At 66.4% G+C, this 57,671-nt stretch carries 50 protein-coding genes and 1 riboswitch (1 of these 51 running past the window's edge); of the genes, 34 read left to right on the forward strand and 16 right to left on the reverse strand.

Annotated features, from left to right (window positions below):
• The first annotated feature begins 373 nt into the window (after positions 1-373).
• The 6 genes from LK540_RS18185 (at position 374) to cysM (ending at position 6,219) form a co-directional block, all read left to right on the forward strand.
• A complete protein-coding gene (locus LK540_RS18185; protein ID WP_229438723.1) occupies positions 374-682 on the forward strand; it encodes a lipopolysaccharide assembly LapA domain-containing protein in 309 nt (102 codons plus the stop codon).
• Positions 683-750: 68 nt separating this feature from the next.
• On the forward strand, positions 751-1,926 hold the full coding sequence (gene lapB, locus LK540_RS18190; protein WP_229438724.1) for a lipopolysaccharide assembly protein LapB: 1,176 nt from the start codon (positions 751-753) through the stop codon (positions 1,924-1,926).
• Between the two features lie 2 nt (positions 1,927-1,928).
• Entirely contained in the window at positions 1,929-2,906 is a 978-nt protein-coding gene (gene rfaE1, locus LK540_RS18195) for a D-glycero-beta-D-manno-heptose-7-phosphate kinase (protein ID WP_267498836.1), read from the forward strand.
• A 266-nt stretch (positions 2,907-3,172) separates the two neighbouring features.
• A complete protein-coding gene (locus tag LK540_RS18200; protein WP_229438725.1) occupies positions 3,173-3,526 on the forward strand; it encodes a helix-hairpin-helix domain-containing protein in 354 nt (117 codons plus the stop codon).
• A 159-nt stretch (positions 3,527-3,685) separates the two neighbouring features.
• Positions 3,686-5,056, forward strand: a complete 1,371-nt coding sequence (locus LK540_RS18205) for a M20/M25/M40 family metallo-hydrolase (protein WP_229438726.1) — start codon at positions 3,686-3,688, stop codon at positions 5,054-5,056.
• A gap of 260 nt (positions 5,057-5,316) precedes the next feature.
• A complete protein-coding gene (gene cysM / locus LK540_RS18210) occupies positions 5,317-6,219 on the forward strand; it encodes a cysteine synthase CysM (protein WP_229438727.1) in 903 nt (300 codons plus the stop codon).
• A 117-nt stretch (positions 6,220-6,336) separates the two neighbouring features.
• Here cysM and LK540_RS18215 read toward each other — a convergent pair whose 3' ends face one another.
• From LK540_RS18215 to LK540_RS18235, 5 genes are all read right to left on the reverse strand, one after another.
• Complete coding sequence (locus LK540_RS18215; protein ID WP_229438728.1) at positions 6,337-6,684, reverse strand: hypothetical protein; 348 nt, start codon at positions 6,682-6,684, stop codon at positions 6,337-6,339.
• 440 nt (positions 6,685-7,124) lie between these two features.
• The gene (gene mltB, locus LK540_RS18220) at positions 7,125-8,330 is read right to left on the reverse strand and encodes a lytic murein transglycosylase B (protein ID WP_229438729.1); all 1,206 of its coding nucleotides are present in this window, start codon (positions 8,328-8,330) and stop codon (positions 7,125-7,127) included.
• Entirely contained in the window at positions 8,327-10,348 is a 2,022-nt protein-coding gene (locus LK540_RS18225; protein ID WP_229438730.1) for a DUF3488 and transglutaminase-like domain-containing protein, read from the reverse strand. Before LK540_RS18225 ends, mltB begins: the two co-directional genes overlap by 4 nt.
• Positions 10,345-11,382 carry a DUF58 domain-containing protein gene (locus LK540_RS18230; protein ID WP_229438731.1) on the reverse strand — a complete coding sequence of 346 codons (1,038 nt, stop codon included), beginning with the start codon at positions 11,380-11,382 and terminating at the stop codon, positions 10,345-10,347. Before LK540_RS18230 ends, LK540_RS18225 begins: the two co-directional genes overlap by 4 nt.
• Before the next feature lie 5 nt (positions 11,383-11,387).
• Complete coding sequence (locus LK540_RS18235) at positions 11,388-12,308, reverse strand: MoxR family ATPase (RefSeq protein WP_229438732.1); 921 nt, start codon at positions 12,306-12,308, stop codon at positions 11,388-11,390.
• A gap of 170 nt (positions 12,309-12,478) precedes the next feature.
• On the opposite strand from LK540_RS18235, the gene LK540_RS18240 reads away from it, so the two are divergent.
• The 4 genes from LK540_RS18240 (at position 12,479) to LK540_RS18255 (ending at position 17,061) form a co-directional block, all read left to right on the forward strand.
• Positions 12,479-13,408, forward strand: a complete 930-nt coding sequence (locus LK540_RS18240; RefSeq protein WP_229438733.1) for a histone deacetylase family protein — start codon at positions 12,479-12,481, stop codon at positions 13,406-13,408.
• A gap of 455 nt (positions 13,409-13,863) precedes the next feature.
• Positions 13,864-14,742 (forward strand): hypothetical protein, encoded by an 879-nt coding sequence (locus tag LK540_RS18245; protein WP_229438734.1) that lies wholly within the window; start codon positions 13,864-13,866, stop codon positions 14,740-14,742.
• A complete protein-coding gene (locus LK540_RS18250; RefSeq protein ID WP_229438735.1) occupies positions 14,732-16,006 on the forward strand; it encodes a choice-of-anchor X domain-containing protein in 1,275 nt (424 codons plus the stop codon). The genes LK540_RS18245 and LK540_RS18250 overlap by 11 nt, the downstream gene beginning before the upstream one ends.
• 161 nt (positions 16,007-16,167) lie before the next feature.
• Positions 16,168-17,061 (forward strand): hypothetical protein, encoded by an 894-nt coding sequence (locus LK540_RS18255; protein ID WP_229438736.1) that lies wholly within the window; start codon positions 16,168-16,170, stop codon positions 17,059-17,061.
• A gap of 295 nt (positions 17,062-17,356) precedes the next feature.
• On the opposite strand, the gene LK540_RS18260 is transcribed toward LK540_RS18255, so the two are convergent.
• Complete coding sequence (locus tag LK540_RS18260; RefSeq protein ID WP_229438737.1) at positions 17,357-17,638, reverse strand: hypothetical protein; 282 nt, start codon at positions 17,636-17,638, stop codon at positions 17,357-17,359.
• 170 nt (positions 17,639-17,808) lie between these two features.
• On the opposite strand from LK540_RS18260, the gene ylqF reads away from it, so the two are divergent.
• On the forward strand, positions 17,809-18,729 hold the full coding sequence (gene ylqF, locus LK540_RS18265; protein WP_229438858.1) for a ribosome biogenesis GTPase YlqF: 921 nt from the start codon (positions 17,809-17,811) through the stop codon (positions 18,727-18,729).
• A 152-nt stretch (positions 18,730-18,881) separates the two neighbouring features.
• On the opposite strand, the gene LK540_RS18270 is transcribed toward ylqF, so the two are convergent.
• Positions 18,882-19,697, reverse strand: a complete 816-nt coding sequence (locus LK540_RS18270; protein WP_229438738.1) for a class III extradiol ring-cleavage dioxygenase — start codon at positions 19,695-19,697, stop codon at positions 18,882-18,884.
• Positions 19,698-19,950: 253 nt separating this feature from the next.
• Positions 19,951-20,178: riboswitch (cobalamin riboswitch) on the forward strand.
• Positions 20,179-20,247: 69 nt separating this feature from the next.
• Here LK540_RS18270 and LK540_RS18275 point away from each other — a divergent pair.
• From LK540_RS18275 to LK540_RS18300, 6 genes are all read left to right on the forward strand, one after another.
• On the forward strand, positions 20,248-22,194 hold the full coding sequence (locus LK540_RS18275; RefSeq protein ID WP_229438739.1) for a TonB-dependent receptor: 1,947 nt from the start codon (positions 20,248-20,250) through the stop codon (positions 22,192-22,194).
• Between the two features lie 12 nt (positions 22,195-22,206).
• On the forward strand, positions 22,207-23,244 hold the full coding sequence (locus tag LK540_RS18280) for an iron ABC transporter permease (RefSeq protein WP_229438740.1): 1,038 nt from the start codon (positions 22,207-22,209) through the stop codon (positions 23,242-23,244).
• A 20-nt stretch (positions 23,245-23,264) separates the two neighbouring features.
• Complete coding sequence (locus LK540_RS18285; protein ID WP_229438741.1) at positions 23,265-24,068, forward strand: ABC transporter ATP-binding protein; 804 nt, start codon at positions 23,265-23,267, stop codon at positions 24,066-24,068.
• The gene (locus LK540_RS18290; protein WP_229438742.1) at positions 24,065-24,940 is read left to right on the forward strand and encodes a cobalamin-binding protein; all 876 of its coding nucleotides are present in this window, start codon (positions 24,065-24,067) and stop codon (positions 24,938-24,940) included. Before LK540_RS18285 ends, LK540_RS18290 begins: the two co-directional genes overlap by 4 nt.
• A 349-nt stretch (positions 24,941-25,289) precedes the next feature.
• Positions 25,290-25,955, forward strand: coding sequence for a thiol:disulfide interchange protein DsbA/DsbL (locus tag LK540_RS18295; RefSeq protein WP_229438743.1), 666 nt, complete (start codon positions 25,290-25,292; stop codon positions 25,953-25,955).
• A complete protein-coding gene (locus LK540_RS18300) occupies positions 25,952-26,266 on the forward strand; it encodes a hypothetical protein (protein WP_229438744.1) in 315 nt (104 codons plus the stop codon). The genes LK540_RS18295 and LK540_RS18300 overlap by 4 nt, the downstream gene beginning before the upstream one ends.
• Positions 26,267-26,318: 52 nt before the next feature.
• On the opposite strand, the gene LK540_RS18305 is transcribed toward LK540_RS18300, so the two are convergent.
• A complete protein-coding gene (locus LK540_RS18305) occupies positions 26,319-27,614 on the reverse strand; it encodes an ATP-binding protein (RefSeq protein WP_229438745.1) in 1,296 nt (431 codons plus the stop codon).
• Between the two features lie 434 nt (positions 27,615-28,048).
• Here LK540_RS18305 and LK540_RS18310 point away from each other — a divergent pair, with 434 nt between their 5' ends.
• Together LK540_RS18310 and LK540_RS18315 are read left to right on the forward strand one after the other, a co-directional pair.
• On the forward strand, positions 28,049-28,891 hold the full coding sequence (locus LK540_RS18310; protein ID WP_229438746.1) for a MipA/OmpV family protein: 843 nt from the start codon (positions 28,049-28,051) through the stop codon (positions 28,889-28,891).
• A 2-nt stretch (positions 28,892-28,893) separates the two neighbouring features.
• Positions 28,894-29,592, forward strand: a complete 699-nt coding sequence (locus LK540_RS18315) for a hypothetical protein (RefSeq protein ID WP_229438747.1) — start codon at positions 28,894-28,896, stop codon at positions 29,590-29,592.
• Positions 29,593-29,598: 6 nt separating this feature from the next.
• Here LK540_RS18315 and LK540_RS18320 read toward each other — a convergent pair whose 3' ends face one another.
• The 5 genes from LK540_RS18320 to xseA all read right to left on the reverse strand — a co-directional run bounded on the left by LK540_RS18320 (position 29,599) and on the right by xseA (position 34,714).
• Positions 29,599-30,285 carry a response regulator transcription factor gene (locus tag LK540_RS18320; RefSeq protein WP_229438748.1) on the reverse strand — a complete coding sequence of 229 codons (687 nt, stop codon included), beginning with the start codon at positions 30,283-30,285 and terminating at the stop codon, positions 29,599-29,601.
• A 166-nt stretch (positions 30,286-30,451) separates the two neighbouring features.
• Positions 30,452-31,912: an aminotransferase class V-fold PLP-dependent enzyme gene (locus LK540_RS18325; protein WP_229438749.1), complete on the reverse strand. Its 1,461-nt coding sequence runs from the start codon at positions 31,910-31,912 to the stop codon at positions 30,452-30,454.
• A 23-nt stretch (positions 31,913-31,935) separates the two neighbouring features.
• Entirely contained in the window at positions 31,936-32,400 is a 465-nt protein-coding gene (locus LK540_RS18330; protein ID WP_229438750.1) for a Rid family detoxifying hydrolase, read from the reverse strand.
• Between the two features lie 280 nt (positions 32,401-32,680).
• Positions 32,681-33,259, reverse strand: a complete 579-nt coding sequence (locus tag LK540_RS18335) for a superoxide dismutase (RefSeq protein ID WP_229438751.1) — start codon at positions 33,257-33,259, stop codon at positions 32,681-32,683.
• A 93-nt stretch (positions 33,260-33,352) separates the two neighbouring features.
• Positions 33,353-34,714 carry an exodeoxyribonuclease VII large subunit gene (xseA, locus tag LK540_RS18340; RefSeq protein WP_229438752.1) on the reverse strand — a complete coding sequence of 454 codons (1,362 nt, stop codon included), beginning with the start codon at positions 34,712-34,714 and terminating at the stop codon, positions 33,353-33,355.
• Between the two features lie 1,293 nt (positions 34,715-36,007).
• Here xseA and LK540_RS18345 point away from each other — a divergent pair.
• The 7 genes from LK540_RS18345 (at position 36,008) to LK540_RS18375 (ending at position 42,271) form a co-directional block, all read left to right on the forward strand.
• The gene (locus LK540_RS18345) at positions 36,008-36,613 is read left to right on the forward strand and encodes a MotA/TolQ/ExbB proton channel family protein (protein WP_229438753.1); all 606 of its coding nucleotides are present in this window, start codon (positions 36,008-36,010) and stop codon (positions 36,611-36,613) included.
• Positions 36,613-37,053 (forward strand): biopolymer transporter ExbD, encoded by a 441-nt coding sequence (locus LK540_RS18350; RefSeq protein ID WP_229438859.1) that lies wholly within the window; start codon positions 36,613-36,615, stop codon positions 37,051-37,053. Before LK540_RS18345 ends, LK540_RS18350 begins: the two co-directional genes overlap by 1 nt.
• 60 nt (positions 37,054-37,113) lie before the next feature.
• Positions 37,114-38,148 carry a tetraacyldisaccharide 4'-kinase gene (gene lpxK / locus LK540_RS18355; RefSeq protein WP_229438754.1) on the forward strand — a complete coding sequence of 345 codons (1,035 nt, stop codon included), beginning with the start codon at positions 37,114-37,116 and terminating at the stop codon, positions 38,146-38,148.
• Complete coding sequence (locus LK540_RS18360; protein ID WP_229438755.1) at positions 38,129-38,299, forward strand: Trm112 family protein; 171 nt, start codon at positions 38,129-38,131, stop codon at positions 38,297-38,299. The genes lpxK and LK540_RS18360 overlap by 20 nt, the downstream gene beginning before the upstream one ends.
• A gap of 5 nt (positions 38,300-38,304) precedes the next feature.
• On the forward strand, positions 38,305-39,057 hold the full coding sequence (kdsB, locus tag LK540_RS18365) for a 3-deoxy-manno-octulosonate cytidylyltransferase (RefSeq protein WP_229438756.1): 753 nt from the start codon (positions 38,305-38,307) through the stop codon (positions 39,055-39,057).
• 220 nt (positions 39,058-39,277) lie between these two features.
• Complete coding sequence (gene adk / locus LK540_RS18370; protein ID WP_229438757.1) at positions 39,278-39,934, forward strand: adenylate kinase; 657 nt, start codon at positions 39,278-39,280, stop codon at positions 39,932-39,934.
• 186 nt (positions 39,935-40,120) lie between these two features.
• A complete protein-coding gene (locus LK540_RS18375; protein WP_229438758.1) occupies positions 40,121-42,271 on the forward strand; it encodes a sodium-translocating pyrophosphatase in 2,151 nt (716 codons plus the stop codon).
• A gap of 312 nt (positions 42,272-42,583) precedes the next feature.
• Here LK540_RS18375 and LK540_RS18380 read toward each other — a convergent pair whose 3' ends face one another.
• Positions 42,584-43,111 carry a thioredoxin domain-containing protein gene (locus LK540_RS18380; protein WP_229438759.1) on the reverse strand — a complete coding sequence of 176 codons (528 nt, stop codon included), beginning with the start codon at positions 43,109-43,111 and terminating at the stop codon, positions 42,584-42,586.
• Between the two features lie 82 nt (positions 43,112-43,193).
• Positions 43,194-44,492, reverse strand: coding sequence for an acetyl-CoA hydrolase/transferase family protein (locus LK540_RS18385; protein ID WP_229438760.1), 1,299 nt, complete (start codon positions 44,490-44,492; stop codon positions 43,194-43,196).
• Positions 44,493-44,671: 179 nt separating this feature from the next.
• On the opposite strand from LK540_RS18385, the gene LK540_RS18390 reads away from it, so the two are divergent.
• From LK540_RS18390 to LK540_RS18420, 7 genes are all read left to right on the forward strand, one after another.
• A complete protein-coding gene (locus LK540_RS18390; RefSeq protein WP_229438761.1) occupies positions 44,672-45,355 on the forward strand; it encodes a hypothetical protein in 684 nt (227 codons plus the stop codon).
• A 113-nt stretch (positions 45,356-45,468) separates the two neighbouring features.
• On the forward strand, positions 45,469-46,227 hold the full coding sequence (locus LK540_RS18395; RefSeq protein WP_229438762.1) for a 3-hydroxyacyl-CoA dehydrogenase: 759 nt from the start codon (positions 45,469-45,471) through the stop codon (positions 46,225-46,227).
• A gap of 126 nt (positions 46,228-46,353) precedes the next feature.
• Positions 46,354-48,195, forward strand: coding sequence for a gamma-glutamyltransferase (gene ggt / locus LK540_RS18400; protein ID WP_229438763.1), 1,842 nt, complete (start codon positions 46,354-46,356; stop codon positions 48,193-48,195).
• A gap of 197 nt (positions 48,196-48,392) precedes the next feature.
• Entirely contained in the window at positions 48,393-52,682 is a 4,290-nt protein-coding gene (locus tag LK540_RS18405) for a hybrid sensor histidine kinase/response regulator (protein ID WP_229438764.1), read from the forward strand.
• A gap of 12 nt (positions 52,683-52,694) precedes the next feature.
• Positions 52,695-53,411, forward strand: coding sequence for a response regulator (locus LK540_RS18410; protein WP_229438765.1), 717 nt, complete (start codon positions 52,695-52,697; stop codon positions 53,409-53,411).
• 123 nt (positions 53,412-53,534) lie between these two features.
• A complete protein-coding gene (locus LK540_RS18415; protein ID WP_229438766.1) occupies positions 53,535-55,211 on the forward strand; it encodes an AMP-binding protein in 1,677 nt (558 codons plus the stop codon).
• A complete protein-coding gene (locus tag LK540_RS18420) occupies positions 55,201-55,713 on the forward strand; it encodes a MarR family winged helix-turn-helix transcriptional regulator (protein ID WP_229438767.1) in 513 nt (170 codons plus the stop codon). Before LK540_RS18415 ends, LK540_RS18420 begins: the two co-directional genes overlap by 11 nt.
• A gap of 59 nt (positions 55,714-55,772) precedes the next feature.
• Here LK540_RS18420 and LK540_RS18425 read toward each other — a convergent pair whose 3' ends face one another.
• Positions 55,773-56,411, reverse strand: a complete 639-nt coding sequence (locus LK540_RS18425) for a DedA family protein (protein WP_229438768.1) — start codon at positions 56,409-56,411, stop codon at positions 55,773-55,775.
• Positions 56,412-56,671: 260 nt separating this feature from the next.
• Between LK540_RS18425 and LK540_RS18430 the strand changes: the two genes are divergently transcribed.
• Positions 56,672-57,671, forward strand: the 5' portion of a protein-coding gene (locus tag LK540_RS18430) for a sugar-transfer associated ATP-grasp domain-containing protein (protein WP_229438769.1). Its footprint extends 50 nt past the window's final position; the window shows 1,000 of its 1,050 coding nt (coding positions 1-1,000); it begins with the start codon at positions 56,672-56,674; its stop codon lies off the right edge, out of view.

Genomic DNA, 57,671 nt, shown 5'->3' on the forward strand with positions numbered 1-57,671 from the left:
AGACGGGAAGACATCAGGGAACTCTCCTTCCAAGGCATCGCAAGCTCCAAATTGTTGGCTTGCAACGATCATAAAAGGTGTTACCTATGTCTCTAGCAATGTGTTACCTATGTCCCTGTATCAAACAGGCACTCTGTGCCCACGCGGAACGGTGAACATTGTTGGCCTCGATTCGTGCGAACCCGTTGCGCCCGAAATTGGCGTCGCGGCTGGGCGTTTGTGCGGCCAACATGACGCAGGCTTCCGCGTGGGCACGGGGTGCCCACCCTACGTCCCTCCGATAACCGGTGCGGAAACGCGGCCCGCGTCTTTGAAAGAAACGCTCAGATATGCGACACTGCGCCTTTGCAGACCGCTCCAGGCAACCCATCCGATGAAATTCGTCTCCACCATCGCAGGATTCATCCTGTTCGTCCTGTTCTTCGGCTTCGCGCTGAAGAATACGCAGGCAGTCGACCTTCACTTTTTCCTCGGTTACGAACTGCGCGGCCCGCTGGTGCTGATGCTGCTCGCCTTTTTCGTGGCCGGCGCCGCCCTCGGCATCCTGGCCGTCACGCCCACCGTGTTCCGTCACCGCCGCGAAACCTCGCAGCACAAGAACACTATCCAGGCCCTGCAAAGCGCCGCCGGCACCGGCGCCGCCCAGCCGGCCTCGGACGCGGTCGCGCCGACGCCGCGCTGACCCTCTCCGCGCAGCCCGCTACACTGCGCTACACTGCGCACTCGGTAACACAACATAAAAAGAAACTCATGGAAGCTGAAATCTGGTGGCTGCTGGCCATTCCCTTCTTCTTTGGCCTGGGCTGGATCGCCGCCCGCGTCGACATCCGGCAACTCGTCTCCGAATCGCGTACCCTGCCGCGCGCCTACTTCAAGGGCCTGAACCACCTGCTGAACGACCAGCCCGACAAGGCCATCGACGCCTTTATCGAGATCGTCACGCTCGACCCGGAAACGGCCGACATGCACTTTGCGCTCGGTAATTTGTTCCGCCGCCGCGGCGAGATCGAGCGCGCCATCCGCGTCCACCAGAATTTGCTGGCGCGCCCGGACCTGCCGCTCGAACAGCGCACCCACGCCCAGTACGAACTCGGCATGGACTACCTGAAGGCCGGCCTGCTCGACCGCGCCGAGGAAACCTTCAACGGCCTGGTCGAAGGCAGCTACAGCGTCCAGGCACGCAAAGCCTTGCTCGAGATTTACCAGCGCGAAAAGGAATGGAGCCGCGCCATCGACGCCGCCAGCGGCCTGCAATCCTCGGGCGCCGGCGCGCGCCAGAAGGAAATCGCCCAGTTCTATTGCGAGCTGGCCCAGGACGCCCTGGTGCGCAGCGATCTGCCGGATGCGCTCTCGCTGCTGGACAAGGCCCTGCACGCCGACCGCAACAGCGTACGCGCCACCATGCTGCTGGGTGATGCGCTCCTGGCCCAGGGCGAGGTGGAAAGCGCGCTCACGGTCTGGAAGCGTGTCGAGCAGCAAAGCGTGCCGCACGTGGCCCTGGTCGCCGGCCGCCTGATGGACGGCTACCGCCGCGTCGGCCGTCCGCAGGAGGGCGTGAACCTGCTGCGCTCCTACCTGGCCGAAGCCTCGTCGATCGACCTGATCGACGTCATCTTCAAGGCCGTGATCGAGCTCGACGGCGTGGAGGCGGCCAAGGCCCTGGTGGTCGACGAGTTGCGCCGCAATCCGACCCTGCTCGGCCTGGACAAGCTGTTGGAGGCGCGCCTCATGGATGCGCCGGCCCATATCTGGGAAGAGCTGTCGATGGTGAAGAACCTGATCCACGGCTACACGGCGAAGCTGGCGCGCTACCAGTGCAGCCATTGCGGCTTCAAGGCGCGCCAGTACTACTGGCAATGCCCGGGCTGCAGCAACTGGGAAACCTATCCGCCACGCCGCACCGAAGAACTGAACGTGATGAACTGACCATGGACATCGTCATTCCATCCCGCCTGCTGGCGGCAGAAGATTACCTCGGCCCGGCGCCAGAGAAGCTCGACACGGTACGCATGCTGGTGGTCGGCGACGTCATGCTCGACCGTTACTGGTTCGGCGAGGTCTCGCGCATTTCGCCGGAAGCACCAGTGCCGGTGGTGCGCATCGAACGGCGCGAAGAGCGTCTTGGCGGCGCCGCCAACGTGGCGCGCAACGCCGCCGCGCTGGGCGCGCACAGCGGTCTGCTGGGCGTGGTCGGCAAGGACGAAGCGGGCACCCAGGTGGAAACCCTGCTGCGCGACTCCAGCATCCATAGCTACCTGCAGCGCGACGAGGCGATCTCCACCATCATCAAGCTGCGCGTGATCGGGCGCCAGCAGCAGATGGTGCGCATCGACTTCGAGGACGCGCCGACCGAGACCGCGTTGCGCGACAAGTTCACCCAGTTCAAGGCGCTGCTGCCGAGCTACGACGTCCTGATCTTCTCGGACTACAACAAAGGCAGCCTGGTGAACGTGGCCGAGATGATCCGCGCCGCGCGCGAAGCCGGCAAGTTCGTGATGGTCGACCCGAAGGGCGATGATTTCTCGCCGTATGCGGGCGCCAGCATCCTGACGCCGAACAAGTCGGAACTGAAGCGGATTGTCGGCAACTGGAAGACCGAGGAACAGCTGACGCAAAAGGCGCAGGCGCTGCGCGAAGAACTGGGCCTGGAAGCCTTATTGCTGACGCGCTCGGAAGAGGGCATGAGTTTGTACACGGCGCAGGAAGTGCTGCACGTGCACGCCGATGCGCGCGAAGTGTTCGACGTGTCGGGCGCCGGGGATACCGTGATCGCGACCATGGCGGCGATGCTGGGCGCGGGCGCGCAGATGGATGTGGCGCTGGCGACCGCCAACCGGGCGGGCGGGATCGTGGTTGGCAAGCTTGGCACCGCGACGGTCACGCGCGAGGAATTGTTTGGCGCTTGAGGTGTCGGTGCTAATCCCGCTCGGGTAGGCCTAGGCGCGACCGCGTGGACTCGGGAGTCCACCCTACGAGCATCACCGTTGTAGGGTGGACACCTATGTCCACGCGGTACCACTCCTGCACCTCGAAACGCCCGCAACCATACCGTCGCCGCCTTCCCTCCCACCCCTCTGATCTACCTCAAACTCCACACGTCAACAGCCTCGCCGCTCAGCCGTTAAGCGCGCTGGACGGCAACCGCCGTTCCTGTCACGACTATGGAGACCACATGATCAAGCAACTGATGCTCGCATTCGCCGCGCTGGCCGCCTCGGCCAGCTTCGCCTTCGCCCAGGTCGACGTCAACAAGGCCGATGCCGCCGCCCTCGACGGCGTGAAGGGCGTGGGCCCGAGCATGTCGAAAGCCATCCTGGACGAGCGCGCCAAGGGCGAGTTCAAGGACTGGGCCGATCTGCAGAAACGGGTGAAGGGCATGGGCGACAAGAAGGCAGCCAAGCTGTCCGAAGCCGGCCTGCAGGTGAACGGCAAGGCGAAAGAAGGCGCGGCCATGGCGGCGAAGACCGACAAGCCGGCCAAGGGTGCCAAGGAAGCCAAGCCGGCCGACGCCAAGGCCAGCATGTAATGGAAGAGGGTGAGCCGGCGTGGCTGCAGGCAGCTACGCTGGCTTGCCTTCCTTCTTCACTCGACCAGACAGCTTTTTCGCCTGTAAAGACTGCAAGACCGGGCGTGTGCGTGAGAAGATACGTTGCTTGATTGAAGCGCAACGATAAGAAGGAAACGCATGCCTCACGTCCGCCGCATTACTCTCCTCGTCGCCGGCCTGTTCGCCGCCGGCGCCGCCGTCGCCGCACCGGCCACCTCGGGCCCCGACACCACCCGTCACCAGGCGCAGATCGACAAGATCGTCGCCGAGATCTCGCCGAAGCGCATCGAGAATTACATCAATAAATTGGTCAGCTTCGAGACCCGCCACACGATGTCCGATACCGTGTCCGAGACGCGCGGCATCGGCGCCGCCCGGCGCTGGATCAAGAGCGAGCTCGAGCGCTGCGGCGCCGGCAAGCTGCAGGTGAGCTTCGACAGCCATGTCGCGCCGGTGTCGGCCCGCATCTCGCGTCCGACCGAGATCGTCAACGTGGTCGCCACGCTGCCGGGCACGCAGGACGCCTCGAAGGAGCGCCTGTACGTGGTCAGCGGCCACTACGACTCGCGCAACACCGACGTGATGGATGCCGAAGGCAAGGCGCCGGGCGCCAACGACGACGCCTCGGGCACCGCCGCGGTCATGGAAATGGCCTGCGTGATGGCCAAGTACAAGTTCGACGCGACGTTGGTCTTCATGGCCGTGGCCGCGGAAGAGCAGGGCCTGCTGGGCGCCGGCCACTGGGCCAAGCAGGCGCGCGCCAACAACCTGAACGTGGCCGGCATGTTTACCAACGACATCATCGGCAGCTCGCGCGCCGACGATGGCCGTGTCGACAACAAGCAGGTGCGCCTGTTCGCCCAGAGCATCCCGGCAACCAAGGAGATGAGCGACGCCGTGCGCCAGCTGGTCGCCACCGGCGGCGAGAACGATTCGATCTCGCGCCAGCTCGCGCGCCACGTGAAGGAGCAGGGCGAGCGCTACGTGAAGGGCTTCAAGGTCAGCGTGATCCAGCGCCACGACCGCTACCTGCGTGGCGGCGACCACATGCCTTTCCTGGAGCAAGGCTACGCCGCGCTGCGCTTCACCGAACCGAACGAGGACTTCTCGCACCAGCACCAGAACCTGCGCACCGAAGGCGGCAAGGTGTATGGCGACCTGATCGAGTTCGTCGACTTCGACTACACGGCCAAGGTGGCGAAGGTGAATGCCGCGGCCCTGGCCTCGCTGGCCCTGGCCCCGAGCGCGCCAAGAGACGTCAAGGTGCGCACCGACAAGCTGGTGAACGATTCGACCCTGGTCTGGGCGGCGAATCCGGAACCGGATGTCGCGGGTTACCGTATCGTGTGGCGCGATACGACCGCGGCGCAGTGGGAAGGTTCGCAGTACGTGGGTAACGTGACCGAAGCCACGGTCAAGCTGTCGAAGGACAATGTGTTCTTCGGCGTGCAGGCGATCGATAAGGACGGCAACGTCAGCCCGGCGACCTACCCGGCACCGCTGCGCTGATCGTGCACGGCGCTTGCGCCGTGTGATTTTCGTAGGGTGGGCCGGGCCGCGCCAGGCTCTCGAGCCCACGCGGTATGGTACCGATGCGTTCCGCAACATCAAACATAACGCGAACGTCGGCGGTCCTCGGTCAGTGTGTCACCATGCAGACGATGAGACCGCGTGGGCACAGGTGCCCACCCTACGAAACCATCGCCTCTCGAACGCTCCCATGCTTCCCGGTTTAAAATGGTGTTTTAAGGAACCGCAAGAGAGCGAACATGGCCTACAAGACCATCGAAGATACGATCGGTAACACCCCGCTGGTGCAGCTCGTGCGCCTGCCGGGCGCTGAGATTGCCGCCCGCAACAACATCATCCTCGGCAAACTGGAAGGCAACAACCCGGCGGGTTCCGTGAAGGACCGCGCTGCCATGTCGATGCTCAGGCACGCCGAGGCGCGCGGCCAGATCAAGCCGGGCGACACCATCATCGAGGCCACTTCGGGCAACACCGGCATCGCGCTGGCGATGGCCGCCTCGATCCGCGGCTACAAGATGGTCCTGCTCATGCCCGACAATCTGTCGATCGAGCGCCGCCAGAGTATGGCGGCCTACGGCGCCGAAATCATCCTGACCCCGAAGACCGGCGGCATGGAATACGCGCGCGACATGGCCGAGCAGATGCAAAAGGACGGCAAGGGCATCATCCTCGACCAGTTCGCCAACCAGGACAATCCGCTGGCCCACTATGAAACCACGGGTCCGGAAATCTGGCGCGACACCGAAGGCCGCATCACCCATTTCGTCAGCGCCATGGGCACCACCGGCACCATCATGGGCGTGTCGCGCTACCTGAAGGAACAAAACGAGAACGTGCGCATCGTCGGCGCCCAGCCGGAAGAAGGCTCGTCGATCCCCGGCATCCGCAAGTGGCCGCAAGCCTACCTGCCGAAGATCTTCGACAAGAGCCGCGTCGACCAGGTGGAAAACGTGAGCCAGGCCGCAGCCGAGCAGATGGCGCGCCGGCTGGCGGCGGAAGAGGGCATCTTCTGCGGCATCTCGGCCGCCGGCGCCTGCGAAGTGGCGCTGCGCATCGCGCAGACCGTCGAGAACGCGACCATCGTGTTCATCGTCTGCGACCGCGGCGACCGCTATCTGTCGACCGGCGTGTTCCCTGCCTGAGCAGGGCGGCCAGCCTGCCGTGGCAGGCGGTGTACAAACGACAAAGGAGCCACAAGGCTCCTTTTGTTTTTCTCGCAAGATTAACGCAAGATCGGGCGCTCAGCCCGAAACAGCCGATTACGACTGGTCGCTGCCGCTCGACGGCGCTGCGCCTTCTTTCGGCTTGAACTGCTTGTCGCTGATGCGGAATTTGTTGCGGCGGTCGCCCATCAGGTAACGCAGGTCGCGGATCGACAGGTCGCTGACTTCGTGCATGCGGATCAGCAGCGAAGCGCCGACCGGCAGGCGGTGGTGGCGGATTTTCGAGATCACCGGCGGCGCCACTTCCAGGGCGCGCGACAGGGCGGCGTCGTTCTTCAGGCGCAGGTTCTCGATCAGGGTGTCCAGCAGGCGGTTCGGGTTGTATTGCAGCAGTTCGTCCGATTCCGCATCGCTGTTCATATCAATGCCGACTTGGTTTGTCATGATTTGAATAATTCCTATATGGGTTTACGGAAAGTCGCTAGCGGCGGTTCGATTCCGGAAGGTCTTTCGAAAAAATCTACTCAATTGTACAACTATTTTTGAGTCTAGTACTTATGAGCAATAGAATTCGGTAGTAAAGTCTCTGTTTGTTGTCTAGTCGCAACAATAGCCGCAATGCAATTCTCTCACAAACTCACGGAAAAAATAATTGTTTTTTCGTTAAACTTGAGTGTAAAGGAAACAGGTTTTACCTGCCGCACGTTTCAAATTGATATGCTCGATTGACAAGACTTTGGGGGGTATGCAGCTCCATGGAAAGTTTCCATAGAGTATAGAAAAGAAAACACGAGGGGTACACCGGGGGAGTACCCGGTGTCAAAAAGAGTTTATTAGAACAAACTTAAGCGAAAGGCGTTACAGGCTGTTACAACTTTCGCGCTTTATAAGAGTGCATCCGAACGCGCTTCGCGCACCGCCCGGCCCAAATCGAGCACCGACATCGCATAAAAGTAACTGCGGTTGTAGCGGGTGATGGCAAAGAAGTTCTCGCTGGCCGCCCAGTATTCGGTCGCCTCGGCGCCGTTCTGCAAGTCGACCAGGCCGTACAGGCGCTCGCCCGGCAGCGGCACGTCGGGCGTGATGCCGGCGCCCAGCAATTCCTCGGCGCGCAGGGTGGCGCTCAGGCCACGCTCCAGCAAGGGTTCCCAAGCGCGGCTCGGCGCCACCGATACCTGGAGCACGGTCGGGGCCTTGTCGAGCGGGTTCCAGCCGTGCTGGATCAGGAAGTTGGCCACGCTGCCGATGGCGTCGGCGGTCGAGCCGCGCAGATCGATATGGCCGTCGCCATCGAAGTCGACGCCATATTTGAGGATATTCCCTGGCATGAACTGGGGCAGGCCGACGGCGCCGGCAAACGAACCCAGCAGCGAGAACGGGTCGATCTTTTCGTGGCGCGCCAGCAGCAGGGCCTGTTCCAGCTCGCTGCGGAAGAAAGCGGCGCGCGCCGCCCGGTTCGGTGCTTCCGGATAGGCAAAGGCAAGGGTGGTCAGGGTGTCGATCACGCGGAAGCGTCCGGTATCGCGGCCGTACACGGTTTCCACGCCGATGATGCCGACCAGGATCTCCGCCGGCACGCCATAGGTCGCCTCGGCACGGGCCAGCGCTTCGGCGTTCTCGTTCCAGAAGCGCACCCCCGCGTTGATGCGGATCGGTTCGATGAAGCGCTCGCTGTAGGCCTGCCAGTTCTTCGGTTTGCCCGGCGGCGCCGGTTTCACCAGTTGCACCGCCGACTCGACGAAGCGCACCTGGCGCAGCAGCGCATCCATCTCGCCGCGCTCGAAACCGTGCTTGGCCACCATCTCGTCGCCGAAGTCGCGCACTGCCTGCCACTCGGCGAAATTCACCTGCTCGCCGTCGTAGTCGATGGTTTTGGCTGCGGCCGCGGCCGCCACGGCCGGCGCTTTCCTGGCGGGTTTGGCTTTCGGCTTGGCGACCTTGGCCTTCGCCGGCTTGCTCGCCTTGGCCGTTTTGGTGGCCTTGGCCGCCTTGGCATGATGGGGCTCGGCGGCGCCAGCCTGGTGGAGCGGTGCTGCCGAGAGGACGAACGCTGCGAACAGGGATGCAAATGCGGGTACGAACTGTTTCATCTGACTTGGGAAAGTAAGCGCTTCAGGGTCGCGGCGAGATCGGCATCGGCGCGGCGCGGTGCATAGCGCCAGGCACTGTAGCGGCGCAGGAAGTCCTGCGCGGCGGCCTGCGCGCCCGGCGCCAGCCGGCCCGCCGCGCCGATCCGCTCGGCGTAGGCATGCGGGCCTTCGTCCGGCGCGCGTGCCAGCCCCAGCCGGGACAGGCGCGTGCACAGGGCCGAGTATAGCGCATCGATCGGATCGATCCCGCGCCGGCGGCGCCAGGTGCGTACCAGCAACAACAGAATTGCCAGCGAGGCAAGCCAGGCCGGCAGGCGCCAGTCCAGCAGCGACGACTGCAGCTGCTCGACCATGCCGCGCTGGCGCTGCGGCGTGTAGTTCAGCACCCACTGGTTCCAGCCATTGTTCATGGCGCCGGCCGCGTAGCGCATCTGCACCAGCCAGGGGTTGGCTTCGCCGTCGATACTCATGAAGCGGCCCAGGCCTTCGATGCCGAAGGGCGGGCGCGGCGGCACCGCGCCCTCCAGCCCGCGCTGCACCCGTTCCGGCGCCACCGCCGCGGTCGGGTCGATGCGCACCCAGCCGCGCCGCGCCAGCCACACCTCGGCCCAGGCGTGGGCATCGGACTGGCGCACGGTGAGGTAGCCGTCGAGCGGATTCATGTCGCCGCCCTGGTAGCCGGTGACCACGCGCGCGGGCACGCCGGCGGCGCGCATCAGGAACACAAAGGCGCCGGCGTAATGCTCGCAAAAGCCGGCGCGGCTGCCATACAAAAAACCGTCGACGGCGTCCTTGCCGAGCAGCGGCGGGTTCAGGGTGTAGACGTAGTTCTCGGTGCGGAAGCCGCGCAGCACCGATTCGACGCGCCGGCCCGGGTCGGGGATGGCGCGCAGCTGCAGGCCGGCCATCAGCGCACGCGGATTGCTGTCGGCCGGCAGCTGCAGCCACTGGTCGGCATCCTGCGGCAAGCCGTCGGCCTGCAGGCGGTAATGGATGAAGGAAGAGACCTGGTAGCGCAGCCGGCTGTCGATCGGCGCCAGGGTCGTCATCTCGACTTCGCCCGACAGCTGGGCGGCGTTCCCGGTGATCGCCGGCAGGCGTTCGGGCATCTCGAGCGCGAACAGCCAGCGGTTGTTGGCCGGCTCCAGCGTGACTTCGTAGCGCAGCGGCTCGCCCGCCACCGACAGCGGCAGGCGCCGGTTCACGAGCGCCTGGCGCTGCGCCGGGCCGCGCTGTGCAGGACTGAGCCTGGTCCAGGTGCGGCCGTCGTAGTCGCCGAGCACCGGGCCGCGCCAGTACAGCTGCTCGCGCTCCGGCGGCGCGCCCTCGAACTTCACGCGGAAGGCGGTTTCCGGCGACTGCGCCAGGTTCGCCAGCATGCCCGGCGCCATGGTCTCGGACAGGCCCGAACGCGCGCCGTTGGCATCGCCCGGCAGGCCCCAGAGCGGCCCCTGGATGCGCGGGAACAGGAAGAACAAAGCCAGGGCCACGGGCGCGGCCAGGCCCAGCATGCGCGCGCTCATCCGGAAGCGTTCGCGCAGCGGCGGCACGCTGCCGGTGAACTGGAAGCTCATCTGGGTGGTGAACAGCAGCAGCACCGAGGCCGACATCAGGAGCGCGGTGGCGATGCCCTGCTCGTAGAAGAAGTTGGTCAGCACCAGGAAGAAGCACAGGAAGACCACCACGAACAAGTCGCGCCGCGCATGCATCTCCAGCATCTTGAAGGCCACCAGCAGCACCAGCATGGCAACCCCGGCATCGCGCCCGAGCAGGGTCTGGTAGGTGTGCATCACGCCGAGCATGGCGCCGGCCGCCAGCGGAATCAGGATCAGGCTGGGCGGCATGCGCTTGCCGCGCAGGGTGATCGCGGCGCGCCAAGCCAGGGTGGCGCCGCACAGCAGCGAGACCCAGAGCGGCAGGTGCAGGGTATGCGGGACCAGTACCAGCAGCGCGCTGGCGAGCAGCAGCAGGGTGTCGGCTTTATCGCGCGGCAGGGTAGACAGGCGCGCCAGGTTCATGGTGCGCCTCCCTGTCCCGGGTTGCCGGGGTTGCCGGGGTTTCCATACAGGGCCAGGGCGCGCAGGCAGGCCGCCTGGTGCGCCGCGCCATTGCCGGCGTCGTAGCGGTCGGCGCCGACGCGGAAGGCATAGGGCAGGGCGCGGCTTTCCGCTTCCAGCACCCAGCGCGTCAAGCGCGACAGGCGCGCCTCCAGATCGAGCTGGGCCGGCAGCGCGGCCAGGTCGAGCACCAGTTCGTCGCGCGCGCCGCCTTCGAAATGCTTGGTGGCGAGCTGGCCGCCCTCGGCCGGGTCGAGGCGCGCGATCTGGCGCCAGGCCAGGCGCCGCATCGAGTCGCCCGGCTGGTAGGGGCGCACGCCGGCGAAATCGTCGCTGCCGGCCTGGCCCGTGCCGTCGCTGCGCCCGCCCGCCACCTGGGGCAGGGGCGGCGCGCCTTCCTCGGGGAAGGGATACACCAGCCCGTGCAGGTCCGGATGCCAGTAGGCCCAGGCGCGGAACAGGCCGAGCGGAAAGCGCGTGCTGAGGGTCAGGCGCGGCGCCGCCAGCCAGCCCCGGTGTTCGGTCGGCACGGCGATGCGCACGCTCGCGCTGGAGCCGGCCGGCACGTCGGCCACGTGGCGCGGCTCGGCCACGCCGGCGAGGTCGACCCACACCGCGTAGCGCGTGCGCGGGCCGGGGTTGGCCAGTTGCAGTTCGAACGGCGCCTCCTGGCCGGAGAACACGTTCGGGGCGCGGCCCGGCGTGAGCACCAGGTGGGCCAGGTTGCGCCAGGTGAGCACCATGTCGACCAGGGCGCAGGACAGGGCCATGAAGGTGAGGGCATAGCCCAGGCCCAGGTTGTAGTTGATCGAGCCGATCAGCAGCACCAGGATCAGGGCGCCGAAGCCCAGCCCTGGCCCGGTCGGCAGGATATAGATGCGGCGCTGGCCGAGCAGCAGCGATCCCGTATCGCGTTCGCGCACCAGGCGGCTGCCCGCCTTGCGGCGCAGCCGGCCAAGGAAGGAGCCCGCGGTGTCTGCCTGTGCCTGCGCCATGGCGCTTATACCGGCACCGATTTCTGCAGCTGCAGCACCAGGTCGCGGCTGGCCAGGGCCATGCCTTGCGCCGAGCGCAGCGGACGCAGGCGGTGCGCGCAGACCGGCACCAGCACCGCCTGGATATCTTCCGGCAGCACGTGGTCGCGGCCTTCGAGCGCGGCCCAGGCGCGCCCGGCCTGGAGCAGGGCCAGGGTGGCGCGTGGCGACAGGCCTTCGGCGAACAGCGTGCCCTGGCGCGAAGCCTGGGCCAGAGCCTGCACGTAATCCACCAGCGAGGGCGAGGCGTGGATGCGCCGCAGCGCGGCCTGCGCCTCCATCAGTTCGGCCGGGCTGGTGGCCGCCTGCAGGGTGCGCAGCATGGCGCGCCGGTCTTCGCCCAGCAGGAGGGCGCGTTCGGCGGCCGGGTCGGGATAGCCGAGCGAGAGGCACATCAGGAAGCGGTCGAGCTGGGACTCGGGCAGCGGGAAGGTGCCGACCTGGTGCGCCGGGTTTTGCGTGGCGATGACAAAAAAGGGTTCCGGCAGATCGCGCGTGACGCCGTCGAAGGTGACCTGGCGTTCTTCCATCGCCTCCAGCAGGCCCGATTGCGTTTTCGGCGTAGCGCGGTTGATTTCGTCGGCCAGCAGCACTTGGGTGAAGATCGGGCCGGGGTGGAACACGAAGCCGTTCTTTTCGCGCTCGTAGACCGAGATGCCGGCCACGTCGGCCGGCAGCAGGTCGCTGGTGAACTGGACACGGTTGAATTTCAGGCCGAGCGAGAGGGCCAGCGCGTGCGCCAGCGTGGTCTTGCCGACGCCGGGGACGTCCTCGATCAGCAGGTGGCCGCCGGCCAGCAGGCAGGTAAAGGCCAGCCGCACCTGCTGGTCCTTGCCGACGACGATCTGGCCGACCTGGCGGGCGGCGGCGTGCAATTTGTTGAACATGCTTGGGTTCCCATGGTCGAATGGTGCGACGGCCCGGGCGGCATGGTAGATTAGCGATATTGGCAACTATTCTTCCACGCGGGGAGGGCCGTCCGGATGATTCTATGCGAGAACGGATATTTCCGGTGTATGGATGAGCAGGGCAGTCACCCACGCTTGACGAGCGCACCATGAGCACAGCTATTTTCAGCCACCCCGATTGCCTGAAGCACGACATGGGCGACTGGCACCCGGAGTCGCCCGACCGGCTCCAGGCCATCGAGGACCAACTCATCCTGGCTCGGCTCGACGGCCTGGTCGAACGGCGCCTGGCGCCGCTGGCCGAGGAAATGTCCATCCTGCGCAACCACACGCCGGGCGCGCTGGCGCTGGTGCGCGACCATGTGCCGGTGGAAGGCGAGTTCTATCCGCTCGACGCCGACACGATTTTGTGCCACGCCAGCTACGGGGCCGCACTGCGCGCTGCCGGCGCGGCCGTGGCGGCGACCGACGCCGTGATCGCCGGCAGCATCGCCAACGCCTTCTGCTCGGTGCGCCCGCCGGGGCACCACGCCACGCCGAAGGAGCCGATGGGCTTTTGCCTGTTCAATAATGTGGCGATCGCGGCGCGCCACGCGCTCGAGGTGCATGGCCTGGCGCGGGTGGCGATCGTCGACTTCGACGTCCACCATGGCAACGGCACGGCCGACGCTTTCCGGGGCGACCCGCGGGTGCTGATGGCGAGCTTTTTCCAGCATCCTTTCTATCCGTATTCCGAACCGGAGCCGATCACGGCCACCAGCGTGAATGTACCGGTGGCGGCGCGCAGCGGCGGCGATGTGGTGCGCGACGTGGTCCGCGACCAGTGGCTGCCGGCCCTGCACGCGTTCCGGCCGCAGATGATCTTCATCTCCGCCGGCTTCGACGCCCACCGCGACGACGACATGGGCGGCATGGACCTGGTCGAGGCGGATTATGCGTGGATCACGCGCGAGGTGATGGCGGTGGCCAGGGAGCATGCGCAGGGAAGGATCGTCAGTTGCCTGGAGGGGGGGTATGACTTGTCGTCGCTGGGGCGCAGCGTGGTGGCGCATCTGAAGGTGCTGGCCGAGCTGGACTAGCACCAATCCTAGCCGCTGATGCCGCATTGGTGACGGCTTCGACCGTACGGTGGGCACTCCGTGCCCACGCGGTTACGTGCGTGTCCTTGAACCGTTGGCCGTTAATGCTCGCTCCGCGGCTTTTATCCTCGACGATACGTTAGCGAGATGCTTTTGATACGCCGGCGTGGTGCATCGTTATCGAATAGAGGATGCCAACATTGATCGTCGTTCCGCGTGGGCACAGGGTGCCCACCTTACGATCGCGCCTGCCAACATTATCGGTAGCCGCACGACTCATCTTGCACTGGCGTTAACACCACACATCCACAAACCATCCTCGTCCTTTCACGTGTGCAATTGACACTCATACATACGCGGCATACAGTCAGCCCAGCCGTAACAAGCGGCTGCGCCTGCGTCAGCCGGCAGCGATGGCGACCGAAACAGGCGTCCACTCAGACAAGGAGGAGATTGTGAAGAAAGCACTTCAAATGGCCATGGCGCTCTGCCTGATGGCCGCATCCGGCATTGCGGCGGCGGCCAACTACACGCTGTGGATCAACGGCCGCACCGGCGGCGGGGTGGTCGGCAACTACAACAGCTTCACCTACTGGGGCCCCGGCACCACGGCGGCCGGCGTCAACAAGAAGTCGGTCAACTGGGACGGCCGCAGCAGCATCGCTTCGCAAAGCGGCAAGATCCGCGACGCGCTCGACTGCTTCTGCACCGGCGGCAACTGGTGCTACATCGCCACCCACAGCGCCGGCGATTTGATCCTCGGCTATACCCTGGCCAACTACGGCGGCTCGGCGCGCGTCAAGAAGAACGCCAGCGCCAACGCATCCGGCGTGTGCGGCAATACCGACGGCAGCTCGCAGACCGGCTGGAACATCAAGTGGGTGCGCGCGGCATCGGGCGCGGGCGGCGGCTCGGAACTGTCGGACGTCGGCTCCTGGGCCGTGTCGGAACCTCTGGTCAAGGACCTGAAGACCACCACCGCGCGCGCCATGTACAACCACAACACCACCCACAACATCTGGTTCTACATGTACGCCGGCGCCAAGGGCACCGCCTATTCCGGCATCCTGCCGGGCCAGGACGACGAAGCCGTGGCCTACCACAGCACCGGCGGCGTGGCCGGCACCTCGGGCGGCTCCTACTGCAACCCGAGCGACTGGCTGTGCAACGACCTGACCCTGGGCACGGCGGCCAACGAAGGCGGCTCGGCCAAGTGGAACTTCCACTCGGTCAGCTTCCGCGACGATGCCGAGGCCTATAACCACTACGCGAACGGCAACTGGGGCGGCATCGTCGGTGTCGTGCGCAATGCCGTGGTGAACAGTGCCCTCTGAGCGTCCACAGGGCCGCCCGGGCGGCGGCCCGTCTTTCCTGCGCCGCTGGCTGCCGTTGGCGCTGCTGGCGGTGCTGGTCGCGGCCGTCGCCTGGCTGGCCTGGCGCGGGCCGGGCGAGGCTGCGGCGCCGGCCGCCGTTACGCAGGGGGCGCCTTCTCCGCAAGGGCCGCAGTTCTTCGGCCAGGTCGAGGGCCAGCCGGCGCAGCCGTCCGCCGCCGAGCGCGCCCGGCGCCGCCAGCAACTGATCGAGCACGTGCAACTGACGGATCACACCTATTGCAGCTACCTCGAAGGCAGCAAGTACCCGGCCGGCTCCCGGCCGATGTCGCAGAATCCCGATCAGGCCTACCCGAACAAGCCGGTTACCGAAATGACGCCAATGCGGACAAGCGATCGCAACAGCGACCCCAACATCCTGCTGCAGACCTCGCAGTCGCGCGTCTACATGGCGGCCAACGAGTCGGTCGCCTTTTCGCTGCGCGCGGTGGCGCCCGACGGCACGCTGGTGCCGCTGGTGGTCACGCGCGCCGTGGCCGCCGGATTGATGACGACCGGCGCGCGCCCGACCGCCCAGGTGGCGCTGGCCTTTGCCGACGATGGCGGCGGCGCCGACCCGGTGGCCGGCGACGGCGCCTTTGCCGCCGTGCTCACGCCGGCCCAGACCGGACTGGCCGGCTTCCACGGCACCATCCGCACCGAGGTGCGCTATACGGCCGGCGGGAAGAACGGCGCGCTGATCTTCGACGTCATCTATTCGCCCAAGCTGCCGGCGGTATGGGCCGGGCCGCCGCGCGAAGTCGTGGCCGACGGCTCGCTCGCCTTTGTGCTGCGCGCCGACGTGCGCACGCCGGGACGCTATGTGGTGACCGGGCGCATCGACGATGCCAAAGGGCGTCCGTTCGCGCTGGCCACCTTCAACGAGGTGCTGGGGCCGGGACCGAACGACATCAAGCTGGCCGTGTTCGGCAAGCTGATGCACGACGGCGCGCCGGCCCTGCCGCTCACGCTGCGCGACGTCGACGGCTACCTGCTGAAGGAAAACACCGACCCCGACCGCGAGCTGATGCCGCGCCTGGAAGGGCCGGTGCTGAAGAGCCGGACGCAGTCGCTGGACGGCATCTCGGATGCCGAGGCCGGCGGCGAGGAACGCGAGCGCTACCTGGCCGAGTTCGGCAAGGACCGCAAGCTGGCGCGCGACAGCCTGGCCGCCTTCGATCCGTCGCAACCGCTGCCGCCGAGCGAGTGCGGGACGCCGGCGCGCTAGTGCAAACCTGAGCCATGCCTGCGCCAGGGTGGAGGCGTTTCGATGCCGCCACCCGTTGCTGCGCGCTGTTCGGTATCCTTCCCACGACGCCCACGCTGCGCGCGATTGACGCAGCGCCTCCCACGTTGTTCGATGGCCGTTACAACAACACGGAGGAAGACATGGGACGTCCTGCACGCGGTTCGCGTCAACTCGCACTTGCGCTGTGCCTGCCCGGCATGCTTGCCGCCGGCGTGGCCAGCGCCACCAACTACACCCTGTGGGTCCACGGCCGCACCGGCGGCGGCGCCATCGGCAACTACAATGATTTCGCCTACTTCGGCCCGAACGCCACGCCGGCCGGCGTCAACAAGAAGTCGGTCAACTGGGACGGCAGGAGCGGCATCGCCTCGCAAAGCGGCTACGTCCGCAATGCGCTGGACTGCTTCTGCACCGGGCAGAACTGGTGCTACATCGCCGTCCACAGCGCCGGCGACATGCTGGTCGGCTATACCCTGGCCAACTACGGCGGCTCGGCGCGGCCGGTGACCAACGGCCAGGCGAATGGCGCCGGCGTGTGCACCGGGACCGGCGGCAGCCAGGCCGGCTGGAACATCCGCTGGGTACGCGTGGCGGCCGGTTCCGCCGGCGGCAGCGAGCTGGCCGACATCGGCGCCTGGGTCACGAGCGAACCGCTGGCCCAGCAGCACAAGGTGGCCACCGCGCGTGCGCTCTACAACCACAACGATACGCGCAACATCTGGTTCTACATGTACGCGGGCGCAAACGGCACCCTGTACTCGTTCGCGCTGCCGGGGCAGGACGACGAGGTGGTGGCTTACCATAGTTCGGGAGGTGCGTCGGGGAGCTCGGGCAGTTCGCTGTGCAATCCGGGCGACTGGTTCTGCAACGACCTGAGCCTGGGCGCCGGCAACAACCAGGGCGGGCGGCCGAAGTGGGCGTATCACTCGGTGGTGCTCCGCGACGATGGGGAGGATTACGGGCACTACACGGGGCGGAACTGGGGCGGGATCACGTCGGTGCTGCGGCGGGATATGGAGAATCTGGCGCGGTGAAGCAAGCACGAGCAACGATGTGATCTGGCTGCAGCGGCAACCGTACGGTGGGGTCATTGATGCCGGGGGCATCAGTGACAAAGTGCCCACGCGGAAGCCTGCGCGGTGTTAGCGCTCATCGCTGTCGAAACGTGCGAATGATGCCGGCGTATCGGAAGCGCATTGTTAGCGCCTCGATTCGTCGCAAGCGTATCGAGCGACGCCTCGCTGCAGCGGACTGCGGACGGGCACGTAACCGCGTGGGCACGGAGTGCCTAGCGCGGCCCGGCCCACCCTACGATTGGCGCCCCGGGTTTTAACCCGCGCTGCCTTTGCGCATCTGCGCCTTCTCCGCCGCCGTCGGCCGCTTCCCGACCACATACACCGTGTACATCGGCTGGCGCGGGTCGATCGGCAGCGCCATCTCGCCTTCGACCGCGGCATTCGCTACCGGCGCGGGCGCCGCGCGTTCGGCCGGGCCGCTCAGGCAGGCCACCAGGCCCAGTACTAGGAATGCCCCGAAAATCCACACTTCCACGTTGCGACCGATCCCCATGATCTTCTCCTCGACCCGGCCACCGGCGGCCGGTCTCGTCATGGTGCCGGGCTGGCGCTGCGTCGCTATTGCAACAGATCAAACGATTTCGTTCCTTGTGGAAACATTCCGACATGCAGGAGGCGACGCGGCAGGGACAAGCCGCGTAGAATACCGCCTCGTCAGAAAGAATTGGAAAGCACAGCATGTCGATACAATGGTTCCCGGGCCACATGAACTCCGCCAAGAAGCAGGCGGAGGAGCAGATGGAAAACATCGATCTCGTGATCGAGGTGCTCGACGCACGCCTGCCCGAAGCGAGCTGCAACCCGCTGGTCGACAAGATGCGCAAGTTCCGCCAGCGTCCCGTCCTGAAGATCCTGAACAAGATCGACCTGGCCGATCCGGTGGCCACCGCCGCCTGGAAAGCCTATTACGATGCCCAGGACGGCGTGACCGCCTATCCGATGACGACCAAGAAGCCGCTCGACGTGGCGCGCATCCCGCAACTGGCGCTGTCGCTGGCGCCGCACCGCGGCGTACCGACCAAACCGCTGCGCATCATGATCATGGGGATTCCTAACGTCGGCAAGTCGACGCTGATGAACGCGCTGTTGAAAAAGCGCGTGGCCAAGGTCGGCGACGAGCCGGCGGTGACCAAGACCCAGCAAAAGCTGTACCTCGACAAGCACACGGTGCTGGTCGACACCCCGGGCCTGATGTGGCCGAAGATCGAGATGGACAGCGACGGCATGATGCTGGCCGCCAGCCACGCGATCGGCACCAATGCGCTGATCGAGGAGGAGGTCGCCTTCTTCCTGGGCGACCTGCTGCTGGAGCGTTACCCGCAGCTGCTCACCGCGCGCTACGGCTTCAAGACCGAGGGCATGGACGGCATCGCGGTGGTGGAAAACGTCGCGGCGCGCCGTGGTTTCCGCGTGCGCGGCGGCGAGTTCGACGTCGAAAAGGCGGCGCACGTGCTGCTGCACGACTACCGCAGCGGCGCCCTGGGCCGCATTAGCCTGGAAACCCCGGAAACCCGCGCCGCCCGCATCGCCGCCCATGAAATCGCCATGGCCGAAAAGGCGCGCATCGCCGCCGAAAAGGCCGCCGCCAAGGCCGAAGAAGCCGCCCGCGGCAAGCGCGGCACGTAAGTCTCGACGCCGGCATTCCACCGGCGTCACCGCAGTCCGTGACTTAAATCGTAGGGTGGGCACTCTGTGCCCACGCGGAAGCATGCGTCGCGGCTGCGGTTTTCCCTATCGTATCGGTGGCATACCGCTATGGCGTCCAAGTGATCAGCCACCTACGCTTCCACCTCCCCAAACCTGAAACTCGACACCGCCAGGCTGCCAAAGAACGCATCCTCGTGATACACGTTCTCAGCCCGTTCCTGCTCCGCCGCCCCCAGCGCCACCATCAACGGAATCAAATGCTCCTCCCTCGGATGCGCCGCCCTGGCTGACGGCGCCTCATCCCAGCGCAGCAGCGCCGCCGTCCGCTCGGCCGGCGCCAGGTCCAGCAAGGTCCGGTTCAGCCACCCATCGAACCCGTGCGACGCCTCGCGCCCGCTCGCCCCGAACTGGCGTAGGTTATGGAAGGACAGCCCGCTGCCGATGATCAGCACCCCTTCGTCGCGCAGCGGCGCCAGCGCGCGCCCGGCCCCGACGTGGGCCAGCGGATCGAGATCGCGCCGCAGCGACAGCTGCACCACCGGCATGTCGGCCTGCGGATACACCGGATACAGCATCGAGAAGGTGCCGTGGTCGAAGCCGCGTTCGGCGTCCAGCGCGGCCGGGTGGCCGGCTTCGTTCAGCAGGGCCGCCACGCGCGCCGCCAGCTGCGGGTCGCCCGGGGCGGGGTAGCTTACCTGGTAGGTATGCGGCGGGAAGCCGCCGTAGTCGTAGATCATGCCAGGTGCGTTCGATGACGAGACCATGAAGCGTGGTGCTTCCCAGTGGCTGGTCACCACCAGCACGGCCTTCGGACGCACCTTCAACTGGCGCGGGATGTCGACCAGGGAGGCTTCCAGCTTGTCGTAGGCGTTGCCGAATTCCTTTTTCAGCCAGGGCCAGGGGCCGCCGCCGTGGGAGACGAAATAGGTGGGCAGGCGGGTGGGCATGGCGGAACTCCTTCATGTGGCGACAGAGTTTGATGGTAGCCGATCCGGCGTGCGGGCGTTGCCAGTGGAGGCGCCGATGATCATGCGATGAGACCGCGTGGGCACAGGTGCCCACCCTACAAAAGCATCGCTGACGCAGACGACACCGCAAAAATGGGTTTTGTAGGGTGGACACCTGTGTCCACGCGGTGTCACCATTCGCACCAACGCGGCGCGATAACAATCACGAAACGCTGCGATCCCTTGCCCGTTATATAATCCGCCCCGTTCTGGTGCCCGCGCGCGCAATCCGCGTGCGCAGTTAAACGGGAAACACGATGCTCCTGCGCCCCCGGCGCACGGCCCAGGTGTGCTGCCCCCGCAACGGTAAACAAGCGTCGCCCCGGCGACAGGCCGCCTCGAACACCACTGTGCACGGCGCAGGAAGGTGAGGCGGTCCGACTTGCTAGCCCGGATACCGGCCAGGACAGGTGGACATTCCCAGGGAATGTCCGTTGAATCCGGCCTGCGGGGACGCAGGCCGGATGCACACTTATCGAATAACGACATCATGACTTTTGCTGTTCCGACCAGCGCGCCGGCGATCAAGCCGCTCGTGCTTGCCTGTGCCTTTTCCCTGTTCGCCAATGCCGCCAGCGCCGAGCAGGCCATCGCCACCGTCAACGTCACCGGCGCCCGCTTCGCCAGCGACGCGGCCCTGATGCCGATCGGCGCCACCGTGATCACCGCCGACGACATCCGCCGCGCCGGCGCCAACGACGTGAACGCCGCGATCCGCAAGATCGGCGGCGTGTTCGGCCGCCAGAGCCTGGACGGCTCGCCCGACTTCGGCCTCGACCTGCGCGGCTTCGGCTCGAACAGCAGCCAGAACATGGTGATCCTGGTCGACGGCGTGCGCCTCAACGAGAACGAACTGGCCGGCCCGATCCTGTCCTCGATCCCGGTCGACACCGTCGAGCGCATCGAGATCACGCGCGGCGGCAGCAGCGTGCTGTACGGCGAAGGCGCCACCGGCGGCGTCATCAACATCATCACCAAACGCGGCGCCGACGACGGCTACCACGGCTCGCTGAGCCTGGAAGGCGGCCGCTTCGACCAGTACGATGCGCGCGCTTCGGTACGCCACGGCGAAGGCCCGCTGTCGTTCGACCTGGCCGCCGACAAGCAGGGGACCGACAACTACCGCAATAACAACGCCTTCCGCCAGAAGAGCATCAGCGGCGGCTTCCAGTGGGCCGACGACGGTTCGCGCCTCGGCCTGCGCGTGGAAAGCGCGCGCCAGCACGGCCGCCTGCCGGGTTCGCTGACCCAGGAAGAGTTCGACGCCAACCCGCGCCAGACCAACACCCCGAACGACTTCGGCTCGCTCGACAGCGACCGCGTCACCCTGTTCGGCGAACACCGCATCGGCAGCGTCGAACTGGCGGCCGAACTGTCGCACCGCGAACGCGAAGTGAAATCGGCCTACGACTTCGGCAACGGCCTGTCCGAGTCCACTTACCACAGCCGCCAGACCCAGTTCTCGCCGCGCCTGCGCCAGATCAGCCGCCGCGACAGCATGCTGAACGAGTTCGTGGCCGGCGTCGACCTGACGCGCTGGGAGCGCAGCACCAGCTTCGGTTCGGAGTCGAGCCAGGACGCGAAGGCGATCTACGTGCGCGACGAAATGCGCTTCGCCAGCGTCTACAACGCACGCCTGGCCGTCGGCGCCCGCCACGAGCGCTTCGACAAGGAAGACGATAGCGGTTTCGGAAGCCCGGAGAAGGGCGAGCAGTCGCAGAACGGCTGGAGCGTCGAGGGCAGCATCGACCCAATCGCCGGCATCACCGTGCATGCCAAGGCGGGCGAAAGCTACCGCATCCCGAACGCCGACGAGAACGGCTACCGTTCCTCCATCGGCCTGCTCGACGTGCAGACCTCGCGCGACCTGGAACTGGGCGTCACCGCCGGCAGCGATGCACGCCGCATCAGCGCGCGCGTGTTCCGTCACCGCCTGACGAACGAGATCTTCTTCGACCCGACCCTGAACGGCTTCGGCGCCAACACCAACCTCGACCCGACCCGCCGCCAGGGCACCGAAGTCGAAGGCCACCTGACGTTCGCATCCGACTGGCGCGTGACCGGCCAGTGGCAACACGTGAAGGCGAAGTTCACCGATGGCCCGAACGCCGGCCGCGAAATGGTACTGGTGCCGAAGAACGTGCTGACCGCGCGCCTGGCATGGATGCCAAGCACCGGCCAGACCGCCGACATCGGCGCCCAGTACGTGTCGAGCCAGCGCTACGGCAACGACTTCGGCAACACCTGCAACGCGCGCATTCCGTCGTACACGACGATCGACGCCCGCTTTGCGCAGAAGGTTGGTAACTGGGAGTTCGCGGTGAATGGCCTGAACCTGGCCGACCGCCAGTACTACAGCAACGCCTTCGGCTGCCGCAGCGGCATCTACCCGAGCGACGGCCGCCAGCTGAAGCTCTCGGCGCGCTACGACTTCTGATGTCGTAAGCGGATGAGCGTCCTGCCGGCAGCGTCGAGGACCCGCCAGCGTGCCATCGTGGGGGTGCTGCTTGCGCTCGCGCTGCTGGTGTTGATTGCCGCCGGCCTGGCCGGCTCGGTGCCGGTGCCGCTCGTCGATGTGCCGCAGGCCTTGAGCAGCCTGGTTGTGGGAGACCCAAGCGGCATGTCCGCCACCTTGCTCGACCTGCGCCTGGGCCGTGCCAGCGCCGCCTTTGTCACCGGCGCCGCGCTGGCGCTGGCCGGCGTCATGATGCAGGCCCTGGTGCGCAATCCGCTGGCCGACCCTTATGTGCTGGGCGTCTCGGCCGGCGCCGCCGTCGGCGCCCTGGCCGCGCTGCTGTTCGGCGCGGCTCTGTGGATCGTCGATCTCGGCGCGCTCGCGGGCGCGGTCGGGATCTCCTTGCTTCTGTATCTGCTGGCCCGGCGTGACCTGGGCGGCGGGCGCGGGGCGGTGCGCACCGGCGAGTCCGGCGTGCTGCTGCTCACCGGCGTGGTGCTGGCCTCGGCCTGCATGGCGCTGGTCACCCTGATGCTGTCGGTGGCGCCCGAATCGCGCTTGCGCGGCATGGTGTTCTGGATGATCGGCGATCTGGCAGGGTCCAGCTGGCGCCTGCTGCCCTGGCTCGTGCTGGCGGCCGCCGTGCTGCTGGCCTTGCGCCGCGCACGATCGCTGAACGTGATGGCCCTGCATGCCGACGCCGCCGTGGCGCTCGGCGTCGACGTCGCCGCCCAGCGCCGTTTTCTGTTCCTGTGTTCGGGCCTGCTGACCGCCTGCGCCGTCACCACCGGCGGCAGCATCGGCTTCGTCGGCCTGGTGGTGCCGCATGCCTGCCGTTATGCCTTCGGCCCCGACCACCGAATTTTGCTGCCCGCTGCCACACTGGTGGGCGGTAGTTTCCTTGTTCTCGCCGACACGCTGGCGCGCACGGTACTCGCGCCGCAGCAGCTGCCGGTGGGCGTGCTGACCTCGCTGATCGGCGTGCCCGTGTTCCTGTTCCAGCTTCACCAACTTCACCTGCGCCGCCGATGACTCTGCCGATGACTCCGCCGATGATTTCCACCCAAGACCTGACCCTGCGCGTCGATGGGCGCCTGCTCGTCGAGCGCCTGGACTGGCGCGTGCACGCCGGCGAGAGCTGGTGCGTGATCGGCCCGAACGGCGCCGGCAAGAGCACGCTGCTGCGCACCGTGGCCGGCCTGCGCGCGCCCGACGGCGGCAGCGTGGCGCTGGCCGGCAAGCCGGTCGGCGACTGGGCCTTGCCGGCGCTGGCGCGCGAACGCGCCTACCTCGCGCAGTCGCGCGGCGACGCCTTTGCCTACCGCGTCATCGAAACCGTGCTGATGGCGCGTCACCCCTATCACGCCGACCGCTACTGGGAAGGCAGCGACGACCACGCCGCCGCCGAGGCGGCGCTGCGCACGCTCGACGTGGCGCACCTGGCCGAGCGCGACGTGCGCACCCTGTCCGGCGGCGAGCGCCAGCGCGTGGCGATTGCCGCGCTGCTGGCCCAGGACACGCCGCTGCTGCTGCTCGACGAGCCGGCAAATGCCCTCGACCTGGCGCACCAGGTGGCCGTGACCGACCTGATGGCGCGCCTGTGCCGCGAGGACAGGGCGGTGGTCAGCGTCGGCCACGATTTGAACTTGGCCTGGAGCGGCGCCACCCATGCGCTGCTCCTGAATGGCGACGGCAGCTGGCACGCCGGCGCCACCCGCGACGTGATGCGCCCGGAGCTGCTGAGCGCCTGCCTGGGCCATCCGATCGCGGCGATCGCCCACGGCGCGCGCACCGTGTTCCTGCCGGATGCGCCGGCGGCCGTCACCAATCTCGCACCTGTCAGGAATACCCAATGAAAGCATTGCTGCTCGCCCTGCTGCTGTTTTCCGCTTCGGCCGGGGCCGCCGTCAGCGTGGTCGACGATGCTGGCCAGCGCGTCACGCTGGCGCGTCCGGCCCAGCGCGTGATCTCGATGGCGCCGCACGTCACCGAGCTGCTGTTCGCGGCCGGCGGCGGCGCGCGCATCGTCGGCGCCATGAACTACAGCGATTACCCGGCGGCCGCGCGCAACATCCCCCTGATCGGCTCGAACAGCCAGATCGACATCGAGCGCGTGATCGCGATGAAGCCGGATTTGCTGATCGTCTGGCAGAGCGGGAACACGGCGCGCCAGATCACCCAGCTGCAGGGACTCGGCATCCCGGTCTTTCACAGCGAGCCGCGCAGGCTCGACGAGGTGGCGACCAGCCTGCTGCGCCTGGGCCAGCTGCTCGGCACCGAGCCCGTCGCGCGCGCCGCGGCAAACGCCTATACGGCGAAGCTGGCGGCGCTGCGCGCCCGCTATGCGCAGCGCCCGCCGGTGACGGTGTTCTACCAGGCCTGGGACAGCCCCCTGTACACCCTGAACGGCGAGCAGATCGCCAGCGACGCCATCCGCGCCTGCGGCGGCCGGAATATCTTTGCCGAACTGAAGACGGTGGCGCCGCAGGTCGGCGTGGAAGCCGTGGTGCAGAAGGACCCCGAGGCCATCGTCGGCGGCAAGCTGTACACGCCGCAGGACCGCGGCCTGTCGATCTGGCAGCCCTACAAGGGCATGACCGCGGTGCGCCGCAACAACCTGTTCACGCTCGACGAGGAATTGCTGACCCGGCCGGGCCCGCGCGTGGTCGATGGCGCGGCCACGCTGTGCGCACGCCTCGATGAAGCCCGTGCACGGCGCACACGGTAGGGTGGGCACCCCGTGCCCACGCGGAAGCATGCACCGTGTTGGCACGGCTCCAGCTGCAAAATCCGCCACGTGTCAGCGCCGCCAAATGATCATTCGAACACGTTTCGATATGCCAGCGTTCGTAGGTAAAATCGAGCCAACCATGCTCATCATTACGCGTGGGCACGGGGTGCCCACCATACGGTCATCGACGATGCCAGCAGATCCGGGGCCAGCAATGGCCCACATTCGCGCAGACGCTGCGTTACAGCCGTAAGCAAATGCAAAAAATCGTGTCCGCCTTAGAGGGGAAGGCGAAAAAGTGGTAATCTCGCGGTCGTTTTCTTCAACTTCACACAGAAGGATTTTTATGCGCCGCTCCCTGCGTTTCGCCATCGTCGCTGCCAGCCTGGTTGCCAGCACTGCTTTCGCTTCGCCAACCAATCCGCAGAACGGCGTCGAATACACGACCCTGGCAACGCCGCAGCCGGTCCAGGCGACCGGCAAGAAGGTCGAAGTGGTGGAATTCTTCGCTTACCACTGCCCGGCTTGCTACGCGCTGGAACCTGGCCTGAACGAATGGGTCAAAAAGCAGGGTGACAAGATCGTGCTGCGCCGTGTCCACCTGCCGTTCCAGGGTCCGGCCGATCCGGAAGCGCACCTGTTCCTGACCCTCGAAGCCATGGGCAAGCTGGCCGAATTCCATCCGAAGGTCCTGCACGCCGTGCACGTGCAGCGCGTGCGCCTGATGAAGGACGACCAGATCATCGACTGGGTGTCGAAGAACGGCATCGACCGCGCCAAGTTCCTCGAAACCTGGAACTCGTTCGGCGTGACCACCAAGCTGCGCCGCCTGCCGCAACTGGCCACCGCCTACCAGGTGAGCGGCACGCCGACCATCATCGTCGACGGCAAGTACCAGACCTCGCCGGGCCAGGTGTCGGAAAAGCTGAAGATCTCGGACCGTAACCAACTGATGCAGGCGAGCTTCCAGGTGCTGGACGCGCTTGTCGAGAAGGCAGCCAAGACGAAATGAGCGATACCGAAGGCAAGGTCCTGGCCATGTACGAGGGCGCCCGCCCTCGTGAAGAGGACCTGTTCGAGACCAGCAACGTGAACCACATCGCGTGGTCGCTGGTCGTGATCCTGCTCGGGCTGGTGATCTGGCTCTGCATCACGCTCGTGAACGCGGAAAACCAGCGCTACGCCCTGATCACGAACCAATGCCCGGACCCGGTGTTCAAGAGCGGGGTCGACAAGGCCTGCCTGTACACCGTGAAGTCGCGCGAGCACTGGTGGGAACACCTGTGGTACGGCTTCACGCACGTGAAGCCGGAACGCAAGTAGGGCGATCGGGCAGGCCAGGGTAGGCGAGGGCACGCTATGTGCGCTGCCTGCCCTACAGTGCGATCACGAATCTGGCGCCGCCCAGCGCCGAGTCTTCCACCGTCAGGCTGCCGCCGTGCAGCAGCACCGCCTTGCGCGCGATCGACAGGCCGAGGCCGAAGCCGCCGGTGGCGCGGTCGCGGCTGCGGTCGAGCCGGTAGAAGGGCTCGAAGATGCGGTCGCGTTCCTCTTCGGGAATGCCTGGCCCGTCGTCCTCGACCGCGATCAGCAGCCGGCCGCCTTCGCGCGCGGCCGACAGGCGGATCGAGGCCGCCGCGTATTTCTGCGCATTCCTCAGCAGGTTCGACAGCGCCCGGCCCAGCAGGCGCGGGTCGGCTTCGACCGTGCCGAGCTCCTGCCTGGCCGCGACGTCCAGCGCCTGCGCACCTGGCGGCAGCGCGGCCGCGGCGCCCTCCAGCAGGGCGGCCACGTCCACCGTTTCGCGCCGCAGCGCCTGCTCGCTGTCGAGGCGCGCCATGCCCAGCAGTTCGTTGACCAGGTCGTTCAGCTCGCGCACGTCGCCTTCCATCGCCGCGATGCGCCGGCGCAGGGCCGGGTCGCCGGCTTTCGCATCGAGCAGTTCGAGCGCGAATTCGAGCCGGGCGATCGGCGTACGCAGTTCGTGCGACACCGAGTGCAGCAGGTTCTTCTGCGTGACCAGCAATTCCTCGATGCGGTCGGCCATGTGGTCGATCCGTTCCGCCAGCGGGTAGATGCTGGCCGAGCGCGGCATGCGCGCCCGCGCCGACAAACGGCCGGCGCCGAATTCGTCGGCCACGCGCGAGAGCTTCTGCAAGCCCTGCCAGTGCGAACGCGACCACAGCGCCACCGGCACCAGGAGGGCCAGCGCCACGATCACGTAGCGCACCGCTTCCATCTTGAGGGCCAGGTTGACGTCGATCGGCAAGTCGCGCGCGTGGATCACTTCCTCGTCGCTGCCGATGTAGCGCTGGCCGTCCAGGTCCACGCGGCGGTAAAAGGCCTTGTTGCCGACGTCGAGCACGACCTCGCCGCGCTCGAGCGCGCGCAGGCTGGCGCGCGGCAGGGCGGCGCGGGCAGCGTCCAGGGTGATCAGGTCGAAGCGCGTGTCCGACACCTCGCGCACGCGGTTCAGGCGCACCAGCCATTCGTCGGCCGGCGCTTCGTCGACGTATTGCTCGATCAGGAAGATCTGGGCCGAGGACTGGCGCCGCGCGATGTCGTCGAGCGGGTCGCCGAACAGCCGGCTCATCGCAAAATAGATCACGAAGGTGGCGGCCGTAATCGACAGCATCACCAGCACGAAAAAGCGGAAGAAAATCCGGTTCACCCGATCTCCCTCCAACATCGGCCCTTCTCTACGACGCCAAGAAACATTGTTTTTCTCCTAACGCCATTGTATAGGAGCAATGATGACAACGGTAAATTACAAATTTGCGACAAAGTGGCGACATCTACAGGGAGAATAAAACATGCCAAACGGATAACCTAGCCGGGATTCAGGTTTTCCGTTTGCCCACTCGATACGCGAGTGTCGGTGGGTTTTTTTATTCGGGCCGCCGCCCTGGCGCGTGGCCAGCCGAAGGAGGACGAGATGAGGCCGTGCTGCTCGCCACTCCCTGGCCCCGGGCGCTTCCGCGCCACCTTCATTTCTTCCTCCATCGGCACCGGGCGCGCCAACGCGACCGTAAATCATGCATTCAGGATATTTCGGGCAAGGCTAGCTCAACGTAGAATACGGGCAACCGATCTTCCGACTCCACCATGAACAAGTTCACCGCCCTGGCCTTGGCATTCCTGTCGGGCAGCGCCGCTGCCCAGACGCCGGCCACCAATCCCATGCCCGACGGCAGCCGCGACATGTATGTCGGGTTGGGCCTGGTTTCGGCCGCGCGCTACGAAGGGGCGGAGCACAGCGAGCGCAAGGCGCTGCCGGTGCTGCAGGTGCAGTGGAGTAATGGCGTGTTCGTGTCCGGCATGTCGGCTGGCATGCACCTGTCGAGCGACCCGCGGGTCGAATTCGGCCCCCTGGTCGAGCTGCAGCGGCGCCGTGACGAGTCGGGTAGCGGCGGCGGCGTGGACGGCATGTTGATGCGCTATTCGGTTGTTTCCCTGCCGGACGCCGCACTGAGCGAGAACCGCCTGACCGGCATGACCCCGGTCGCCACCCGCCTGCTGGGCGGCGGCTTCCTGAACGCCTACCTGACGCCCGACTGGCGCGTCACCGGCAGCCTGTTGTACGGCGCCGGCAACGAACGCGACGGCGCGCGCCTGGACCTGGGCGTGCAACGCCTGGCGATGCAGGCCGGGGCCCACCACCGGATTTCGGTGGCAGCCGGCGTGAGCCTGGTCAACGCCGGCTACAATCGCGCCTTCTTCGGCGTCGACGAACTCGATTCCCTGCGCAGCGGCCATCCGGTGTACCGCCCCGGCGGCGGCCTGAAGGACGCCCACCTGGGCCTGCGCTGGAACTGGGCATTCACGCCGTCCTGGATGCTGACCTCGAACCTCCAGCTGGTGCGCCTGGCCGGCGACGCCCGCCATAGCCCGCTCGTCGAGCGGCCGACCAACCTGACGGTTTCCACCGCCATCGCCTACCGGTTCTGACGATGCCCCCGGCCCGCCACCTGTTCGCCACCTGCATCCTGACGCTGAGCGCCCTCGGCGCCGGCGCGGGCGCGCACGCGGCCGACTGGGTCAGCTATCGCGACGCCTATCGGGCGATGGTGGTGTTCGAGAAATACGGCGGGCCGAAGCACGGGTTGCAGCATCACCTGCAGGTGGTGCCGCTGGAAAAAGGCGTGGCGCTCGAAGGCGTGCAGCTGACCCTGGCAGGCAAGGCCAACCAGGTGAACCTGGCGCTCGACCCGCTCGGCCGCACCGCCTTCCCGCTGCTGAAGGCGGCCTACGACGAGAATGCCGCCTTGTACCTGAGCCGCAAGATCGGCGCCTTCAGCGTGCGCCCGCGCGTCTCGCTGCTGCCGCAGGCCGACGGCGTGTACGACGCGGCCCAGCTGCGCGCCGGCTGTGAGCAGGCGCTCGGCTTCGCGCGCCATGCCGACGCCTCGCAGCGCGCGCTGCAATGCGGCGGCGTGCGTTTCGTGTTTGCCCGGCGGGCAGGGGAGATCGCGGTGCGCCTGCACCGCCTGGACGGCGCCGACCAGGTCCTGGCGCCGGTGAATGGCCCCGCCTTCCAGGGCGATGCCGACGAGGGTTTCCCGACAGTGGTCTACCGCTTCGCCGGCGCCGAGCGCGCCCAGGTGATCAGCGCCAACGTGCCGCTGGCGATCGTGCCGCTGTTCGAGTAAAAAGCTTTAGTTCCAGGCCGACGGCGAGAACAGATAGCCTTCGCCCCACACCGTCTTGATCTTTTCCGAGCGCCCATCGTCGAACTTGCGGCGCAGCTTGGAGATGCAGTTGTCGATGCTGCGGTCTAGTCCGTCGAACTCGATGCCGCGCATCTTCTTCAGCAGCTCGTCGCGCGAAAGCACGCGCCCGGCCGCCTCGGCCAGCACCAGCAGCAGCTTGTATTCGGTATTGCTCAGCACGCAGAGCTTGTCGCGCCAGAACACGGTGCGGTCGGCGCCGACGATCCGCAAGCCACCGAACATCAGTTCAGCCGATTCGGGCGCACCCTTGGGCTGGGTGCGGCGCAGCAGGGCGCGCAGGCGGGCCAGCAGCACGCGCGGCTGCACCGGCTTGTTGACGAAATCGTCGGCGCCTTGCTCCAGGCCCGAGACCTCGTCGTAGGAATCCTCGCGCGCCGTCAGGATCAGGATCGGCACATCGGACAACTCGCGGATCCGGCGGCAGACCACCATCCCGTCGAGTCCCGGCAGCATCAGGTCGAGCACCACGATGTCCGGCGCAAACGCTTCGAAGCGCGCCAGCGCCGCATCGCCGCGCGTGACCAGCTCGACGGTAAATTCGTAAGCGGACAGGTATTCGGTCACCAGCTCGGCCAACCGGGCATCGTCTTCCACCAGCAAAACTCGGTACATACTGTTCTCCTCTGCCGACATTGTATAGAAGCAATGGCACGTAAGCACAGTTACTACATTGTGCCGACAGATGGAGACATTTTGATGACAGTTCGGTGTCTTGGTCTGGCGTTTGCGGGCAACAAAAAAGCCGCACGCGGCGGCTTTGGAAAGGCGGCTGCCGCCGCTAGCCCATCTTTCTGCTCAGGTCGGCCATGGCATCGACCAGGCGGTCGATGTCGCCGACGCTGGTCCACAAGTGGGTCGAAATACGGATCGCATAATGGTCGCTGGCCGCCCCGATCACCGGGAAGTTGACGTTGCGGATCACGAAGCCGGGGCTGTAGTCGCTCAGCATGCGCGCCACGAATTCGCCCGACTTGGCGCTGTTCATGACGTCGGCCGGGTTCGTGAATGGATTAAACGAAGTGATGGCCGAGACCAGCTTCGGATCGTCCTTCGGCGAATACAAGCGGTCCACGCCCCAGACCTCGGTGATGCGCTCTTTCAGGTAAGCCGACAGCGCCAGGTCATAGGTCTCGATTTTCTTGCGCCCGATCTGGTCCCACAGGGCGCAGCTCGACACCAGCGCATGGAACATCGGCGTGTGCAGGCTGCCGCAGGCGGTGATCGTCGCGGCGATGTCCCAGGTGGCGGTGCCGTTGGTGGTGCGTGCGCGCGGCGTCCAGCTGCTGGTGTGGATCGGGTACCAGTTCGGCAGTGGCAGCGGGTTCGAGGCGCGGATCTTGTTACGCGCGATCAGGATACCGGTTGAGCCGGGACCGCACTGCCACTTGTGGCCGGCGCCGGACATGAAGTCCATGCCGAGCTGGGCGTAGTCAAAGGCCATCATACCCGGCAGGTGGGCGCCGTCGACAATGGAAATCAGGCCATGCAGTTTGGCGATCTCCATCAATTCGGCAATCGGCAGCATGGTGCCTGTCTTGTAGGTCGGCGCCGAGAACATCATGGCGCGCACGCGCTTGCCCTGGGTGCGCAGTTCGCGGATACGGGCGTCGAACAGCGTGGCATACAGGGCGGCGTTCTGGTTGTTCCCGACTGGCATGGCCACGCGGGCGATCTCGATGCCGTAGCGCGCCACGGCGATCGCCATCGGCGTTTCGCCGCCGCCGTGCTCGTGGTTGGTGGTAACGATCACGTCGCCGGGCTGCCAGTCGATGCCAAGGATGGCGTGGCACATGCCTGACGAGGTATTCGCCGAGAAGGCCAGCTCGTCGGGGTCGACGCCGAAGCCGGGCGCCACCTGCGTGCGCTCGGCCAGCAGGTTCGAATAGCCATTGCCGGATTCGCGTGCCTTGGTACGGTTCTCGCTGTCGAACAGGTCGAGTGACACCTTGGGCATCGAACCGGCCGTGCCGATATTCATGAAGCGGCGGGTCGGGTCGAGCGTAAACATGCCGGCGACTTCGGTCCAGAAGCGCTCGTCTGCCAGGAGCTGGTTGCGCAGCTCGTCTGTGGGGCTGGCAGCATTGCTGCTGCTGCATGCAGCCAGTGGGCCGAGCGCGGCCAGGGCTGCGCCAGAGCCGAGGATGCGCAGGAAGTCACGCCGATTCCGGCTCCAATGCGCGGGAAGTGCGGCCTGGTCCGGGGGCGTGGCGATTTGCCGGGAAGCAGTGTGAGTGTCCATGTCGTCTCCATGTATCGGATTGTTCAGCGCCGTGCCGCGACCACGGCGATTTCGATTTGCACATCGCGCGGTAGCCGTGCGACTTCAACTGTTGCGCGCGCGGGTGGCGCTTCCTTGAAATACTCGCCGTAGATCTTGTTCATCACGGCGAAGTCGTCCAGGCTTTTCATGTACACCGTGCTGCTCAGGACGTCCGTATAATCCAGTCCCTGCGATTGCAGTTGCATGCCGATGTAGTCGAGTACCAGGCGGGTCTGTTCTTCGATCGTCGTGCCCTGGACACCCGTGCCTTCCTTGTTCAGGGGGATGACGCCCGAGAAGTAGATCAGCTTGCCGTGGCCGACCATTTGTGAATAAGGGCCAATGGCCGGGTAGGTTTTATCGGTGGATAGCACGACCTTGCCGCCCGTGCCGGGCATTGCGCAGCCTCCTGCCAATACGGCGAGCATGATCATGGTTGAGGTCGTTGTGATTGCGCGGATCTTCATGTCTCCCCCTCGTTAAAAAACAAGCTTGCATATTCATGCTCTGCTCAGTCATTTAACGTCGTAATTTGCACCGTTGTGGTGCCTCAGTTCAGGTTGTTGCGTCATCTCAAGTTCCGGCAGAAATGGTGTTGTCTGTGCGAGGCGCACCCTACAGAGCTGACGTACCGAGCGGTAAGATGGAGAGGGGAGTAGCGCAGCTTTCGGCGCAGAAAAAAGAAACGGCCCGCTATACAGCGGGCCGTTGCAGGCTTCGTTCCGGCCCGGGGCCGGACGATGGGGATCAGCCCAGGTTCGCGTTCACGAATTCCCAGTTGACCAGGTTCCACCACGATTCCACGAACTTGGCGCGGGCGTTGCGGTAGTCGATGTAGTAGGCGTGTTCCCAGACGTCGCAGGTCAGCAGGGCCTTGTCGTCCGAGGCCAGCGGGGTGTGGGCGTTCGAGGTGTTGACGATGTCGACGCTGCCGTCGGCCTTTTGCACCAGCCAGGTCCAGCCCGAACCGAAGTTGCCGACTGCCGACTTGGTGAACTCTTCCTTGAACTTGTCGAACGAACCCCATTTCGCGTTGATGGCATCAGCGACCTTGCCGGTCGGTGCGCCGCCGCCGTTCGGGCTCATGCAGTTCCAGAAGAAGGTGTGGTTCCAGACTTGCGCCGAGTTGTTGAAGATGCCGCCCGAGGACTTCTTGACGATTTCTTCCAGCGACATGTTTTCGAACTCGGTGCCCTTGATCAGGTTGTTCAGGTTCGTCACATAGGTCGCGTGGTGCTTGCCGTAGTGGTATTCCAGGGTCTCGGCCGAGATGTGCGGCTGCAGGGCGTCTTTGGCGTACGGCAGTGGCGGCAGGGTATGTTCCATGTCTTGGTCCTTGTTGGTTAGAAAGTTATTGTTCGGAAACGGCGCATATTCTAAACCGGATGGACCGACGTTGCATGCTTGCTCAGATTGCCGTCATTCCAACTCGGCTTGCACGCTCGATACCCGCACTTGCGCGCTGCCTTCGGCCAGGCGCACCGTGAGCGCGGTGCGCGCCTTGATCTGGTCCGGCGAACGCAGCGCCTCGCCCTTGGCATTGCTGACGATGGCATAGCCGCGCTCGAGCGTGCGCTGCGGGTTCAGCAATTCCAGCTGGGCCGCCAGCGCGCCCAGGCGGTCGCGCCGCTGGGCGACCTGGGTGCAGACGCTCGCATTCAGGTGGCGCCCCTCGGCCGTGAGCTGGGCACGCAGGGTCCGCAGGTCCGGACGGTGGCGTGCCCAGCGCTGCTGGAGCTGGGCCAGGGTCACGCCGCCGCGGCCGAGCGGCGTGCGCACCGCGTGCGTGAGCGAGGCGGCCATGGCGCGCAGCTTCAGGCGCTGGTGGGCGATCTGGGCCGTGGGGCTGAGCAGGCGCCGGCTGAGGTTATCCAGGCCCTGGCTGGCTTCCGACAGCTGGCGCGCCATGGCGCGCCGCAGATCGAGGGCGTCGGCCGACAGCGAGGCCATCCAGTCGTCGCGCGGCGTGGCCGCCAGCTCGGCCGCCGCCGTCGGGGTGGCGGCGCGCATGTCGGCGGCGAAGTCGGCGATGGTGACGTCGGTCTCGTGGCCGACGCCGGAAATCACGGGGATGCTGCAGGCGGCGATCGCGCGCGCCACGCATTCCTCGTTGAAGCTCCACAAATCCTCGATCGAACCGCCGCCGCGGCAGACCAGCAGCACATCGACCTCGGCGCGGCGCGAGGCCGTCATGATGGCTTCGGCGATCTTGTCGGCGGCAAACTGGCCCTGCACCGGGGCCGGATACAGCACGATGTTGACGTGCGGTGCGCGCCGCTTCAGGGCGGTGAGCACGTCGCGCAGGGCCGCCGCCTGCGGGCTGGTGACGATGCCGATGCTGCGAGTGAACAGCGGCAGCGGGCGCTTGCGGTCGGCGTCGAACAGGCCCTGGTTGCTCAGCTTTTCCTTCAGGCGCAGGAAGGCCTCGTACAGCTGGCCAACGCCGGCGCGGCGGATCGCCTCGACATTGATCTGATAGTCGCCGCGCGCGCCATACAGCGTGACCAGTGCGCGCACCTCGACCTTGTCGCCTTCGCGCGGATTGAAGCCGGCGTACTGGGCGCGGCTGCGGAACATCACCGCGCGCACCTGGGCCGCATCGTCCTTCAGCGTGAAGTACCAGTGGCCGGAACTGGCGCGCGTGAAGTTCGAGATTTCGCCGCCGATCCAGACCAGCGGGAAGGAACGCTCCAGCAGGCGCGCGACCTGCCCGTTCAGCGCGGTAACGGACAGGACGGGCGGAGCAGTGTAGGCGGTGTCGGAATCGGTATCGTTGAACATGTGTGGGCATCCTGGTGCATGAGCGGTGAAGCTTATGGCATATCCGCGCCGCGCCGACAAGGGGTATTTGTAGCGTGCAGGTGCGCCTTTTTTGCAGGCATGGCAGGGCGATTCGTTTGAAATCAATGGCTTATGTAGGGCTAGGTTCACTTGGGCACAATGTTATCCACAAAAAATGTGAGGAACTCGGCAGTAAACTTATCCTGCTGCCGAAAATGCGGGCATGCATCTGTATGTCTTTTAGAATCAACGACTTGCTTGTAGAGCATCTGCCTTGCGCACATCTTTTTCCACAGTTTGTGTGAAGAGTTCGCTTCGAATGGACGTGCACAGGTCAGTCAGGTACGGCCTCGAACGCATGGAAGCTACCTGTCTTGTCAGGCTTCCCAACTATGCCAAAAATTGAAGCAGGAGATTTTTTCTCTTTAAAATCAAACAGTTTGTGCTAACGCAAGGCGCTTCCTCACAATTTTGTCCACAGAAAATGTGAAGAAGCGCACATGTGTCCACATTCGCCCGAACTGGCCGGTTTGCGCGCGCTGCCGTGTTCTCGCCAGACCTTGTCCCAGCCCAGCGCACAAGAGGGTCTTGCAGAGGCCTCGACAATGGACCAGACTCGGCGCTACAGCATTTTTCGTGGATAACTCTTGAGCTTGCTCAAAAAGCAGGCGTCATCACAAAGTATTTAAGAATCAAACACTTGTGGTGCAGAGAAGGGCCTTGATCACATTCTTTTCCACAGAAAGTGTGCATAGACTTCCGCCTGCTTCGTGCTGGCGCGAACCGAATCGGACTTCCTGTGGCGCAGTGGGGATAAGTCGGTCTGCTTACTTTCTTTGCAGCACCATTTTTCCCTTTGAAATCAACGATGTCAGCTGGCCTGCCTGGCCTTGCTCACAATTTTGTCCACAAAAACTGTGGGGAAACGCCTTTCAATCGAATCCAGACAACGGATGAGCCGGTGCCGAATTCTTCAGCAGTGAGATATTGATGAGTTAAATCAATTACTTAAGTCCGCAAGACTGCCATTGCACACATTTTTATCCACAGAAATTGTTTGCAACTTCAAGGGCCGGGGAGGCTGCATCGAGCGTCCAGACACCATGGCATCATGCCAATCCACCTGCTTCTTTCTTGCGCACGTAGAAAATTCCCTTAAGAATCAACATACTTAGCGTACGGATATGTCCTTGCACACAATTTTATCCACAGAACTTGTGCAGAACTACTCTTGCTCAGGCGGCGGCAACTTGCTACATTGCCGGATTCGTTTCCATTCTGTCAGGAGTTCACTTGCTCGCCATCTTACAAGCCGCAGGCTGGCCCATCTGGCCATTGCTGATTGCCTCGATCGTTGCCCTGGCATTGATCATCGAACGCCTGATTTACCTGCGCCGCGAAAAGATCCTCCCGAAAGCCCTGCTCGGTGAAGTCATCAACGTCTATCGCAACAACAAGGTCACCCCGGACATCATCAATACCCTGGAAACCAATTCGCCGCTCGGCACCGTGCTGGCGGCCGCCCTGCGCAACGTCGACGCACCGCGCGACGTCATGAAAGAGTCGATCGAGGAAGCCGGCCGCGGCGTCGCCCACGTGCTCGAGCGTTTCCTGACCACGCTCGGCACCATCGCTTCGCTGGCGCCGCTGATGGGCCTGTTCGGCACGGTGGTCGGCATGATCGAGATCTTCGGTTCGCAAAACGCCTCGGGCGCGAATCCCGCGCAGCTGGCGCACGGGATTTCGATTGCGCTGTATAACACCGGTTTCGGCCTGGCGATCGCGATGCCGGCCCTGGTCTTCTACCGCCACTTCCGCGCCCTGGTCGACAGCTTCATCGTCGACATGGAACTGCAGGCGGTGAAGTTCGTCGACGTCGTTCACGGTGCCCGCAAATGATGGACTTTCGCCGCGGCCGCAAGCGCGAGGATCCGGAAATCAACCTGATCCCGTTCATCGACGTGCTGCTGGTCGTGCTCATCTTCCTGATGGTGTCGACCACCTACAGCAAGTTCACCGAACTGCAGATCACGCTGCCGACGGCCGACGCCGACAAGGTGGTCGACAAACCCTTCGAGATCAATGTCACGATCGACGCCAAGGGAAACTACACGGTGAACAACACGCCGGTCTCCTTCCAGGGCGTGAACGGCCTGGCCGACGACCTGAAGGCCGCCGCGCGCTCGGGCCCGAACGGCCAGCCGGTGGCCGACCCTGTCATCATCGTCAACGCCGACCAGTTCGCGATGCACCAGATGGTCATCAACGTGCTGGAAGCGGCGCGCCTGGCCGGCTACGACAAGCTGACCTTTGCTGCCCAGACCGGCGGCAAGAAGTAAGGCCGTGAGTAACACCGTCCAGGCGGGCAGCGACTGCGCGCCTGGCGTTTCCTTCTTTTCATGTCCAAGAACCATTCCCTTGAATCCGTCCTGACCCGCGCCTGGCTGCGCCGCGGTCCGCTCGCCTGCGCGCTGTGGCCGCTGTCGCTGCTGTTTCGCGCGCTGGCGGCCCTGCGCGTCGGCCTGTACCGTGCCGGCCTGCTGACGTCCACGCACCTGCCGGTGCCGGTCGTTGTCGTCGGCAACATCTTTATTGGCGGTACGGGCAAGACCCCGCTGACGATCTGGCTGGCCGACGCACTGGTCGAGGCCGGCATGCGCCCCGGCGTGATTTCGCGCGGTCACGGGAGCGAAGGCGAGGCGCCGCGCGCCGTGACGCCGGCATCGGATGCGGCCCAGGTCGGCGACGAGCCGCTCCTGATCGCGCGCCGCACGCGGGTGCCGGTGTTCGTCGGGCGCCGGCGTGCCGAGGCGGGCAGGGCGCTGCTGGCGGCACATCCGGAGGTGAATGTCCTGCTCACCGACGATGGCCTGCAGCACTACGCCCTGGCGCGCGACGTCGAGGTGGTGCTGTTCGACGGGCGCGGCGTGGGCAACGGCTGGCTGCTGCCGGCCGGCCCCTTGCGCGAGCCGCCTTCGCGCCGGCGCGACTTCACGGTGGTGAATGCGCCCGAGATCGCGCCGCAGTTGGCGCGCGCCGTCGGCGGCCAGCCGTACCGAATGACGCTGGCCGGCGACACGGCCGAGCAACTGGTCGACGCCAACCGGCGCCTGCCGCTGTCCGATTTCGCCGGCCGCCGCATCCTGGCCGCTGCCGGGATCGGCAATCCGGGACGCTTCTTTGCCATGCTGCGCGGCGCTGGTCTGTCGTTCGCCGAACTGGCGCTGCCTGACCACCACGACTTCCGCGACGACCCGTTTGCGGGCGTGGATGCCGATGTCATCCTGATCACCGAGAAGGATGCAGTAAAATGTGGGCAACTTGAAAACCTGAAGCACGACCCGCGCCTGTGGGTGGTGCCGGTCAGCGCGCGCATCGATGCCGCGCTCGCCCAACAAATTGTGGAGAAATGTCGTGGACGCTCGACTGCTTGATATCCTGGTCTGCCCGCTGTGCAAGGGCCCGCTCGAATACGATAAAAAAGGCCAGGAACTGACCTGTCGCCCCGACCGCCTGGCTTACCCGATCCGCGACGGTATCCCGATCATGTGGGCCGACCAGGCGCGCAAGATCGAAGCGGTCTGAATCGCATGCGCTTTACCGTCATCATCCCGGCGCGCCTGGCCTCGACCCGGCTGCCGAACAAGCCGCTGGCCGACCTCGGCGGTAAGCCGATGGTCGTGCGCGTCGCCGAGCGCGCGCGTGAGTCCGGCGCGGCGCGCATCATCGTCGCCACCGACCACGCCGATATTGCCGCCGCCTGCGCCGCGCACGGCGTGGAAGCCGTCATGACCCGCGCCGACCACCCGTCCGGCACCGACCGCATCGCCGAAGTGGCGCGCGCGCTGAATTTGCCGGCCGACGAAGTCGTGGTCAATCTGCAGGGCGACGAGCCACTGATCGACCCGGCCTTGCTGGCGGCCTGCGCCGCGCGCATCAGCCTTGAGGTGCCGATGGCGACCTGCGCCCATCCTTTGCACGACGTGGCCGACGTATTCAACCCGAACGTGGTGAAGGTCGTGCTCGACAAGGCGGGCCGCGCCCTGTATTTCTCGCGCGCCAGCATTCCCTGGGCGCGCGACGCCTTTGCCGCCAGCCGCGACACCTTGCCTGCCGGGTATGCGCCGCTGCGACACATTGGCCTCTATGCCTACAGCAACGCCTTCCTGCAAGCCTATCCGGGCCTGGAGGTCTCGCCGCTGGAGCAGATCGAAGCGCTGGAGCAATTGCGCGTCCTCTGGCATGGCGTGCCGATTGCCGTGCACGTGACCGACAGCGCGCCCCAGGCCGGTGTCGACACCCCGGAAGATTTAGCACGGGTGCAATTGCACTACGCGTCTTGAGCTTTATTGCAATTGATTAGCGGCTAGTCTGCGGTACATCAAAAAAGCAAGAAATCGCGACCGAAGCCAGCCGCTGGAATTGGCGTTGACGCTGCCTTTTGTGGTAAGTTTCGTATCAAGCTAGGCAGGTCTGCATCAATAAAGCATCAATTGCAATCCGTTGCCAACACAATAACGATTTTCAACATTTCACCATTTCAACATCCGTTTAGGAATCTTCATGCGTCTCATTCTGTTAGGAGCGCCTGGCGCCGGTAAGGGCACCCAGGCTAACTTCATCAAGGAAAAATACAATATCCCGCAAATCTCCACCGGCGACATGCTGCGCGCGGCGATCAAGGCCGGCACCGAGCTGGGCCTGGCGGCGAAAAAGGTAATGGACGCAGGCGGCCTGGTTTCCGACGACATCATGATCGGCCTCGTGAAAGACCGCCTGCAGGAAGCCGACTGCGCCAACGGCTACCTGTTCGACGGCTTCCCGCGCACCATCGCCCAGGCCGACGCCATGAAGGACAACGGCATCAACGTCGACTACGTGCTGGAAATCGACGTGCCCGACGATTTGATCGTCGAGCGCATGAGCGGCCGCCGCACCCACCAGCCTTCGGGCCGCGTGTACCACACCAAGTTCAACCCGCCGAAGGTCGCCGACATCGACGATGTCACCGGCGAACCGCTGGTCCAGCGCGACGACGACAAGGAAGAAACCGTCAAGAAGCGCCTGTCGGTCTACCACAACCAGACCGAAGTGCTGCTCGGCTACTACAACAAGTGGGCCCAGTCGGGCCTGCCGGGCGCGCCGAAATACCGCAAGATCACCGGCGTGGGCCCGGTCGAGCAAGTACGCGACGCGGCGTTTGCCGCGCTCTCCGAGTAATCGGAAGCAAGACTGAAGCGGACAGCGATGTCCGCTTTTTTTATACCCGGATGACGCGCTGTCACCCGTCGTATCAGTGGTTTGGATCAAATGTGTGCAGTACGCAGTGAGGCAGACTGCTTCGCCGAAGAGGTGAGCATTCTTTCGTTGTGTGGTGTTGCTTGATTAAAAAACTAAGGGGACGACATGGCAGCAAACCTGATCACGTTTACCGTGGCCTGCGGCGTCATCGCGGTCATCTATGGGCTGTGGGCCCGCGCCTGGATCCTGCGCCAGGACGCCGGCAACGCCCGCATGCAGGAAATCTCGCTGGCCATCCAGGAAGGCGCCGCCGCCTACCTCGGGCGCCAGTACCGCACCATCGGCATCGTCGGCCTGGTGCTCCTCGTTGCCATCTATTTTTTGCTGGGCGCCTGGACCGCGGGCGGCTTCCTGGCCGGCGCGGTGTTGTCCGGCGCCTGCGGCTTCATCGGCATGAATGTCTCGGTGCGCGCCAACGTGCGCACCGCCCAGGCCGCCGCCAAGGGCATGAACGAGGCGCTCGACGTCGCCTTCAAGGGCGGGGCGATCACCGGCATGCTGGTGGTCGGCCTCGGCCTGCTGGGCGTCACCCTGTTCTACTGGGCGCTCTCCGCCAATGGCGACGCGGCCCTGTCGCGCCATGACGTCATCAAGCCGCTGATCGGCCTCGCCTTCGGCGCCTCGCTGATCTCCATTTTCGCGCGCCTGGGCGGCGGCATCTTCACCAAGGGCGCCGACGTTGGCGCCGACCTCGTCGGCAAGGTCGAGGCCGGCATTCCCGAAGACGACCCGCGCAATCCTGCGGTGATCGCCGACAACGTGGGCGACAACGTCGGCGACTGCGCCGGCATGGCGGCCGATCTGTTCGAAACGTACGTGGTCACCCTGATCGCCACCATGCTGCTCGGCGCGCTGATGATCGTCGACGGCGCCGGTGAAGCCATGCTGTATCCGCTGCTGCTGGGCGCGGTGTCCATCCTCGGCTCCATCGTCGGCTGCGCCATGGTGCGCCACAAGCCGGGGCGCAAGATCATGTCGGCCCTGTACACCGGCCTGTGGTGGGCGGCCGGCCTGTCGCTGATCGGCTTCGCGGTCGTCACCTGGCTGGTCTGGGGCGACGAAGCCATGCGCGGCAGCATGCTCGGCTGCGCAGTGGTCGGCATCGTGCTGACCGGGCTGATGGTCTACATCACCGAGTACTACACCGGCACCGATTTCAAGCCGGTGCGCCACATCGCCGAAGCATCGACCACTGGCCACGGCACCAACATCATCGCCGGCCTGGGCGTGTCGATGAAGTCCACCGCCTACCCGGTGCTCGCGGTCTGCATCGCCATCCTGGTCGCTTTCCAGCTGGGCGGGCTGTACGGCATTGCGATTGCCGCCACCTCGATGCTGTCGATGGCCGGCATCATCGTCGCCCTCGATGCCTACGGCCCGATCACCGACAATGCCGGCGGCATCGCCGAGATGAGCGGCATGCCGGATTCGGTGCGCGCGATTACCGACCCGCTCGATGCGGTGGGTAACACCACCAAGGCCGTCACCAAGGGCTATGCCATCGGCTCGGCCGGCCTGGCGGCGCTGGTGCTGTTCGCCGACTACACCCACGCGCTCGATTCGGTCGGCAAGTCCGTCGTCTTCGAACTGTCGAACCCGATGGTGATCGTCGGCCTGTTCATCGGCGGCCTGGTTCCCTACCTGTTCGGGGCGATGGCGATGGAAGCGGTGGGGCGCGCGGCGGGCGCGGTGGTGGTGGAAGTGCGGCGCCAGTTCCGCGACATCGTCGGCATCATGGCCGGCACCGGCAAGCCGGAATACGACAAGGCGGTGGACATGCTCACCGCCTCGGCGATCCGCGAAATGGTGGTGCCGTCGCTGCTGCCGGTGATCGTGCCGATCCTGGTCGGCATGCTGCTGGGGCCGGCGGCGCTCGGTGGGCTGCTGATGGGCACCATCATCACCGGGCTGTTCGTGGCGATTTCCATGACCACCGGCGGCGGCGCCTGGGACAACGCCAAGAAATACATCGAGGACGGCAACTACGGCGGCAAGGGTTCCGACACGCACAAGGCGGCCGTGACGGGCGACACCGTGGGCGACCCCTACAAGGACACGGCCGGCCCGGCGGTGAACCCGCTCATCAAGATCATCAACATCGTCGCGCTGCTGCTGGTGCCGCTGCTGCCGGCGGCGGGCTGGATCGCGGTGTCCGAGCCCCAGCTCGCGCAGATGCGCAAGCCGGCGCACACGACCACGGCGCCGGCGGTGACTCCGACACGGGTTGCTGCTGAACAGCCTCGTCCGCAGCCCTGAAGCACAGGCCGGCAAGGCGGTAGGGTGGACGGCTTTTGCCGTCCACGCGTCCAGCATACGGCAATGCCCGTAACGCAAGCCGGCACCGGAACGCAGGCTACAAAATTGTAACTAACCGACCTGAGCATTACTGCCAACGTTGGCCGTCAGGGCCGATCACGCCGGCGTCAACACAGCGCAGGCGTCAACACGGTGCCAACGCAGTGCAGCGTCAACACTGTGCCAACGCAGTCCAGCGTCAAGACTGCGTCGACGCTGCGCCAATCAACACTGCGCCAATCAACACTGCGCCAACGTGGATGCAAACCAGCTTCAACGCTGCTGTAAGGCCTCGTCGATCGCCTGCGCCAGCGACGCATGGTCCGAATCCCCATGGTAGCGCTCGCCATTGATGAAGAAACTCGGCGTTCCGCTGGCCCCGGCGGCGCGTCCGGCTTCCGCCTGCGCCAACACCTTGTCGCGATACCGCCCGCTTTCGAACGCGTCGCGCCAGCGCCCGGCATCGATCCCCATGGCGCCGGCGAGCGCGGGCAGGGCGTCCTCGTCCAGCATGCCCTGGTTCTCGAACAGCGCGTCGTGCATCTCCCAGAACTTGCCCTGGGCGCCAGCGGCCTCGGCGGCTTCCGCCAACGGCTGGGCGAGCGGGTGCAGGTCTGAGAGCGGCAGGTGCCGGTAGACCAGCCGCAGGCGGTCTCCGTGCTGGCGCCGCAATTCGCCGAGCGCCGCATGCGCGCGGGCGCAATACGGGCACTGGAAGTCGCCGTATTCGATCAGCGTGACCACGGCGTCGCTGCCGCCGCGCACGTGATCGTCCTGGGTAATGCCAAGTTCCTTGCTCATCCTGCCTCCATGATGGTGCCGGCCAATGCGGCTTCGATCTCATCATGGCACGGCCGGGCAGGGCGGCGGCGCAGGTTTCCCGTCAGAACACACACATCTTGCCTGCTTCCTCGCGCAGCCAGCCGCGGAAGTCCGGGTGCGCGATCGCGATCAGTTCCTGCGCCCTCTGCTTGGCCGACTTGCCGCGCAGCTGGGCCACGCCGTATTCGGTGACCACGTAGTTGACGTCGTTCTTGCTGGTGGTGGCGTGGGTGCCCGGCGTGAGCGTGGGCACGATGCGCGAGATGGTGCCGTCCTTCGCCGTCGAGGGCAGCACGATGAAGGACTTGCCGCCGCGCGAACGGTTGGCGGCGCGCACGAAGTCGACCTGGCCGCCGGTGCCGGAATAGGGCAGGTGGGCAATGCTTTCGCTGCCGCATTGCCCGAGCAAATCGACCTGCAAGCTGGCGTTGATCGACACCAGTTTGTCGTTCTGGCCGGCGATGTACGGGTCGTTGGTGAAGTTCGACGGGTGCATTTCCAGCATCGGGTTCTGGTGCATGAAGTCGTAGAGCTTGCGCGAGCCGAGCGCAAAGGTCGCCACCATCTTGCCGGGCAGGAGGGTCTTGCGCCGGTTGGTCACGGCGCCGCACTCGACCAGCTTCAGGATGCCGTCGCCGATCATCTCGGTATGGATGCCGAGGTCGTGCTTGTGGGTCAGCTGCATCACCACGGCGTCGGGAATGCCGCCATAGCCGATCTGCAGGGTCGAGCCATCCTCGATCATGTCGGCCACGTGCTTGCCAATGGCTTCCTGCACCGCGCCGATCGCCGGCAGGCCCACTTCCAGGATCGGCGTGTCGTCCTCGACCAGCGCCGTCACCTGCGAAATGTGCACGTGGCACTGGCCATGCGCGAAGGGCACGTGCGGGTTCACTTCCAGTACCACCACGCGCGCCTTGGCCACCGCCGCCATGGTGTAGTCGGTGCCCAGGCTGAGCGAAAAGAAACCCTGGGCATTCATGCTCGACGCCATGGCGAAGACCACGTCGGCCGGCATCAGGCCGCGCTCGATCAGGGTCGGGATCTCGGAAAAATAATTCGGGATGAAGTCGCACCAGCCGCCCTGGCCGCCCCCGCGCGAGGCGCCGCCGAAGAACAAGGCCGCGTGGCGCACGTGCCGGGCCGTGTCCTGCTCGAAGTAGCCATATTTGCGCATCGCCAGGATCTGCGCCACCCGGATGCCTTGCCAGCGCGTGCGCGCTTCCGACAGGGCCGTGAGCAGGGCAGGCGGCTCGCCGACCCCGGTCGGCACGATGATCATGTCCTGGTCGTGCAGGTGGGCCAGCGCACCCGCGGCGTCGGTGCGTTTGTCCTGGTAGAGCTCGTGAACTGTCTGCATTGCCGTCTCCATCGTTGTGATTATCGTCGCGGCATCATCACGCACATTGCCGGATCGTCCCCTCAGCGTAAACCGCGAAACTGACACGGACTTGACGCGGCGGCCATGCTGGCGCGCGCCATGGCGGGCAGGGGCGGCCGATAATCGGCATACCGGCCCCAGGCCGCATGGAGGACGCCATGAAGCACACACCCCACCTCAAGCATTCGAAGCCCTTCCGGGCCACGCAAATCGCCCTGGCCCTGATGGTGGCGCTGGCCGCCGCAAGCGCGGCGCAACCGGCCCACGCGCAAACGCCGTCCGGGCAGCAATCCGAGTCACAGCGCCAGGCCGCCCAGGCCGCCCAGGCCGGACAGGCTGCGCGCCAGCCGGCCCCGGCCACCGGCCCCAGCTACGGCCCGGTGCTGCACCCGCAGACGACCCGGCCCGAACCTGGCGCCCGGCCGGAACAGACCCCGCAGGCCCAGGAAGAAAAAGCCGGCGGCATGCCGCAACAGCAGCCGCACAAGGAAGCCGATCCGTCGGCGCGCCCGGCGCCCCAGCAGCAGGACCCGGCGAGGACGGATGGCAAGGAGCCGAAGAAGCAGGCGAATGCCGCGCCGCGCCGCCCGGTCCAGTCATCGCTTGCCCGCATGCCCGAAGGGCAGCCGATCCCGGCGCCGAACAGGGTCGTGACGCCTCCGGCGCCTACGGTGGGCCCGCCGGCCGCGCCGCAGCCCAGTTCCGCCCGCCTCAACAGCTGCCTCGGCAACACCTGCACCGACAGCGGCGGCACGACCTACCAGACGAATGTCGGCAACGCCGGCGTCAGCAGCGAAGGGCGCTTGTGCACGCGCAACGGCGCCAACGTGCAATGCTTTTAGGTCAGCCGTGGTTTTTCCCGCCAAAAGTTCGCTACAATCCCGTGGGTTGACGTTTACGTAAACGTCAAAAGCAAGCGTCCTAGCGAACGCACAGGGACAAAAAAGGGAAAACCATGCAAATTCAAGACAATGTGTTCATCGTCACCGGCGGCGCGTCGGGGCTGGGAGCGGCCACCGCGCGCATGATCACCGACGCCGGCGGCAAGGTCGTCATCGCCGACGTGCAGGCCGAGGCCGGTGCGGCCCTGGCGGCGGAACTGAACGGCCAGTTCGTCAAGTGCGATGTGACTTCGGAAGCGGACGGCCAGGCAGTCGTGGCAGCGGCAGTCGCCCTGGGCACCCTGCGCGGCCTGGTCAACTGCGCCGGCGTCGCCCCGGCCGTCAAGACCGTGGGCAAGGACGGCCCACACCCGCTGGACGTGTTCCAGCGCGCGGTGAACATCAACCTGGTCGGCACCTTCAACATGTCGCGCCTGGCGGCCGAAGCAATGGGCAATACCGAAGCAGGCGAATACGGCGAGCGCGGCATCATCATCAACACCGCCTCGGTGGCGGCTTTCGACGGCCAGATCGGCCAGGCGGCCTACGGTTCCTCGAAAGCGGCCGTGGCCGGCATGACCCTGCCGATGGCGCGCGACCTGGCGCGCAGCGGCATCCGCGTGATGACGATCGCCCCGGGCATCTTCGAGACCCCGATGCTGATGGGCATGCCGCAGGAAGTGCGCGATTCGCTGGGCAAGATGGTGCCGTTCCCGCCGCGCCTCGGCATGCCGAAGGAATACGCGCACCTGGCGAAAGCCATCATCGAAAACGTGATGCTGAACGGCGAAACGATCCGCCTCGACGGCGCGATCCGCATGCAGCCGAAGTAACAGCAAGGAAACGTCTCAGTCACAATTTACAAGTGCCATGAGCCGTTTGACAATTTGATGTAGGATGCCAGATGGTATCGGGCGTGCGGCCCTGGTCGCACGCCCGTTTTGCTTTTTGGAGAATCGATGATCAAGTTGAAGTTGCGCGCCAGCGCCGCGTTGTTGTCCGCCATGGCCGCCCTGGCCGGCGTCACCTTGCCCGCCAGCCTGGCGTTTGCCCAGAAGACGGCGGAGCGCCCGGCCCCGACAACCACCCAGGACACTGCCCAGCGCGCCCCCGAGATCGCCACCGGCTACGAAGAAAAGGCCGGCTGGGTCGCGAAGAAGTACATGGTCGCCGCCGCCAATCCGCTCGCGGTCGAGGCCGGCTACGAGATGCTGAAACAAGGCGGCAGCGCCATCGACGCCGCCATCGCCACCCAGATGGTGCTGACCCTGGTCGAGCCGCAAAGCTCGGGCATCGGCGGCGGCGCCTTCCTCGTTCACTACGACGGCAAGAAAACGCAAGCCTTCGACGGCCGCGAAACCGCGCCGATGGCGGCCGACGAGCACCTGTTCGAAAAACCCGACGGCACGCCGCTCTCGCGCACCGCCGGCGTGGTCGGCGGGCGCTCGGTCGGCGCGCCAGGCGTGCTGCGCATGCTGGAACTGGCCCACAAACAGCACGGCAAGCTGCCCTGGAAAACCCTGTTCGGTCCGGCGATCCGCCTGTCCGAGCGCGGCTTCCCGGTCAGCGCGCGCCTGAACGGCATGCTGATGTGGGACGCCCATATCCGCAAGGACCCAACGGCCGCCGCCTACTTCTACGACAAGGAGGGCAACCCGCGCCCGGTCGGCTACTTGCTGAAGAACCCGGCCCTGGCCAGGACCCTGCGCGAGATCGCCGGCGGCGGCGCCGACGCCTTCTACAAGGGCCACATCGCGCGCGACATCGCCGCCAAGGTCAAGGCGCACCCGACCAACCCGGGCCTGCTCACCGCGAAAGACATTGCCGACTACCGCCCGAAAGTGCGCGAGCCGGTCTGCAGCGACTACCGCGTGTACACCGTGTGCGGCATGCCGCCGCCATCCTCGGGCGGGATCGCCGTGGCCCAGATGCTGGCCATGTTCGAAACGCGCGACATGCGCGCGCTGGCGCCCACGAACGGCGTGCCGAGCGCCGACGCGGTGCACCTGTTCTCGGAAGTCGGCCGCCTGGCCTACGCCGACCGCAACCGTTACGCCGCCGACACCGACTTCGTTCCGCTGCCGGGCCGCGGCCTGCCCGGCCTGATCGACAAGGCCTACATGGCGAAACGTGCCGCCCTGATCGGCGAACGATCCATGGGCGAAGCCCCGGCCGGCAATCCGCCCGGCATGGAAACGGCCTGGCTCTGGGGCAAGGACAACGCCATCGAAACCCCGTCGACCTCGCACATGGTGGTGGTCGACGGCCATGGCGCCGGGCTTTCGATGACGACGACCGTGGAAGACGCCTTCGGCTCGCGCCAGATGGTCGACGGCTTCATCCTGAACAACCAGCTGACCGACTTCAGCTTCGCGGCGCGCGACAAGGACGGCCCGGTGGCGAACCGGGTCGAGCCGGGCAAGCGTCCGCGTAGCGCCATGTCGCCGACCATCGTCTTCGACACCAGGACCGGCAAGCTGGTGCTGGCGGTCGGCTCGCCCGGCGGCCCGGCCATCATCAACTACGTTGCCAAGACCCTGGTCGGCACTCTCGACTGGGGCCTGAACATGCAGCAGGCGATCGCCTTGCCGAACTTCGGCAGCCGCAACGGCCCCACCGAGATCGAGGCCGGCCGCTTCCCGCAGGCCACCGTCGACGCCCTGAAGGCGCGCGGCCACAAGGTCCAGCAGACCGAGCAGAACTCCGGCCTGCACGGCATCATGCGCATGGCCATCCATGGCGAGTCCTGGTGGTTCGGCGGCGCCGACCCGCGCCGCGAGGGCGTTGCAAAAGGAGAGTAAAAGCCTGCAAAAATGCGAGAAACGCTTGATCTGAGAGCAATAATTTCCCTCTAGATTCACTTTGTTTGCTACCCTTACGGGGTGGATAGGGAACAGACAAGTCGATCGGCCGTGAACAGGGCAGGGGCGCCAGCCGCCTGCCCCGGCGGCGCCTGCCTTGCGTCCGCGCACACCCTGCAGCGGGCGCCGCTTTCCGCATGAAGGCGCTGCTGTTCATGCTGCTGCTGGCGGTGGCCGGCGGGTTCGCCGCGCCGGCCCCGGCCTGGAGTGCGCCGGCCCCGACCATGCGCTTCGAGCACCTGAGCGTAGAGGATGGCCTGGCCCAGGAATCGGTGCTGGCCATGGCCCAGGACAGCGACGGCTTCATGTGGTTCGGCACCCAGAACGGCCTGTCGCGCTTCGACGGCTACCGCTTCGTCAACTTCCGCAACGCCGTCGGCGACCCCGCCACCCTGCCCAGCAACTGGATCCGCGTGCTGCACGTCGACCGCGAGGGGCGGCTCTGGATCGGCACCGACGGCGGCCTGGCGCGCTACGACGCGGCGACCCAGGGCTTCCAGCATTTCCTGCCCGAGGAACCGGCGCGGCGCGGCAACGGCAACCGCCACGTGCGCGCCATCATCGACGACGGCAAGGGCGGCTTCTGGCTCGGCACCGGCGACGGTTTGCAGCACTTCGACGTCGCCAGCGGCCGCTTCACCACCTGGCACCACGTGCCGAGCGACCCCGACAGCCTGGCCAGCGACGACATCAATGCGCTGGCGCTCGACCGCAGCGGCCTGCTGTGGATCGGCACCACGGCCGGCGTCGACAGCTTCGACCTGGCGCTGAAGCGTTTCGAGCACCACGGCAGCGGCAGGCCGGAGCCGCACGAGACCGTGCAGGCGCTGCTGGTCGACGCCGCCAACACCCTGTGGATCGGCTCCCTCGGCGGCCTCGAGCGCATGGCCCTGGCCGGACCGGAAGTCGGACGGCGCCAGCGCCTCGGGCCGCAGGAGGGCATCCCGCGCGCCTGGGTCAGCGCGCTCTACCAGGACGCCCAGAGCCAGGTGTGGGTCGGCTCCCACGACGAAGGCCTGTACCGCTGGGACGCGGCGCAGGCGCGTTTCGAGGTGCACCGCCAGGTTGTCGCCGACAGCCACAGCCTGGCCGACAACCACATCGCCGCGCTCTACCGCGACCGCGTCGGCACCTTCTGGGTCGGCACCTGGTATGCCGGCGTATCGCGCGTGGACTTGGGCAGCGGCGGCTTCGCGCGCATCGTGCGCGAGCGCGACGGCGCCAGCACGGCCGACAACCGCGTGAAAGGCATCGAGAACGACGGCAGCGGCAAGCTGTGGCTGGCCTCTACCTCCAGCCTGCAGCTGTACGACCCGGCCGCGCCCGGCCAGGCCAACCGCATCTGGCGCCATGAGCCGGGCAACCCGAACAGCCTGATCGACAGCTCCGTGAACGCGGTCGTGCGCGACCGCCAGGGCCTGCTCTGGGTGGGCGGGCGCACCGGCATCACCAGCTTCGCCCCGAAGAGCGGGCGCTTCGTGCGCCAGGTGCTGGCCGCGAACGACAGCAACGCCTCGAACGCCAACAACGTGCGCGCCATGAACCTGGGGCGCGACGGCATGGTGTGGATCGCCACCAAGGGCGGCCTGCACATGCTCGACCCGGCCACGCGCCAGGTAACCAGCTACCGCCACGATCCGGCGCGCCAGGCCAGTTTGTCCGACAACTCGGTGCGCCCGGTGCTGGAAGACCGGCGCGGGCGGCTCTGGGTCGGCACCTTCAACGGTCTCGACCTGCTGGACCGCGCCAGCGGGCGCTTCCGCCACTTCCGCCACGACGGCTACGACCCGACCAGCCTGAGCCACGACGAGATCCACTACCTGATGGAAGACCGCGCCGGGAACGTCTGGGTCGGCACCGCGGTCGGCCTGAACAAGATGGTGACGGCAAGCGACGGCTCGGTGAGTTTCGTGCGCTACACCATGCGCGACGGCCTGGTCGACGACGCCGTGGCCGCGATGCTGGAAGACGCTGACGGCGCGATCTGGATCAGCACCACCAACGGCCTGTCGCGCTTCGATCCGGCCACCAACACCTGGCGCAGCTACACGGCCGCCGACGGCACCGTCGACGGCGCCTATTTCGACGCGGCGGCGGCGCGCGCGCCCGACGGCAGCCTGTACTTCGGCGGCTTCAACGGCATCACCGCCTTCGACCCGCGCGCGCTGCGCTACAACCGCATCCCGCCGCGCGCCGTGATCACCGGCTTCCAGATCTTCAACCGCCCGGTACAGCAGGCCTGGCCCGAACTGCTCGACGGCCCGATCGAGAATGCGCGCTCGATCACGCTGTCCTCGAGGCACTCGGTGTTCTCGCTCGAATTCTCGGCCCTGCACTATGCGGCGCCGAAGCGCAACCGCTTCGCCTACAAGCTCGAGGGCTTCGACCAGGCCTGGGTGAATGCCGACGCCAGCAAGCGCTTCGCCACCTACACCAACCTCGACCCGGGCCGCTACGTGTTCCACGTGCGCGCCGCCAACAAGGACGGCGTCTGGAGCGAGACCCCGGCCACGCTGGAAATCGTGATCGAGCCGCCGGCCTGGGGCACCTGGTGGTTCCGCGTCGCCGGCGCCTTGATGCTGCTGAGCGCAGGCTACGGCGGCTACCGCCTGCGCATCGGCAGCCTGCGCCGCCAGCAACTGCGCCTGGAGCGCCAGGTCGGCGCCCGCACCGAGGAAATCGGGCTGCAGAACCGCCTGCTCGAACGCCAGACCGCCGAGCTGCGCGAGCGCGAGCAGCAGGTGCGCCAGAACACCATCGAACTGGGCGAGGCGAACCGCGCCCTGCACGAGAACGAGCGCCGCCTGCAGCTGGCCGCGCGCCGCGCCGAGGACGCCGCGCGCCAGAAGTCCGAGTTCCTGGCCAATATGAGCCACGAGATGCGCACCCCGCTGGCCGGCGTGATCGGCATGCTCGGCTTCGCCCTGCGCGACGGCCAGCTGAAGGAAAGCACGCGCGAGCAGATCGCGCGCGGCCAGGCGAACGCCGAGGCGCTGCTGGCGATCATCAACGACCTGCTCGACTTTTCCAAGATCGAGGCCGGCAAGCTCACCGTCGAGACCATCGACTTCGCGCTCGACGCCGCCATCGGCAATGTGGCCGCCCTGTTCGAGGAGCAGGCCGCCGCCCTCAGCATCGACTTCGCGATCGAGCTGGCGCCCGACCTGCCGCGCTTCGTGCGCGGCGACCCGACCCGCCTGCGCCAGGTGCTGGTCAACCTGGTCGGGAATGCCTTCAAGTTCACGCCGGCCGGGCAGGTGCTGCTGCGCGTCGAGCGCCGGGCCGAGGACCAGGCCTGCACGGAGGACCTCGAGCAGGATGGGACTCCGCACTTCATCCGCTTTTCGGTGCAGGACACTGGCATCGGCATCGCCGCCGATGCTTTGCCGCGCCTGTTCCAGAAGTTCGAGCAGGCCGACGCCACCACCACGCGCCGCTACGGCGGCACCGGCCTGGGGCTGGCGATCTGCCGCCAGCTGGTCGAGCTGATGAACGGGACGATCGAGGCGCACAGCGAGCCTGGCAAGGGCAGCACCTTCAGCTTCGTGCTGCCCTTCGACGAAGGCATCGAACCGGCCCGGGCCGAACCGGCGGTCTTCCTGCCCCACACCCACCGCCTGCATGTGCTGTGCGCAGAGGACTTCGCCACCAACCAGATCATCGCGCGCATGATGGTCGAGGACATGGGCCACAGCATCGACGTGGTCGAGAACGGCGCGCTGGCGGTGGCGGCCTGCGCCCGCACGCACTACGACATCGTGCTGATGGACGGGCGCATGCCGGAGATCGACGGCGCCACCGCCACGCGCCTGATCCGCGCCGGCGGCACGCTCGACGCGCCGGTGCTCGACCCGCGCGTGATGATCGTGGCGCTGACGGCAAATGCCAGCGACGAAGACCGCGACCGCTACCTGGCCTGCGGCATGGACGCCTTCCTCACCAAGCCGATCGACGAGGCGGCCCTGCACCGCCAGCTCGGCCTGGCGATCGAACGCCAGCTGGCGCGCGGCATCGCACTGGCGCCGATGGAGATGCCGGTGCCGGCACCAGCAGCGGCGCCGACGACGGCCGAACTCGACGCCCTGTTCGGGATCGCGCCGGATGAGGCGCCGGCGGCGGCAGATCCGGTCCCGGTCCCGGAGCATCCGGCCGGCGACCTCCAGGCCCGCCTGCGCGCCGCCTTTGCCGCCGACCTGCCGCGCCGCCGCCGCGAGCTGCGCGCCGCGCTCGACGGCGGCGACGACGAGGCCTGCGCACGCGTGCTGCACGGCTTGCGCGGCAGCGCCGGCCACCTCGGTGCGCGCGAACTGGCGGTGCTCTGCGCGCGCCTGGAAAAGGCGGCCGACAGCGGCCGCCGCGACGAACTGCGCGCGGGCCTGCCGCGCCTGGACGCGCTGCTCGACGCCTTCGACACCTCCCTTACCTGATGCTCCGAACCGATGTCTTCAACAAGTAACAACATGCCGGCGGCGCCGGCGCCCGTGCCCCAGGTGCTGGTCGTCGACGACGACGTGGTCTCGCGCATGATGCTGATGCACCTGGTCGATACCTGCGGCCGGTTCGAGATCCTGGAAGCGGAAGACGGCGCCGACGCCTGGCGCCAGCTCGAGGCCGGCCTGCGCCCGGCCATGGTGTTCTGCGACCTGCGCATGCCGTACTTGTCGGGCACCGAGCTGCTGGCGCGGGTCAAGGCGCACCCGCAGCTGGCCGAGATGCCCTTCGTGCTGGTCTCGGCCGCCAACGACGGCGACAGCATGAGCGAAGCGGCCGCGCTGGGCGCCGACGGCTACGTGGTCAAGCCCTTCCGCGTGGAGCAACTGCGGCCCTGGCTGGCGGCCCTGGGGCAGGCCGAGGCGCCGCAGGACAGCGCGCGCCGCCTCGGCATCGACCTGGCGCGCCTGCGGCTCTACCTCGGCGGCCTGGCGCGCCAGCTCGACGACACCGCAACCGGCCTGGCGGCGCTGCTGGCCGACGCGCCGGCGGCCCGCACGCGCCTGGCGCGCCTGGAAGAGGGCTGCGCCACGCTCGGCCTGCACGCGGCGGCGGCGCGCCTGGCGCAGGCGCGCGCATTGCTGGCGCCCGCCGCGCTGGCCGAGGCGCTGGCCGTGGCCCGTGCAGCGGTCGAACGCCAGGCGCAGCGCGTGGACGGGGCCTGAACCGAGGCCCGAATCCAGGTCCGCACCGCGGCATCCGGCCATCCCGACAATTCGCTTGTCGGCACGATCGTTTAGACTTAAAGTATCTCCCGGATATTGGCTGATCACCCAACCGGGACGACCATGACAAGCTCGCAGACGGTAGAACCCAGAGCAGCACTCAGTCCTTCCTCGCACGTCGACGGCTTTGCCCGCGACCATCTTCCGCCACCCGGCGAGTGGCCCGAATTCCTGTTCGATCTCCCGGCGCTGCGCTACCCGCAGCGCATCAACTGCGCCGTCGAACTACTCGACGCGGCGCTGGCGCGCGGCTGGGGCGAACGCACGGCCCTGATCGGCGCCGGCGAGCGCCTGAGCTATGCCGGGCTCGCGGCGCGGGTCGACCGCATCGCGCACGTGCTGCGGCGCGATTTGCGGCTGGTGCCGGGAAACCGCGTGCTGCTGCGCGGCGCGAATTGCCCGGCCATGGCGGCGGCGATCCTGGCCGTGTTCAAGGCCGGCTGCATCGCGGTGCCGACCATGCCGCTGCTGCGCGCGCGCGAACTCGGCGCCATCGCCGCCAAGGCGCGGGTCAACGCGGTGCTGTGCGCCGCCGGCCTGCGCGCCGAGGTCAACGCCCTGCACGAAGTCCTGGGCGAAGGCGCGCCGCCGGTGACGCTGTTCGACGCCCCCGGCAACCCGGCCGCGCTGGAAAACCTGATGGCGCGCCACGGCGACCCGTTCGCGGCCACCGACACCGCGGCGGACGACGTATGCCTGATCAGCTTCACCTCGGGCACCACCGGCGTTCCGAAGGGCACGATGCACTTCCACCGCGATCTGCTGGCGATCTGCGACTGCTTCCCGGTGCACACCCTGCAATCGCGCGGCGACGACATCTTCATCGGCACGCCGCCGCTGGCATTTACCTTCGGCCTGGGCGGGCTGCTGCTGTTCCCGCTGCGCGTGGGCGCGGCCGCGGTGCTGATCGAAAAGCCCACGCCCGAGACCCTGCTGGCCGCCATTGCCGCCGAGCGCGCCACGGTCTGCTTCACGGCGCCGACCTTCTACCGCCAAATGGCGCAGCTGGCGGCGGGCCACGATTTGTCCAGCCTCACGCGCACGGTCTCGGCCGGCGAGGCGCTGCCGCTGGCCACGCGCGAGGCCTGGCAGGCGGCGACCGGCCTGGCCATGATCGACGGCATCGGCGCCACCGAGATGCTGCACATCTTCATTTCCGCGGCGGGCGAGGCGATCCGCCCCGGCGCCACCGGCAAGCCGGTGCCGGGCTACCAGGCCTGCGTGCTCGATGCCGAAGGCCAGCCGGTGGGGCCGGGCGTGATCGGGCGCCTGGCGGTGAAGGGGCCGACCGGCTGCCGCTACCTGGCCGACCCGCGCCAGCGCGACTACGTGCAGGATGGCTGGAACCTGACCGGCGACGCCTACGAGATGGACGGCGACGGGTATTTCTATTACCGCGCGCGGATGGACGACATGATCATCTCGGCCGGCTACAACATCGCCGGCGTCGAGGTCGAGGAAGCGCTGCTGCGCCACCCGGCGGTGGCCGAATGCGCGGTGATCGGCCGTCCGGACGAGGAGCGCGGGCAGGTGGTCGAGGCCCACGTGGTCGTGCGCGGCGGGCAGGAAGGGAGTGCGGCGCTGGAGCGCGAATTGCAGGAATTCGCCAAGCGCCAGATCGCGCCGTATAAATATCCGCGACGCATCGTGTTCCGTGACGCACTGCCGCGCACCGAAACCGGTAAACTGCAGCGTTTCAAACTACGCGCCGAAGCGGCGCCGGCGCAGAATGCAGGATGAAGACAGGCAGGAAACGGGCACACCGCAGGAACTCGACCTAGCCACACGCTTGAGCAGCGAGCACCACCAGTCGCTCAAGCTGTGGCTGCGCATGCTCTCGTGCACCGTGCGCATCGAGAACGAGATCCGCAGCCGCCTGCGCGCCGGCTTCGGCATCACGCTGCCGCGCTTCGATCTGATGGCCCAGCTGGAACGCCATCCCGAGGGCTTGCGCATGGGCGAACTGTCGCGGCGCATGATGGTCACCGGCGGCAACATCACCGGTATCACCGACCAGCTCGAACGCGAGGGGCTGGTGGAACGCGTGCCCGACCCGCAGGACAAGCGCGCCTTTGCCGTCAGGCTCACCGCTGCCGGCCAGGCGGCCTTCGGCGCCATGGCGGGGGTGCACGAAGGCTGGGTCGAGGAATTGCTGGGGCATGTGGCGCCCCAGGACAAGGAGCGCCTGATCGCTCTGCTTAGCGCGATGAAGGCGGGGCTGGACGAGCGCGGCGGCGCGTAGGGTTCGCTGCGCCAGCTTGCTGCGCAGGCTTGCCGCCCGCGCACTGCGGCGCAGCGTCCTCAGGTGCGTTCGTGCTGCTCCTGCTTGTTGGACGCTTCCTTGGCCGCCGGCTTGTAGGTGACCACGCGGTACAAATACCAGGCCAGCATCGCGCCGAGGATGGTCTTCGACACCGGGTCGACGTATTTCGCTACTTCTTTGTAATTGTCCTCGAGCAGGAAGCCGGCCGCCGTCAGCAGGCCGGTCCAGGCCAGCGAGCCGATCGTCGAATACAGCAGGAACTGGCTTAGGTTCATGTTGCCGAGCCCGGCCGGTACCGAGATCAGGGTGCGCACCGCCGGCACCAGGCGCCCGAACAGCACCGCCTTCTTGCCGTGCTTGTGGAAGGCGTCGAGCGCCTTGTCGATGTCGTCGGGCGTGATCGTCAGCCAGCGCGCACGGCGCCCGGCCAGCTTCTTCAGGCGCTCGCAGCCATACACCTTGGCCGCGTAGTACCAGGGCAGGGCCCCCACCACCGAACCGGCAGTGCCGGCGATTAGCACGCCCACCACGTTCAGGTCGCCGCGCGCGGCAACGAAGCCGGCGAAGGGCATGATCATCTCGGATGGAATCGGCGGAAAGATATTCTCCAGCGCCATCAGCGCAAAGACGCCGAGATAGCCGCTTTTCTCCAAGAAATTCGTGATGAAGTCGAACATGGACGCCGTCCTCCAGATCAGTGGGTAGGCCATCCTAACCGCGAACGCAGCGGCTTTATGTTCGGCAGGGCACGCTTGGATGCAATCGCGCGTCAAACGATGTATATCGTTTATCTGAGAATGAATGGGGCAAACCTGCACCAACCAAGGGCGAGGTGGGTAGCGTTTCTCCCCAGAATAGTGCATTCGATTGGACAAGCGCTCACCCGCTCGTTAGCATAGCAATTTTATTAAGAACAGTGCTTCCCGGAGATGTATCAATGAAACGCGCTTACGAAATAGCCCAGCTGCGCCGGCCGCCAAACCGCCTCACGCCCAAGGAATATGACATGTACGGCCTGGCAGGCATGAGCTGGGAAGAAAAATCGCAGTTCCTGGGCGAAAAGTCGTCGACGGCCACGACATCGAACAACGACCTGCGTGCACAAGCGCTGACGGCGGACAAGTTGATTGCCTACGGCATCCTGCGCCTGCACGACTTTCCCTATCCTACGATCCAGGCGATCGGCCATCCGACGCGCAGCTTTCCCGGCGCCGTGTCGCTGCGCTCGGTGGAGGAGGTGACCGAATACCTGGCGAGCCAGGCGGCCTTCCCGGTCTTCATGAAGCCGATCGCCGGCAACGGCGGCGCCGGCTCGGTCTGGGTCGATGCCTATGCCGACGGCAAACTGCAGCTGCGCAATGGCGAAACCATTGCCGTCGACCAGTATTTCAAGCGCTGGCTGAGCCGCGAAGGCATCATGCTGCAAAGCGTGGCGCGTCCGCATCCGGAACTCGACGCGCGCTTCGGCCCGCGCCTGGCAACGGCGCGCGTGGTGGTGCTGGTCGACGACAGCGGGCCGCTGGTCCATCGCGCGGTGCTGCGTATCCCGGTCGGCAAGAACATGATCGATAACTTCCGGCACGGCGCCACCGGCAACCTGCTGGGCGCCATCGACGTCGACACCGGTGTCCTGTTCAATGTCATCGGAAGGAAAGGTTCACGCCTGGAGCCGGTCCCGGCGCACCCGGACACCGGCCAGCAGATCGTCGGCTGCACGCTGCCCGACTGGCAGCAGGCGGTCGCGATGTGCCTGCGCGCCGCGCCCCTGTTCCCCGGGATCATGTACCAGTCCTGGGACATCGCGTTCACCGATCAAGGGCCGCAAACCATCGAGGTGAATTCGGGCGGCGACGTGGACGTGCTGCAACTGGCCTCGGGACGCGGCATTGCGGATGAAACGTGGTGGAAATTGTTCCGCGAACCGAAACCGCAGAATG

It is taken from the genome of Massilia sp. IC2-278 (genome assembly GCF_020708045.1).
Classification (GTDB): domain Bacteria; phylum Pseudomonadota; class Gammaproteobacteria; order Burkholderiales; family Burkholderiaceae_D; genus Telluria.

Coding starts and splice junctions, on each gene's coding strand:
- LK540_RS18185 (WP_229438723.1), top strand. CDS start 374: ATGAAATTCGTCTCCACCATCGCAGGATTCATCCTGTTCGTCCTGTTC.
- lapB (WP_229438724.1), top strand. CDS start 751: ATGGAAGCTGAAATCTGGTGGCTGCTGGCCATTCCCTTCTTCTTTGGC.
- rfaE1 (WP_267498836.1), top strand. CDS start 1,929: ATGGACATCGTCATTCCATCCCGCCTGCTGGCGGCAGAAGATTACCTC.
- LK540_RS18200 (WP_229438725.1), top strand. CDS start 3,173: ATGATCAAGCAACTGATGCTCGCATTCGCCGCGCTGGCCGCCTCGGCC.
- LK540_RS18205 (WP_229438726.1), top strand. CDS start 3,686: ATGCCTCACGTCCGCCGCATTACTCTCCTCGTCGCCGGCCTGTTCGCC.
- cysM (WP_229438727.1), top strand. CDS start 5,317: ATGGCCTACAAGACCATCGAAGATACGATCGGTAACACCCCGCTGGTG.
- LK540_RS18215 (WP_229438728.1), bottom strand. CDS start 6,684: ATGACAAACCAAGTCGGCATTGATATGAACAGCGATGCGGAATCGGAC.
- mltB (WP_229438729.1), bottom strand. CDS start 8,330: ATGAAACAGTTCGTACCCGCATTTGCATCCCTGTTCGCAGCGTTCGTC.
- LK540_RS18225 (WP_229438730.1), bottom strand. CDS start 10,348: ATGAACCTGGCGCGCCTGTCTACCCTGCCGCGCGATAAAGCCGACACC.
- LK540_RS18230 (WP_229438731.1), bottom strand. CDS start 11,382: ATGGCGCAGGCACAGGCAGACACCGCGGGCTCCTTCCTTGGCCGGCTG.
- LK540_RS18235 (WP_229438732.1), bottom strand. CDS start 12,308: ATGTTCAACAAATTGCACGCCGCCGCCCGCCAGGTCGGCCAGATCGTC.
- LK540_RS18240 (WP_229438733.1), top strand. CDS start 12,479: ATGAGCACAGCTATTTTCAGCCACCCCGATTGCCTGAAGCACGACATG.
- LK540_RS18255 (WP_229438736.1), top strand. CDS start 16,168: ATGGGACGTCCTGCACGCGGTTCGCGTCAACTCGCACTTGCGCTGTGC.
- LK540_RS18260 (WP_229438737.1), bottom strand. CDS start 17,638: ATGACGAGACCGGCCGCCGGTGGCCGGGTCGAGGAGAAGATCATGGGG.
- ylqF (WP_229438858.1), top strand. CDS start 17,809: ATGAACTCCGCCAAGAAGCAGGCGGAGGAGCAGATGGAAAACATCGAT.
- LK540_RS18270 (WP_229438738.1), bottom strand. CDS start 19,697: ATGCCCACCCGCCTGCCCACCTATTTCGTCTCCCACGGCGGCGGCCCC.
- LK540_RS18275 (WP_229438739.1), top strand. CDS start 20,248: ATGACTTTTGCTGTTCCGACCAGCGCGCCGGCGATCAAGCCGCTCGTG.
- LK540_RS18280 (WP_229438740.1), top strand. CDS start 22,207: ATGAGCGTCCTGCCGGCAGCGTCGAGGACCCGCCAGCGTGCCATCGTG.
- LK540_RS18285 (WP_229438741.1), top strand. CDS start 23,265: ATGATTTCCACCCAAGACCTGACCCTGCGCGTCGATGGGCGCCTGCTC.
- LK540_RS18290 (WP_229438742.1), top strand. CDS start 24,065: ATGAAAGCATTGCTGCTCGCCCTGCTGCTGTTTTCCGCTTCGGCCGGG.
- LK540_RS18295 (WP_229438743.1), top strand. CDS start 25,290: ATGCGCCGCTCCCTGCGTTTCGCCATCGTCGCTGCCAGCCTGGTTGCC.
- LK540_RS18300 (WP_229438744.1), top strand. CDS start 25,952: ATGAGCGATACCGAAGGCAAGGTCCTGGCCATGTACGAGGGCGCCCGC.
- LK540_RS18310 (WP_229438746.1), top strand. CDS start 28,049: ATGAACAAGTTCACCGCCCTGGCCTTGGCATTCCTGTCGGGCAGCGCC.
- LK540_RS18315 (WP_229438747.1), top strand. CDS start 28,894: ATGCCCCCGGCCCGCCACCTGTTCGCCACCTGCATCCTGACGCTGAGC.
- LK540_RS18320 (WP_229438748.1), bottom strand. CDS start 30,285: ATGTACCGAGTTTTGCTGGTGGAAGACGATGCCCGGTTGGCCGAGCTG.
- LK540_RS18325 (WP_229438749.1), bottom strand. CDS start 31,912: ATGGACACTCACACTGCTTCCCGGCAAATCGCCACGCCCCCGGACCAG.
- LK540_RS18330 (WP_229438750.1), bottom strand. CDS start 32,400: ATGAAGATCCGCGCAATCACAACGACCTCAACCATGATCATGCTCGCC.
- LK540_RS18335 (WP_229438751.1), bottom strand. CDS start 33,259: ATGGAACATACCCTGCCGCCACTGCCGTACGCCAAAGACGCCCTGCAG.
- xseA (WP_229438752.1), bottom strand. CDS start 34,714: ATGTTCAACGATACCGATTCCGACACCGCCTACACTGCTCCGCCCGTC.
- LK540_RS18350 (WP_229438859.1), top strand. CDS start 36,613: ATGGACTTTCGCCGCGGCCGCAAGCGCGAGGATCCGGAAATCAACCTG.
- lpxK (WP_229438754.1), top strand. CDS start 37,114: ATGTCCAAGAACCATTCCCTTGAATCCGTCCTGACCCGCGCCTGGCTG.
- kdsB (WP_229438756.1), top strand. CDS start 38,305: ATGCGCTTTACCGTCATCATCCCGGCGCGCCTGGCCTCGACCCGGCTG.
- adk (WP_229438757.1), top strand. CDS start 39,278: ATGCGTCTCATTCTGTTAGGAGCGCCTGGCGCCGGTAAGGGCACCCAG.
- LK540_RS18375 (WP_229438758.1), top strand. CDS start 40,121: ATGGCAGCAAACCTGATCACGTTTACCGTGGCCTGCGGCGTCATCGCG.
- LK540_RS18380 (WP_229438759.1), bottom strand. CDS start 43,111: ATGAGCAAGGAACTTGGCATTACCCAGGACGATCACGTGCGCGGCGGC.
- LK540_RS18385 (WP_229438760.1), bottom strand. CDS start 44,492: ATGCAGACAGTTCACGAGCTCTACCAGGACAAACGCACCGACGCCGCG.
- LK540_RS18390 (WP_229438761.1), top strand. CDS start 44,672: ATGAAGCACACACCCCACCTCAAGCATTCGAAGCCCTTCCGGGCCACG.
- LK540_RS18395 (WP_229438762.1), top strand. CDS start 45,469: ATGCAAATTCAAGACAATGTGTTCATCGTCACCGGCGGCGCGTCGGGG.
- ggt (WP_229438763.1), top strand. CDS start 46,354: ATGATCAAGTTGAAGTTGCGCGCCAGCGCCGCGTTGTTGTCCGCCATG.
- LK540_RS18405 (WP_229438764.1), top strand. CDS start 48,393: ATGAAGGCGCTGCTGTTCATGCTGCTGCTGGCGGTGGCCGGCGGGTTC.
- LK540_RS18410 (WP_229438765.1), top strand. CDS start 52,695: ATGTCTTCAACAAGTAACAACATGCCGGCGGCGCCGGCGCCCGTGCCC.
- LK540_RS18415 (WP_229438766.1), top strand. CDS start 53,535: ATGACAAGCTCGCAGACGGTAGAACCCAGAGCAGCACTCAGTCCTTCC.
- LK540_RS18420 (WP_229438767.1), top strand. CDS start 55,201: ATGCAGGATGAAGACAGGCAGGAAACGGGCACACCGCAGGAACTCGAC.
- LK540_RS18425 (WP_229438768.1), bottom strand. CDS start 56,411: ATGTTCGACTTCATCACGAATTTCTTGGAGAAAAGCGGCTATCTCGGC.